The organism is [Eubacterium] eligens ATCC 27750, assembly GCF_000146185.1.
In the GTDB taxonomy this organism is placed as follows: domain Bacteria; phylum Bacillota; class Clostridia; order Lachnospirales; family Lachnospiraceae; genus Lachnospira; species Lachnospira eligens.
The window spans coordinates 1,567,055-1,624,725 of sequence record NC_012778.1; the positions used below are offsets into that span (position 1 = coordinate 1,567,055).

Consider the following 57,671-nt stretch of genomic DNA (forward strand, 5'->3'; position numbering starts at 1 on the left):
CAAGATTCTTATCACCTTTTACAAAGAATGTTGCATCCTGGTATACAGCTGTATCTTCTGTATTACCATAAACTTTAGCAGCTGTATGAACATCAGTGATTAATGTATTTTCGTATAGTTCCTGTGCTGCACTTACTCCACCGCTATTATGCCCATCGAATAGACCTTTAATTTCTACTTCTACTGTTTCATTTGCACCTTTCTCATTATCAGCATCAAATAAATTAGATTTTATTTTTATCTTATCTCCAACTTTAAGATTATTTTTTTCAGCTAAATCTTTATGCATTAAGATTTTATTTTTATCTTCATTTTCTAAATGCTTTCCTTCTACTAATTTATATGCTCCTGATACAAATTTTGTTTCTTTTGATGAGTCGTTAACTCCGGTTAACATAACTGTTCTTTTGAAATTCTTCGCTCTTTTAGGTGATTGATTCGCAAGAGTCTCTTGAGTTTCAATAATATCATAATCAACTAAATCTGCAACACTGTTTATTCTTTTTACATAGGAGTCTATGCTATCTGTTTGAGCTATCTTTTTAATATCTTCACCTTTTACATTTCCTCCACCTCTAGGTGTTCCTGGATTTACTTGTCTATTTATCTCCATAGAAAAACTATTTGTTATATTAGCAAATGTTTCTTTTGAAGCTCTGTCCGTAGCATCTTTAATAGATAAACTTATAAGACTTAAAGTTGACATAGCCAAAATAACTAACATAATAATTATTGATTTTAAGCTTTTTCTAGTTATATAAGCAAATGCATTTTTTATCATTATTCAACCTCCAAATTCATTTTATTTACTTTTTTTAACTTTTTACCACTTAGTTCTAAAATGATATCCGCAGAATCTGCTGCTTCCTTACTATGTGTTACAACTATTACACATTTATTCCTTTCTTTAGCTAATGTCTTTAATATATTAATTATTTCTCCGGCAGTAACACTATCCAGATTACCAGTAGGCTCATCAGCCAGTATTATTGGAGCATCTGATACCAATGCTCTGGCAATAGCTACTCTTTGCTGCTGTCCACCAGATAATTTCATAACATTTCTTTTTATTTGTTTTTTATCTAAGCCTAGTTCAAACAAGATACTTTCATCTGCTGATTTATTCACTAATCTAATATTTTCAATCGGCGATAAATAATCTATTAAATTATAGTTTTGAAACACTAAAGATATATTATTTTTTCTATGATTACTATATCCTTTCTTTTGTATATCTTCATTCTTAAACAATATTTGTCCTGTTTGAGGTTTATCGAGTCCAGCAAGTAAGGAAAGAAGTGTAGATTTTCCTGCTCCTGACTTTCCTACTATCGCATAAAACTTCCCAAGTTCAAATTTTTGATTTACTCCTGACAAAACTTTTTCTTTAGAATTGGCATAACTATATGATACATTCTTTATTTCTAATATTTCCATCATTTTCTCCTAACTTATTTTTGATAATATTTCTTTAGGCTTCTTGATTAATATTAATGAAGAAGCAAATACAACTGATAAAACAATAATACTTATTAATATTAAATAACTTTGTCCAAGTGTTGTAATATTTAACATAAAACTATCATTTATTAAACTTCCACCAGAAATCATTGAGTCCTCTGAGTTAACGATTCCACCTGCAATTACTTTTAGTAATACATTTCCTAAAAATAAGGAAGATATTATACTTGGTATCGATATGAATAATAACTCGAATATAAATTGCATTATAATATGTATCTTAGATGTTCCAATAGATAAAAATATACCTATTTCATAAATTCTTTCTCTTAACCATAGAATCAAGATTAATGAAAGAACAACCATCCCACCTAACATAATAGAATAAGTCATTATTTTTATTATGTGTTTTATTCCACTCACTGACTCCAAAGACTCTTCAAACGCATTAGAATCTTTTTCAACAAAATACTTTGACTCATCAATTTTAAGCTCTTTCAATTTGTTTAAGGCTAAGTCTGTAGATTCTGCACTACCAGAATACATTAAAATTTTATTTGCGATTTTATTATTTTCTGATTTATTTAATATCTCCTGGCTTGTTGAATAATCTACAAACACCATATTTTCACTAAAATCCGAAGATAGCCCTGTATATGTTTCATGTTTTTTACCAGAAAAGATCCCTATAATTTTAAATTTATGACTTTTTATTTTTCCACTTTTTTCAATATCTAGTAATTCAAGATCAACTTCATCACCTAATTTTAGATTGTTTTGTTTAGCAAATTCTTCATGAACAATAATTGAATCCTTATCATTTTCTCCTATATTTTTACCTTCTTTAATTGTAAATACTCCACTACTAAATAAAATATTTCTTTTAGTATTATTTGTAGCTTCGAGTGAAACAACATTCTTAAATTCGTCAGATAAATCTTCTCTATTTATTCTTTGTTCTCCGCTAACTACTTTAGCATCTTTTAGCTTTGCTAATCCATCATATTGAATTATTTTTTCTTCAATTTCTTTTATTTTTTCAATATCTTTAAATTCATTAACATTAAAATAGTTACCATCTTTTTTTGTTATTGATATTGAAGAATTAGAACTTTCATATAAAGCCTTTTCTATTTCATCGCTTGATTTCATTATTGTTAAACAAGAATACAAGCAAGAAAGAACTATAGTTAATATGATAAAAATTATTAAAGTTCTATTTCTCTTTCTTGTAATATATGCTATAGCATTTTTTATCACTTTCCTAACTACTCCTTTCTATTTTCTTACTCCATAACTAATTGCATCTACTGGACAAGCATTTTTTCATAAATTATTCCTCCTTTATTTTTTTCACAATAGCATTTTATAGCTACTTTTAATATCATTCTACACATCTTTTATGAAACGTTGATGAAATATAATTTTTTATTTTTCCTACACTTTGAATTATACAGGAAGCCAGTCTGTAATTTGGTGGTATCTCCGTCAATCTGTTATTTATGCCTTCATCCTTCTTGACCAGCTCTTTATAGCGAATGGCATACATAGAATACCAATCAAGACAGGAATTGTAATAAGTAGATATGGTGACCAGATAAGCTTGCCAAAAATACGAAAAGTATTAGTTCTGAAAATATCTGTTGAACTTCCTACCAATGGTATTAAATCCAATGCTTTTTGCATTCCATAAGGAAGATATTCTGCAATCATCATTGGTCCATATACAACAGCCAGACTAAGCAGTAAGGTAAGTACATTATTTTTTACAGCCGCTGATATAAACATAACAATTCCGGCAAAACCTATTGCTCCAAGCAGTACAAAAGCATATTCATAAATTTCTGCCTGCAGCATATTCATAGGTGCAACAGCAATCAGCTTGATATTCTGAATCGGCATATCCCATCCAGCAGTTCCCATAAAAAACAACTGTGATATAACACTTGAAACAGCAAGTAATGCAAATAACTCCACTGTAAACGCTAAACCAGTAAGAATTTTGGCAAGAGCGATTTTCCCCCAACCATTTCGAGTCGTCAATACTAATGCACTTGTATTATCATGCCATTCGCCAGCAAATAAAGAGGATAAAACAATACCGAGAAACAAAGCCATCACAACTCCCAGATCCGCAACCGTACTACCAAGAAGCGTTGACCATCCTTCTACCCACTCATAATGAAATGGTTTTTCTACCTTTCTCTCTATCTGATGTAAAAACTCTTTTTCAGCTCCTACCTGACCACTGACATCCAAAAACTCATCAAGCACCTGCTGTCTTCTTTCATAGAAACCTGTTAACTTATCCGGATCAACATAGCTTATCATCGTTTTATAATTACTGGTATCTCGAAGCTCCGGATACAATGTTCCGAGCCAACTATTAACTATCTGCCAGTCTGTCTTTTCCAGTTCTTCCTCCATACCGTCAGCTTCCATTTGCTGATAATCACTTACTATTTGCTGCAAGGTTTCATCAGTCAATTCTCCACCAAATGAAAGTGCATATCCCTGACTATCCTTTATTACTGTATATCCATCAAAATTATTGCCAAAAGCACTTGTATAGTCATCTGAACTGCCAAAACCGAACCATTGAAACAAAAGTATGCTTCCAAAAATTACATAATAAACAAAACACAAAAACACACATATTTTAACAATTTTCTTTCGCCATAACTTTTTATGCTCTAACCAAAATAGTTCCATTCTATTTCACTCCTTCCTCTGTGGGAAAATAAAATAAATAAAGATCTTCCAATGTAGCTTCACAAGGAACCGCTCGCTCACTGGGCATATTGTCTGAAATAATACGCAATATAATTTCTTTTCCTTCGTGCCGTAAATTAGCAACCGTTGCTTTTGTCTGCCATTGTCTAGCTTCTTGTGGAGAAACAGAAAGCTCCCAAACCTTACCATTTGCCTTGTGAATCAACTCAGGAACCGTACCCTGCAATATAAATTTTCCTTTTTTCATCAATAGCACTTCATCTGCTATTGCTTCTATATCCGATACAATATGTGTGGAAAGAATTACAATTTTATCACCTGCATACTCTGAGAGCAGATTACGAAAACGGACACGCTCTTTCGGATCAAGTCCCGCAGTCGGCTCATCCAAAATCAAAATTTTTGGATTATTAAGTAACGCCTGTGCAATTCCTACTCTTTGTTTCATACCACCGGAAAAAGTTTTTACTTTTTTGTTTGCCACAAGGCTTAAATCAACTACTTCCAACAATTCAGTCGCACGTTTTTTTGCAACATTCTTCGGTATTCCTTTCAGTGCTGCAATATACATTAAGAACTCCATCGCAGTATAATTTGGATAATATCCAAAATCCTGTGGTAAATAACCCAACACATTCCGGTAATCTGCCCCCATCGAAGTTACTTCTTTTCCATCCAGCAATACCTCCCCTGAGGTTGACTCCAAAATAGCACATAGCATACGCATCAATGTTGTTTTACCTGCACCGTTAGCCCCCAAAAGACCATATACTCCCGGCTTTAAGGTTGCACTAACACAATCTACCGCTATTTTCCTGCCATACTGTTTTGTTAAACGATCAAGCGACAATTCCATACATTTTTCCTTCCTTTCTCATCTCTGCAATATAATGAATTTCATTTATAAAGAACATAGCAAAAATCAAAAATGTAACAATCCACACCCACACTGCTGATGTTTCATATAACCATGGCAATATTCTTGCTGACATCCCCCAACAAATGCAGGAACCCAGCATTACAATCGCACATATCTGTAAACTCTGTTTCTTTTGCAAACGGATCAAACGTAGCAACGCAACCATACACACTAAGTACGGAACCAGGCAGTATAGAACCATCTGTCCAATCTCTTTATAAGAATTTTGAAAATAAACTTCCATACACAAAAGAATTGTTATACACACCAAATTAGCAGCCCCAGCCAAAACCAGCTTTGCTAATGTGATTTGGGCACCAGAAGCTCTTGTTACCGCTTCAATCTCACTCATCCCATAATACTGGCTTTTAAAAATTGCTGGCATGATAGCCAATACAAACAGCGGCATAAAAATTGGTATATTCTTTGGCACGTCTGCAATGCTTGCAATTGTTAAACAAACTATAAATAACGTTACTGCCTGCAAACCAAATATTGGAATACCTTCAAAGCGAAATACATCTGAAAGATAGTGAAAGAAACCTGTCCTCGGTTCTGCCCTAGTCACTTCCTGTTCTCGTACAATTTCAGTGCAAAGCTTAATCGTTTCCTCTAATCTTTTAGGTTGTACTTCCTCTCCTAAAGATTGCTGTAAATAGCCCTTCAAATTTTTATCTTTCATTTTCCTGCTCCTTTCTCATAATTTTTAAAGCATTACGAACCCTGCTTTGTGCTGTTCGCATATTGCATCCCATCACTTTTGCAATCTCTCCAAAACTAAGTTGTTCTCCAAAGCGTAGAATGACTGCTTCCCTTTGTTCTGATGATAAAAAATTCAAAAAATAGCTTATCTCTGCCCTATCCTCTAGCCGAACTATGTCGTTATACTCATGCGCTATATTTTCTTCATCTTCTAATGGATAAAACTCAACCTTCCTACTTTCATCAATACATAAATGATTTGCAATCGTGTATAGATAAGCCTTAAATTTCTTTTTCCCTTTATATCCGGATAAATTCTTAAACAACTGCAAAAATGTTTCCTGAGTCAGGTCTTCTGCTTTTTCCAGATTGGAGCAATGCCACCTACAGTAACGTAAAATAGATGTATAATAGCGTTTTATCAATTCTTCTGCTACATTTTCCTTTCCAAGTAGAATCTGTTCCACTAATTCGTCATCACTCAACACGCATCAGACTCCTTTCCATTGAATATCTGTATATATATAATAACGGGTTATGCACTTAAAATGATTAAAAGATTCCTCATTTTTTCTTTTTTGCCCATCATAGCCACTGCGATACCCTCCTTCAAAATATGCTAAAGCCTTATCCCTTTTGCATAGATTTATCCACTTTGTCAAGGTGGCTATGTAAACAGTACCAGAGAACGCAAAAAAGCCGCCTACTCTTAAAATCAATAAGAATAAGCGGCTTTGTAATCTGCCTTGTCACCTCACGATTTCCTTCTTTTCGAACCTGTCGGAAATTCCGACAGGTTGAAATTTCGTCTAATTCACCCTCCTCATAAATATGCTTAATATGTTCTACTACATTTGTTCGAGAAGTTTGGAATAACTCTGACATCTGCTGTTGTGTCAGCCATACTGTATCATCTTCTATTTTAACTTCTATGATTGCTCAATTGAACAGTGTTTAAGTTCATTACATATTACTTGCTATCCCTGATACCTTATTCTTTCAACCAGCGTTTCCTTTTTCAGATTACTGCTTAAAACGAGGGAAAGTACAATCTGCAACAGACCGACCAAAAAAATCATAATAAAAATTGGTACGATTGGAACATGATAGATATTCATTCCAAATATTCCATTATGTTTTGCATAGGAAAAAAGTGCATAGCCGAGCGGCAGACCAATGATCAAAGCTACGCATATGGTACCAACCGTAAAAATCAGTCCCTGTAACTGCAGACATAAATTTAATTGTTTATTTGTCATACCCACAGCCTGTAATATACCATATTCATGCTTTTTTGTCGTAATATTCATGATCATGGTATTCGCCATATTCATAAACCCGATGAGTCCTACAATAGCCATAAACAGATAACAGCCAAGCTTCATCATGCTGCTTGCAAATTCGGCAGATTGTAACTGCGCATGATAAGTATCCATTTTTATATGCGAAGTATTAGAAATCAAAGTATTCAGACTTTGTTCTACAGATGCCACATCTTTTTTATCACAGTCCACCCACAGATAGCCATAGGCTGTTCCTCTCGGATTCATGGAATGATATACACCTTCCGGAATGACAAGATAAGTGTCCGCACTTACAAAAGATCCTGCAATCTTTCCCTGATAGGTATAGGTTCCACTTCCATTCTCAAAGTCAAATGCAATGGATTCACCCGGAGCATATCCATCTTGTTCCATCCACGTTGACCAGCCAAAGAAAATATCACCATTCTTTACCGCCTGATCATAGTCCATAGAGCCAATATCCCCGTCCTGGCGCATAAAATCAAAATCATTTTTACTCACAATATCAGCCGGAAATCTTGTTCCGTTCAGATTTACAGAGACAATCTCTCTCGTCATGACATCTGTTACTCCCGGAATGCTTTTGATTTCTTCAATCAGCGAATCATTCAATGGATCATCCGTCAGAATCGTATCCAGATTATTCTCCGGATATCTTTCATCATACTCAGCAGTATAGTCAAGCTGCAGTTCAAATTGTCCATGATTAACGGAAAGACGTGCTTCATGCTCCGTGTCAATATTTCCCACATAATTAGAGATAATCACAAACAATACGCAAGAAAAACCCATTGTGAGGATAGTACCAATGGTTCTTTTTGGATTACCCGTTACATTTGCCATTGCCATAGAAAACACGGTGACATTTTTTCTGCCATTTCGTTTTGCTTTTTTTTGTGTTTCTGCATTTTCTAAATACCGTGTTGCTTCGATAGGTGAAATCCGTGAAACAATTTTCATTGGTTTACGCAGTGCCAAAGCAACGGTAAGAAATGATACGAAAATACAGAGAAGCATAACAGGCAGGGAAAACAGAGGCACCTGCTGATTTTGAACTCCCATAGAGCCAGTTTGGGTTGATACAAGGTTCCCCTGTTCTACCAGCCAGTTAAAACCACATTTTGCAATCAGAAAGCCAAAAAGCAATCCAACTGGTATTGAAAAAAATGTCAAAAAAATGCCCTCTCTGAAGATCAGTTGTTTCATCTGCTTTTTTGTCGCTCCCAGAGCCTTGATTTTTCCATACTCCTGTATCTTGTTGGCAATACCGACCTGAAAAATATTATAAATGACCACAACAGAGAAAAGTACAATTGCAAGAATCAAAACCCCGCATACCGCAATCGTTTCATAACTCGGCTGCAAGACCCATTGCAAATAGAGATCATTGACTATAACGTTTTTTTCTTCGATCCCACAAGCTGCTGCAATCTGCTTTATAACCGAATCAATATTATTCATAGATACATTTGCAGAATTATTTAAAGTAAAATAAATATTATACTGTCTGTCATTCTCTGCTACGTGCTCATCATAAAACTCCTGTGACCCGAAAGCAACATAAGATGCCTCGATGGTATACTCATCCCGGTCATATAGGATTCCGCTGACAACAAATTCCTCCGGCTTATATTCTGACTGCATCCCTGCGCGGTAATCCAGTGTAACCGTATCTCCGACCTTTACATCATCATATCCCATTTCACTAAAAAATGCTCTTCCTGCGGCAATTTCCTGCGTTCCACCCGGATACTTTCCTTCCTTTAACTCATATTCCTTGTTATAGGGAAGCATTTTTCTTGCAGTCTCATCCATGCAGACAAAACCACCGTTTTCGTTGCCTTTTATGATACCTTCGGTGCACATAGTGCCTGTAGCATCTATTTCCGCACGGCGGTTTACTTCTTTTAACTGCGATCCGTCTGCTGCGACAAACAGACCATAATTGCTTCCATATGAGCTTGCCGCCTGACTTTTCTGTAAACGAATCATTCCATTTCCCACAGTACTGATAATCATAAGCAGCATCGTAGTCAGACATATGGACATCATAATCAGAATACTTCTTGTCTTGTTCTTTTTATCATTGCTATATGCAATCCTGCTTATTGTTTTCATCTGAAATCCACCACCTGTCCGTCCTCAATTACCAGAATACGGTCAGCGACCTGTGCAATTTCGTCATCATGGGTAATCATTACAATTGTCTGTCCATATTTTTTTGCTGTCATCTTAAGCAGGGCGATTACCTCATCACTGGTCTTAGAATCAAGATTTCCTGTCGGCTCATCTGCAAATATAATTTCCGGACGATTCACCAGTGCTCTTGCAATTGCTACTCTCTGCTGCTGTCCTCCGGATAACTGATTTGGCAGATTATAAATCCGGTTTTCAATCCCCAGTGTTGCAATAATATCATTTACATACGCTTCATCCACTTTTCTTCCATCCAGCCCCAGTGGCAGTACAATATTTTCCCAGACATTAACAGATGAAACCAGATTAAATGCCTGAAAAACAAATCCGATTTTTCTTCTGCGGAAAACAGCAAGGGCATCTTCCTTCATCCTGTATAAATCTTTCCCTGCTAAAGTAACACTGCCTTTTGTCGGGATGTCAAGCCCTCCAAGCATATGAAGTAATGTACTTTTACCGGAACCTGACTTTCCAACAATTGCGACAAATTCTCCCTGCTCAATCTGAATATCCACCTGATTAACCGCTTTGACCTGATTCTCACCTGCACCATAAAACTTACAAAGCTGCTTGGTTTCTAATATCACACTCATGTGTTGCCTCCTTTTCATTCTTCATCCAAATTGTATCAGGACAATCTTTCATTTCACTTTCAAAAAACGAGCAGAAGTCTTACAGAATTGTAAGATTTCTGCTCATTTAAAATTTAACTAACATATGGTAATTGAATCACAAACGTGCTTCCTTTTTTCTTTTTGCCAGAGGTTACCGTGATTGTACCTCCGTGTTTTTCGATAATTTCTCTCGATAGAAAAAGTCCGATTCCTGTACCACTCTTTTCCATGACCTCCCGGGAACTTCCTCTGTAAAATCGTTGAAAAATTTTGTGATACTCATTCTGCGGAACACCGATTCCCTGATCCTCAATTTCCATTCTTACAAGATCGTTTCTTTTTTGTAACCGGATAAATATTTTTGAACCACCCGGACTGTACTTGACCGCATTATCTAAAACGTTAATTACAGCTTCACCAAGCCATCTTTTATCCTGCATAACCATGCATGTTTCCAGCTCTTTTTCATAGTCAAAAACGAATTCAATTTCTTTTTCATCCGCTTTAGGATAAGTGCGGTTCACAGCAGATATGACAGTATCCATAAGCGGAAGTTTTTTCTTATTAATCTGAATCAGTCCAGTTTCCATCTTGGATATTTCAAGAAGCGACTGCAATAATGTCTCCAGTCCATCCAGAGCACTCCGACAACGGATACGAAACTCCTCCTGTTCTGTGGCACTTAAGTCATTCTGCATCAGCACACTAAAACATGTATCCAAAGCTGCAACCGGTGTCTTTAACTGGTGAGAAATATCAGAAACCATTTCTTTCGTGTTCTCCTTTTCTGCCCTTGCTTCTTCCTTTATCAACTGAATATGATGTCCGATTGCTTCAAGCTGGTCATTCAATTTTTCCAGTTCTGCATGATTTTCCGTTTTCAGTAAATCATCAAATTTATTTTCACGGAATCTGATCAGAATTTCTTCCAACTGGTCTAAAATTTTCTGATGACACGCATCTTCTTTTTTCTTCCAATAAAGTAAAAAAGTCAAAAGAAGCACGCATATCACAGTGCTTACAGCACCGGTCACCATAACCTGATGCCGGAATTGCGAATAAAATGCATTCCCTTTATTCCCCCAGTATCCATATTGCTCCAATAATCGCCTTCCCTGTTCGTTAGTTTCAATATCCTTATCCTTAAGCAATTCCGAAACAGCATCCAGCCCGGAAAATTCTTCCTTTGCAGCAATCTCTGTCATAAGATTCATTTTATATTTATAATCTTCATAAAACACATATGTGGTAAAGCAATTTAATATTGCAAACAATACTATGACAGGCACCACCAAGGAGAGCACTACTGTAATCTTCTTGCGATATCTCTTTGTCACTGCCTTACCTCCTGATTCCATATATACCCAAGACCTCTGATATTCTTTATATAGACCGGTGCAGCCGGATTGTCTTCAATTTTCTCACGGAGTCTTCTGATATTGACAGCGATTGTATTTTCATCCACAAAATCCCCTTCCAGATCAAACACATTTTCCAATATTTGTGTTCTTGAAAGAATCTGTTTCGGATTCTGAAGAAAAAAAGTCAGCATTTTCAACTCCGTTTTTGTCAGACTGATTTCACGACTCTTTATCAGGACTTTCATTTCTTCTGCAATAAATACGATATCTCCCGAAATCATCTTTCCGGCTTCCGTTTTCTCCTGTCTGCGACGGAAATGTGCTTCTATTTTCAAAAGAAGTACCGAAAGACTAAACGGCTTGGTAATATAATCATCTGCCCCTGCTTCATATCCCATGACCTGATCCATCTCCTGATCTAGTGCTGTAAGACAGATAATGTATGTATTATAATTGCATCTCATCCACCTTACAAATTCCAGTCCATTCCCATCCGGAAGATTCACATCACAAATGGTAACATCCACATTATTATCACTTGCAATTCTTTTTGCTTTTTTCACTGATTCTGCTGAAAAAACCTCATATCCGGATTTTTTCAGTGAAAATGTAATTCCACGATTTAAATTTTCATCATCTTCAACCACGAGTATACCTGGCATAGCATATGCACCTCTCTTTATTAACTATTCATCTTAAAATGCTTCAATGCCTCCACAATTGCCCTCTCCATATGTAGCCTTAGTCTCTGCAGATGTTATATCCATATCATCAAGTTCAATCGTGACATTAATGTAATCATCCAGCTTTTGTTTCAATTGGGACAAAAGAACTACTGTCTCCACATGGCACGATACCTTCTGATTGATGTCAGGTATTGTGCCCGTTCGCGGAAACATATCCTGACAAAACGGAAATATGTCCACACCTTCTGAAACCGCACATTCACAGATGCAAGCAGATGCAATCTGTGGCAAATTTGACATCCATATCACGGTCTTAACCATTGAAGTCTACGGGAACAAATCGGTATAAGATCTTTTCTACCTATATAATGCAAGGCAAGTTTACACTGTTGCCACCTGCCACTGTCTCGACAGTTGAGACAGTGAAGAACGCTCAACTTCTACACAATCCATCCGCTCTGACCTCTGATTGGCCATACACTCGCAGGGAGTTGAGTTGCCGGATTTCACCGTCTCGCCTCGGTATCCGTTCCTTATTTCTTTGTGTTTTCTTCTAATTCCAGCATGAATTTATCGAAGTCAGACATAAACAATCTGTCCTGGATGACACGGTATTTTTCAAATTCCGTCTCAGCATGAAGCTTTGCAATTTCTGCGGACACCTTGCCTGCGTCCTGTAAAATGCCATAATCAAACATTTCGATGAAGCTGTTGAGTCTCTTTTCCCAGTCCTGCATCGTAAGTGGGATATGTCGTAAGGTCATGTTTTCAGCAAAATCCAAGTATGCTGTCACCATACGATTCAGCTGCTTCATTTCATCCTGACTCAAATAATTCTTCGCAACCGTAACATCACTCTTCTTGATCTTTCCTTCCGGCGCATCTTCCCAGGTAGTTAATCCCATATGCTCCTTTGTATGATCAGCTCTTTCCACAATCAGCTCAGCTGCTGTATGTCCATGCACTGCGTAATGCATTTTATTCTGGACAGTCGAATAAAATCTTCTCGTCATTGCGGCATTTTTATCATAATCAATGGCTGTCGCATACAGGTCGGTGATCTTCTGATAGAACTTTCTTTCGCTGGCACGGATCTCACGGATGCGTTCTAACTGCTCATCGAAATACTTCTCTGTCAGATACGTCCCTCGCTTCAGCCGTTCATCATCCATCACCCAGCCTTTGATGGTGTAGTCCTTGGCGATCTGGTTTACCCATTTACGGAACTGCACCGCACGCTCGGAATTGACCTTGAAGCCTACGGCAATGATCATTTGAAGGTTATAGTGCTTGGTATCGCGTGTGACCTGACGAGAACCTTCGGTTTGAACTATCCGGAAATTCCGGATAGTTGAATCTTCCTCAAGCTCTGAATCAGAATAAATCTTCTTGATATGCTCATTGATTGTACGAACGTCCACATCATACAAGGTGGCCATCATTTTCTGTGTCAGCCATATATTTTCATCCTCATAGCGCATCTCTATGCTGTCCTGCTGATCACCTACAGAGGCAACATAGGTCAGGTATTCCGCTGCGCTGGAACGGATGGTTATCTCATCTTTTTTCTTTGCCAAATGAAGTGCCTCCTTACTTTGTCATAAGGTCCATTATGAAATGCCAATGTATCTTCAAAATTTTGACCTGGTTATTCTGCTTGTTGAATATACGGCACAATTACATCATAAAACTTCTTAGTCCAATCAGCGTGGAAGTTCGCCATCTGGAGCCAGTCGGTCTCATTTTCAATGCTTACGTTATTCAGCTGAATGAAAACCTTGGACGATTTAATATCGTCACCACGGTTCCACTGGAGCGTTGCGCCCAACGCTGATTCTATTTCCGCTTTATGTGTGTACAGGCTATCGAAGGCATCCTTGTTTTCTTGCTTATTGCCTCTGCCAAACACGACCTCTGCCCGCGCTGCATCAAAGTTTGCTACGCAGCAAAGATAGAATCCGCCTATACCAAAGAAGCCATTAATCCAATTATCCCTTGACGGATTAACATTGGAGAAAGAACCGTCCTCACCGTGCACTTTCTGGATAATCGGAAGCGCATATGTCCAATATTTTCTCCGGAGCTCGTAACAGCTGCCCGGCTCATCCTCATTAGCCGCATTTTCATCACGTAGATAAAAAATCAAATCAGAAGGATCTTCATTGTACAGTTTGAAGAGGCGACTAAGGACAGACAGTTTGCTCTGAGTGCTTGTATTTGTCCACACATAGATGCCGTCACCAATTTCCACTGACTTCGTGAATGCATCCGGATTAGTGTTGAAGTGAAGAGCAATATTCTCCTCCTCCGACATGGCCAGCTTTGTGATATTAGCCTTGTCCTCGGCATACAGAATCTGAATAACCTTTTGGAACATCTCAACCCAGCTCGTTACCGGCTGTTCAGTGTTCTTAAAGGCGAACTTTGCAATCAGTCGTCCGGTCAGCTCGTCCTCATCCTCAAGCGTATAAGTATCAAGCTGCTTTTCTTCCGGTTTGTATTCTGTGACAGGTGCTGCCCAGATTGAAAGAGCCCGACCCATGAGATGTTCGCTGCGTTCCTCTAGTTCTGCCAGTGTCCATTTCTCCTTTTTGGCAATCCAAGTATTCATGCGAATACCACTATCATCAAAACCATTCTGCATGGTTTTCTTTTCGGTGAATGAGCTATTACTGTATTTCGAGTTATAGGCCGTCAGTGTAAGATTTGCCATACGATGCAGCCACACTTCATGTATCTGCTCATAGTCATCTCCCAGTTCCTTCTGCCAAATCGGCGTAAGGTGCTGAGGCATGATGTGCTCAATGGAATAGGTGCCGTCATCACAGTGACGATATACATCCTTATCCTCCGATGTGCCGAAATTCTCGAAACGCTCAAGGATGTAAATCTTATTCTTGCTGTTCATCAGATAAACTGGACGCCCCTCAAATGCCACCTTAAACTCAACATCGTCTGGGAAGCGGGCACGCTCCTTCTTTGAGAGAAGCGCATACTTGAACTTCTCGACATAGTCATCCTCGGTGCTATCGTACCGGACAATTTCCCTGTGTAGCATGAGGAAAATCTTATTCAGAGCATTTGTCGGCAGATCACACATCGTCCTGCGGAACAGATAGTTCTCTGTCGTCAGGAAAATCTCTGTAACCTGCGTTAAAGTCAGTTTGTTTTCATTATATAGGCGCAGCACTTCGAGAAAGTACGGCCTTGTTACCGTAGTCTCCAAACGGTTCAGTCGATCAATGCAAGCGTCAAGTGTAGCACTGCCAGAATTACCCTCAAGGAGAATCTGGTACCGCTTTGCATAGGCCAGCATCTCGGCAAGGAGTGGTTCCGTTTCGATTTTTCCAAGCTCCACAAAGTCCTTAAAATTGATGTAGATTTTCTTCTGCTGCGGGATTGCCTGCTGCTTTACACTCAGGTAATCTCGGATGAAGGCACTTACATCATACTTCGTGCAAACCTCGATCTTATTCCAGTATTTCTCGTAGTAGGCCTCTTGCTCCTTGGACGGTAAGCCCATCAAAATGAAGTTCCTGATCTTGTCGCCCTCGCTGAGGTCAAGGCCGGTCGAGTTCAGGCTCTCGAAAATGAGCTGTGGATTGTCATCCATATCCAGACGGATATTTATAATCTCCAAACAGCAAATCGCATCATAAAGCTGGTCGATGGTGATTTCCTGCTTCTGAATCCGGTCATAGAAATAATCGTAGTTCACGGTCAGATTTGACTCGCGGATATGCTCAGTCGGATCTGAGAACAGCTTTCCAAAGGCGGTCTGGTCATTCTTTACCGGTTTGAGTTTGATACGAGTATCCTCCGGCTTCCACTTATCCACAAGGTATTCCTCAAAAATCCGCTGCTTCAGATTAGCGGTCTCCGGCACAATGACACCATTATCAATCAGGTTATACATGGCAAGAAATAACAGCGATACAGTCGTAAGACGCTGCTGGCCGTCGATAATCAGGAACTCCTCATTGTGGCCATCCGGATTGTAAACGGAAACGAGGCTCCCAAAGAAGTGACTCTTCCGGTGCCCCTTGATGATTTTTACAAGGTCATCGTACAGCTGCTTGCAGTTTTCTGTCTTCCAGTCATAATTTCTCTGATACACCGGGATGACAAAGCGCTTGTCAGAGCCTTCCATGTATTTTACGAATTTACATTCTGAACCTTTCATTCCGTATCATCCCTCCTCGTATTACTGAAGACCGGGATCGCTCCCCAGAGGAGTAATTCCGTTTTCTTTAAGCATTTCATTTATTTCATAAATTGAATTCTCTGCACAGGCTCCCATTACGCATTGATAAACGTATCCTTCGCCCTTCAATGAATTTAATTTAAAGTCAGTTTTACCAAGAAACATTTCAGCCTCCGGCAGTGGCAGCTTTAGTCCTACGCATAACGCCAGAACTGTCTGTACAGATGTTGGATACGCTTCATCATTTCTCAAACGCTGGATGGTCTTTTCTCCTACGAGCGAACGGTCTGCTAACTGTTTATTCGAGAGCTTTCTTTCTTTTTGTAAAGCTACCAGCGTTTCGGCAAAGGAACCGGGATATTTTCGCAGGGCTTCTGACCGACGCTTGGCGTTCTGAATCTGGTCGAGTAGCGTTCGGTTATGCGTGTTTAGTTCAAAGGAATACTCAACCTGATTTTCAACAGGAGCGGCGTTCCGCATGAACTGCGTGTAATACTTCGCCCCTTGATATTTCGATTGATAGCTATACCCCTTCGAGAAAACAACGCAACACTCATCCATGTGTGTGAGTGCATATTCTGACAGTGTCACATTTCCGGCTTGATTCCTCACTATATATTTCTCATTGTTGAGAACGAGGTGACGATCTGTAAAAACAAACTGACCGCTGTCAATTAGTTTCTTAAACTCGCGGTCGAAACAGTAAGCCTTAAACAAATCGGCATAAGGAATAGTGAATGTCTGATTCTTACCCAAGGCACCTGCTTCAAATGAATATCCACGAACATACTGACCATCCACAAACGGATATGCACCTTCGGCTTTGGAATACCCCAGATCCATCAAACGAACCTTTACGGCCTGTCTTGACACATCGAACAGCTCCGCCATTTCATCAATGACATTCTCATAGGCTGCAATGCTCGCATCATCAATCCCGCCATAAGCTGCAAGAAGCTGATTTGCCTTCAAGCACGTCGTTTTCGCAGGCATCAAGATTCTCGGAGCAACGCCTTTGGCTTGCCACTCCATCCAGTCTACAGCCTTCCATTTATCTGAATCAGTTGTGTTTGCAGCTATTTGGCACTGGATAGCTCTTCCAAGATTATCGTTAGCACCTATCATTTTCATCAACACATGATATGGCTGATGACGATACCAGTGAAAACACTCATGTGCCAGCGTAGTGCGCTTTGTTCCTACAGATCTCTCATAGGAAACACGCTGATCAAGGTATACGGTTCCGCGTTTAGCATTGCGAATTGTAATCTTCCTGTGCTTATCGAGAACATTCACGTTATCAAATATGATTGTCCCAAAATAAGTAAGATCATCCGATAGAGGTACATCCTCGATAACATGTAGCTTCATATCGCTGGCTATCGTCTCGATTGGAACCCTCATCGGTTTATCCAACGCATCCGGACAATACCTTGTCAGGAACTTCTCCGCCTCGTCTTCAAACTGGTCGCTAGAGATAATAGGTACCAGCTCTCCGGACAGGCGGTCATTATCAGATTCCTCTTGCATCTCACAGTTACCAACAGACATGATTCGGAACCCGCTCATATCAATACCAAGAGTGACCTGACAATGAATCTTAAGCCAGCGCTCATTAAAATATCCCTTGTGAGAAGCGGACGGCATTTCGACATCGCATGATGCAATTACATCGAATGCAATCACGCCATCTTCTGGCTGTTCAATATGGATAACATTCTCGATTTCCATATCAACGATCGACAGCCTTTTCGTGTCACCAGAACGTTCCTCTTGAATATAAGCTATGGCTGCGTCCCGTATATCGTCATAACGAGATTGGTCGATCAGTTTCTGCAGTGGACTTTCATCCTGTGCTTCATAGTAGTCCAACCTGCTGTCATTGAGTTCTTTACGAATTTCGCGCCAATTAGGCATGCACTTATCCATGTGTGCGATAAATGTAGCGTCATGCTTTCTTGTGATTAAATGTGTAAGCTCATGTAAAATAATATAGTCAAGGCAGGCATACGGTTTCTGGGCGAGCTGTAGGTTGAACCACAGCTTCTTTTTGCCTGTACTGCAGGCACCCCATTTTGTAACCATATATTTTGTTTGCCAAGAATCACATTTAAGTCCTGTCTGCGCTTCCCACTTAGGCAGACGCTTTTCTATTTCTTCCTTCAGAATCTTTCGATATTCTTCTTTCACATAAGCATCTCGCTGTTTCACGGTACTCTTAGCACTCATGGATAGAATAATATTTTGATTCTGAATCTCGAAGCGGTTCTTTTGATTGTCAGGCTTAAAGACAAGAAAGTACTGCTTTCCCCATATATACATCGTCTCACCTGAAACATACTGCCGCTTTGATGCTCTTGGCTGATCCTGAAATTGCGCGATAGCCCTCTTGATAAAGCCCAGCTGAGTTCTGACATAAGCCTCTATAGCTTTATCGTCCACGGATAAGGGCGCAGAAATTACCACATGTCCATCCGGCGGCTTCACCTGAAGGTGCATATTTTTTATATTCTTTTTTTGCACATCAATTGGGATACCGGAAATGACAATGCGCATTAAAACTCCTCCTGCTTCTCAATGATCTTATAGATGCGCTCCACTTCAGAGTCATCACCCAAAATCTCATAGAGTGCTTTCTTTATTCTTCGTATTACTACCTGATTATCTCTGAACCCAAACAGTGCCTGCTTTTTCACAGCTTTGTGGATTCTGATAGCAAGTTTCTCATCTTCTCCAGTGTTATCATAAATAGCCATGAGGGCCTTACTCTTGCGGATACTTTCCGGATATTTGTCGTTATCCTCTGGGCAATCAACATCCTTGGCCAGCTTTATATATTTCTCAAGCATCTCAGCGTAGTCAAGAACTCCTTGCTTACGCTCTTCAATGAGCTTATCAAGGATTTCTGACATCTTTGCGTAATAGCGTGGATTGACTGTGACCTTTTCGATAACCTTCTTACGGATGTTATTCTCGATTGCCTCTGCTGCACCTTCCTTGTGGCCGCTATCGCCTTCACCGGTAAGTGTCTCACCCTGCTTTGCTACGAAATCCAATAGGGTAAGATCATCAAAATCACCAATCTTCTCTGCATCCGCTGCCGTGATATAGTTATCGATCATCTTTCTCATATCAGGTTCATATGCCTTCAAATCGAGAAAGTCACCACTGACCGTACCGATGGTTTTCTTCAACTCGATGTAGAAAGTGACCTTCTTATCATATTCATTCAATTTGCCAGATGAGATGTCATCAATCAGATATGGTTTTGCTTCTGCGAAGGCTCTGACAAGACTGCTCACAAGACGATAGAGTTTTTCTCTCAGGCGTGCATAAATCTCGTCGCTCTCCTCAGACTGTCCAGATACGCCACAGAAATAATGGATGTACTGGATCTCTCCACGTGGTTCCTCGACGCCTTCACAGAGTTCCTCGACAGCATCATACACTTCCTCAAAATAGGATACCGTAGCATCATGGCGATCTTTGACAAGTCCTTTTACATCCTCCGGATCATATCCTTCAAAAGCGCCGGAAGTATAGTCCTTCATTGCGGTCTGGAGCTGTCCAAACAACTGCTTGTAATCCACGATATAGCCAAAATCCTTCGTATCATCATCAAGACGATTGACTCGGCAGATTGCCTGAAAAAGGCCGTGGTCTTGCATTCTCTTGTCAATGTATAGATACGTGCAAGGAGGTGCGTCAAACCCGGTGAGAAGCTTGTCCACGACGATGAGGAGCTTCATATTCGCAGGCTCCTCTACGAATTTGCGCTTTGCTTCCTTTTCAAATTTCTCCACCTTGACTTGAACCGATCCCGCATTCGGAAGATCAGATGGATCAAGTCCCAGCATCTTCAGATATGTCTCGTATTTAAGGAAAGTTTCTGTATCATCCTCGTCGCTGACGGTGTCAGTTCGCAATTCTCCCTTATTCGGTGTATAGGAAGATACGATGGCGCACTTCTTAAAGCCCATCTGCTGGAAAATTTCGTAATACTTACAGGCCGTAGGAATACCATCGGCTACAAGAATCGCATTGCCGTTTCCATCCATCAGACGCGGCTTCATATTAAAGTCCTGAATGATATCCCATGCCACCTTTTCAAGACGCGAGCGGGAGCTATACACCTTCTGCATCGTGCCCCACTTCTCCTTGAGCTTTGCCTTTGCACGAGAGGAAAGCCCTCTGGTCTTTACGTCGAACCACTGGTCAACACGATCCTGTGAAGACAAATCCTGTGGAACATCGCGGTATTCATAACGAAGATCCAGAACGACACCGTCGGCCACGCCTTCGTTATACTTGTAAGCGTGGATATATGTACCGAAAACCTCAATACTGATCTTCTTATCCCTTTTCAGCAGTGGAGTGCCCGTAAAGCCTATAAATACAGCATTCGGCATGATGGTCTTCATCGCCGTATGAAGCTTACCAGACTGTGTTCTGTGACATTCGTCAACAAACACCACAAGATTTCCTTTTGCCTCGAAATTGGCAGGGAGGGACGCTTTCAGCTCTTCTATGTACTTGTCATAGTCATTCTCTGTCGCTTCACCACCACGACGTCCAAACTTATGTACCAGCGAGCAAATCAGCGAATCATCATATACATTCAGGCGATTCAGCAAATCTTTACCGCTCTTGGTACGAGCAATATTCTCATCCACACCAGTGAATGTTTTTTCTATTTGCTCATCAAGCTCATCTCGGTCTGTCACGATAAGGACACGAGCATTAAGCTCCGCCCAATGTGTCAGAATCCATTTTGCAAGCCATACCATTGTCAGCGTTTTGCCAGAACCCTGTGTATGCCAAAGAATACCACCCATCGGTTTATCCGGATCTCTGTTTGGATTGTGAAGCTCCGTTCTCAGATTAGTAAGCCTCTGCTGGGTACGCTTGATGCCAAAATACTGATTGTACCGGCATACTTTTTTGATGCCTTTATCAAATACAACAAAATTCATGATAAGGTCGATAAAACGTTCCTTATCGAACATGGCATATATCTGCTTCAGGAGTTTGTTCTCTATGCCTTCGCAGGTTTTACTGATACGAACATCTACCGGATCACGTTCTTCCTCATGTTCTTTGAAACCGTCATCCTTCCATTCCATGTAGAACTTCTCCCCAGTCAGGAGTGTTCCATAGCGCAGTCCTTCAGATTCGTTTCCTGCCATGCAGAACTGTATCGTGGTAAAAAAGCTCTGTATGAATGAATTCTTTTGGTTTGTCAGATTCTGGCGAATACCCTCGGATACAGAGACGCCGCTTCGTTTCAGCTCTATAACTGCCACTGCTATACCATTCAAATAAACAACAAGATCCGGCCTCTTTTCCGATTGCTCAACGACCGTCACTTCCTCAGCGATGGCAAAGTCATTATTCAATGGATTAGCCTCATCAATAAGCTCTACTGTCACCGGAGATTTTTCTGGACTCTCGCTGACAGGAATGCCGTACTTCAAGCGTGAGTACACAGTCTTATTAGCATCATAAACTCCACGCGAAAGATTCCCGGCTTCCTGCTGAAGCTGCATAATAGCAGCATCAATCAGCTTGTCTGCATAGCCCTTCAGTCGAAGGTACTGGCGCAGACGATCTTCCTTGATGTTCTTATTCGGATAATCTGACAGGTTACCAATATACTGGTAGCCCAAGATCTCCGGTTCTTTAAAGAAACGGATCACTCTTTCCTGTGTTTTAATTTCGGCATCACCAATACTCATCTGACAGGCACCTCCTTACACTAACCTGACCTTGCCGGTCAGCAATTCGTCCATCATACCTTGTTTGATTTTTTGATACTTATCTAATTTTTCTTCAAGGACTTCGATTTCATCATTCATATCCGTTAAAACTTTGATAATAGCTTCTCTCTCTGACTTTGCAGGCATCTTGATTTCGAGTTTTCGGACATCAGCTACCGTCAAATTATGCTGTGCTCCAACTTTTTCATTGGAGAAAATCTGCTCTTGTCCGTCCTTGCTAGACAAATACAGCATGCACCAACTTGCCAATTCAGGCTCATACAGTTTTGCAATACCAACCGCTCCTCCAGCGAACGAAGTCTGCTCATTATCAAAGATTGCAACGTTTCCTATGCGCCCTGAAATTGATATCAGTAGACACACCTCATTCAGAAGGATCCTGGGATACTTTTCTGCTACATCATAGGGAATGAAAAAGTCTGTATTGTAATTGATATCAAACGCCTCAAAATCCTTATTTTGAATGAATGGGATGGTTCCAATTTGTGGTGTAGTCACAAGCGACGGCTTAATCTCTGCGCTATAATCAAATCCTGTTTGCTTTGTCACTATATAGCAGAGCCGATCTAGAGTCGTCACTCTCCAGTTTCCATCAAATCCACTTAATCGTTTCTTTCCAGTTACAAGCATTTGCATTGTTCCTTGGCGAATATCTTTTTTCTTACGAATAATTTTTTTCAAATCTATAATTAGTGTATCTATATCCGATAAAACTTCTGCTATTGATTTTTGTTCAGATATCCTTGGACAAGGTAGAACTACTTTTGAAACTTTCTCCTTATTTAGGTTCTGAACACTGCTCCCAGCTGCCATTGCAACATACTGTTTCATTGTCAAACCCGAACTAAGCGCATAATACAAATAGTCTCTATCAAAGACTCTGTCATATTTTTGAATGACGAGCCAACCATCATGAATGCAACCCTCGATATTCATGATATATGGACGTCCATAGCTCATCGAATTAGAGAGAATAAGATCACCTCTGAATACCATTCTAGAACATGAAACTCCCTCTGGTACGATTTTTTCTTCAGTTGATTTTATGAATTTATCTTCCTCACCTACGTCGCCAATTTTTATCCAATTAACACCTTGATCACTTGTCGTCAAAAATGCTTGAATAGGTCTTGGTGAGCCGCCTCTAAAAATCTGTGCATAATTTCCTAACGTGATTACACTCCAATCATCAGGAATATATGTTCTTAAAATTGCATTTACCATTTGAATCCCATCCTTTCAAGATGAGACTTTACCTTTGCCTCATATTCAGTAGTGACTTTGTCAAGCTCCGGCAGTGTATCCTCGTATCTCTCAGAAAGTTCAATAATCCTACTCGTCAAACGATGGGAAATCGCAGTATACAAATCACTGATTCCAAAGAAAATGCTATCAAACCACTTTTTGTTCACAAGCAGATCTAGAATTTCGTTATCTGTAAATTTTTCATATCTTGCCCGGCACTTTTCATCCAGAGCCTTGTTCAGCTCTTTGACAACCTTATTGTAATCTGACACCTTGCCACAAAGATCTAAAGCTGCCTTCAACTGGTTTACGTCATCCTGCAAGCTCTCAGGTATGCATTCTTCTGTACGAATAATACGTAACCGATAGTCAATAGAGCTCTTTGTAATTTTTCCATTTTCGTTGACTGCACTCTTGCAAAGCGGATGCCCCACAAGATACGCTTCCAGCCGCTTCTTTGTATTGACAAACTGGAGATCCATGCGGATCACTTCGAGCTCTATGGTTTCTTCTGTTTCAATCGTGCTTGTCAACTCAACTATTTTGGCTTCGATATCCTTCGCTTTAACTTTCCCGTTCTCAACCACATCAGCAAGAGCAGATTCTTCGTCCGCACTTTCAATCAGATCAGAAAGCCGAACTTCCGTCTCGTCAATAATGCTCTCGGCTTCTTCTATGGCATTCTTCTCTTCACGGAAAAAGGCATCTACTACAATAGATTTCGGGAGCAAACGACCTTCCCATCCGATGACCTTCATTTCACCCTTATTCTTTCCCTGCGTAATCTCTTCCTCGATATTGTCTGTCGCTCTGGCGTTGGTGTAGCCATCCGATTCGCTTATGATAAGCGACACATCATCGTTCATGACCTCATTCCAATAGGCCAGCAACACCTGATATACATCATATTTGTCAATCAGTGTCAGGTGTTCAAATTCGGCAATGATATCTTTAGCAAGACTTACAATCAGCTCTCTTGCAACCACTTCTTCATTAAGGGCAGAAAGAACCGGATATTCTTTTGCCTTCCATGCAGCAAATGCCTCATCGAGTTTCTCACCATACTTCGAGAATTCAGTATTTTTATATATCGTTTGTCGAATACTTTCGTGCTCAACATTCAAGCTGTAGTATTTTTCGCTAATAGCTGACAGCAGCTCTGATTTCAGCGAAGGAAATACTTTCCAGTATTTAGATAGACCATCGATGTCAATCGCAGGAATGCCGCCATGAATATGGGCATAAATATCCTGAATATCCTCCGGATCTGTGGAGTCAATATATCGGGTGATGTTCAGGTTATACTCATTCTTCTTTTCAATTTCATCATTGGGTACGAAACGCGCATACTTAGGATCTGTAGTAATCTGCTCATTAAAGGTAGTAATGATTCTGTAGATATCGCGTTCTCTCAAACGATTCTTATTGCCATCCTTAACATACCCACGGCTAGCATCAATCATAAAGATGCCCTGTCGGTTTGCAGCACCTTCTTTATCAATCACGAGTACACATGCAGCTATTCCAGTGCCATAAAACAAGTTTGCCGGAAGGCTAATAATGCCCTTGATCCAATGTTTCTTTATAATAGTTTCTCTGATGGTAGCCTCTGCATTTCCACGGAAGAGGACTCCATGAGGCAAAATAACCGCAGCCTTACCATTTGACTTTAGAGTTTTAAGAATATGCATAAGCCAAGCATAGTCTCCGTTCTTTTCCGGAGGCATATCCCCATAGCCCTCAAACCGACCATATTCTTTACCGGCAATTCCATCGCGCCAGTTTTTCATGGAAAAAGGCGGATTTGCCACTATGTAATCAAAACGCTCAAGTACGGAGTTATCCGATTTATCCATATACTGCGGATTTGAGAATGTATTACCGCTCTTGATGATAATTTCAGCCTTACGGTGCAGAACAGCATTCATCTTAGCAAGACCAGCTGTTGTGCTTTCTTTTTCCTGACCATAACCCATAATTGGAAATGGCGCTGCATCGATAGCTCGAATCAACAAACTACCACTACCACAAGCCGGATCGCATACCGTGGCGCTAGCATCCGTGCAGTGACTAATGCCTACTACATTAGCAAGAATTCTGGAAACCTCTGCAGGCGTATAGAATTGTCCCTTGCTCTTTCCGCTCTCTGTAGCGAATTTACGCATTAGATACTCGTAGGCATCGCCGATGATGTCATCACCTTCTGCCTTGTTTCGAGAGAAGTCAAGTTCCGGACGCTGGAAGATAGAGATAAGATCAGTCAATTTATCGACCATTTCTTTACCGCTTCCCAGCTTCTTCTCATCATTGAAATGAGCAATATCAATAACACCCTTCAGGTCAGTGTTCTCGTCAGCAAGGCGAGCTATGATTTTATCCATGCCCTCGCCGATGTTCTTTTTTCCCTTCAGAGCAATAAAGTCGTCAAAAGAGCAGCCCGTTCGCTTCTCTGGATCTGGATCTTTATCATGTGCCTTATCAAAGACCTTAATGTCTTCATATGCTCCTTTATTCTTAAATTTATCAGTGACATACTTCATGAATAAAAGTGTCAGGATATAGTCCTTATACTCTGAGGAATCCATACCTCCGCGAAGTTTATCACAGCTCGCCCACAGCGATGCATATAATTGCGTTTTCTTGACAGCCATCTTTGTCTGCTCCTTGTCTAATGATTTTCTTTGATTTTCCTCATGAATCAGTCAGCGCTTTTACCGCTCTTAACCCATTCATCAAGTTCGGAAATTTTAAACTTCCACTGTTTCCCGATTTTTTGAGCAGGCAAATCTTCTTTGCCATTTCTGATCCAGCTACGAAGAGTGACTGTTTTGATTCCTAAATATTCCGCAGCTTCATCTATGCCTATCCATTTGTCATTCATGATTTCTTCCATGCTCTCACCTCGTAATTTGAATCTGAATACAACCCATCTATTTTATTATAAATCATAAATATGTTTTTTCAATAGTTTTCTGTTATTTGTTGATATTATTTTTTATTTGTGCGTTCTCAAATTTCCATGCCGGACACAACTATGTCCGGCCTTTTTTTGCCCTTTTTTCAATGTAAAGCTCATCTTGGCCTTCTCGTTTCTGCCCATCAGCACTGCAAAAAACGGACATGCCTGTGTCTGAGGTTCCGATCCCTAAAAATGGCATACTTGCTTTAGCACGTGGGAGCCATCTGCGCAGGGTGTTTCCGGTTCCACGTGACTACCGACGACAATCAAATACTGTACCGATAACCGGAAGTGAGGCGCAGCCGAAATGGAGTAATCCTTCGGTATGCCCTCACGCCTGTGGTCTGGTTTTGCATGTCTGGAGCTCTCCATTTCGGCAAAAGCCGAAGGAGGGCTTTCATTATGCAAAACAATGACAATCAGAAGACTTACTTTATTTACGTTCGCAGCACCGGCGAAAAGGTCCCGGTCACCAAGGAACAGCACAATTCATTTTATAAGGAAACCGACCGCATTCGCCACAAGGAGCAGGATCACGGCAGGTGCATGTGCCCATATCGCTTCATATGGAGATGCGATGGCGACTGCCTTGACTGTGAATATCACGCTGCTGGAGACATCACCTCTCTGGATCAGCCTCTCTCAGATGGCAGCGGCACCCTTGGCAACTATATTTCCGACCGCAGTAAACCTATGGAGGAAGTCTTCGCCGATCGTATGCTGTTGGAGCAGCTTTTTGCCAGACTGCGTGAGCTCGATCCGGATGCTGATACCATCATTCAGTGCTGGCTTGATGATTACAAGATCTCAGATCGTGCAATCGCTGAAAAGCTCGGTCGCCCGCAGCGTACCTTCGCTGATCAGATGAAGAAGATCCGCACGGAGCTCCGTAAGGTCCGTGGCCATTAATCCTACATATCGTATGTAGCAATTCATCCCTCTTGGCATGCCATCAACCGATGCCCGGAGGGATTTTATATTTTATCAACTTTTCTCCGCTCAAATCCGCCACTCATCCCCAGTGGAAGGTGTAAGGCACGAAACAACAAGCCTTAACCATCACAGAAACGGAGGTAAAGCAAATGAAGAAGCCCTACTTCGATTCAGGCGGTAACGACACAGAGCTGATTGCAGTACTGAATGCAATCTCCCACGTATCCGCAAGAATGGCGAGAAACATGACAATCCTCGCACAGCAAAGACAATCAGAGAAAGGAGAACGTCGCTATGAGCAAAATGAGCGATATGGCTATGACCATCGAAGAGCTGCGCAGTGCAGCCGCTGCTATTAATGAAGCAGCCAACTGGTTAGCAGAACAGTTTGGTGGCACTGCTGACAGCGCACCTGTCGAGAAGCCTGCTGCCAAGGAAGAAAAGAAACCGGAGCTGAAGCTTGAGGATGTACGAGCTGTCTTAGCAGAGAAGTCCCGTGCCGGGCATACCGCTGCTATCCGTACATTACTTCAGAAGTATGGTGCTTCCAAGCTATCTGCTGTTGATCCGAAGCACTATGAAGCCTTGTTAAAGGATGCGGAGGTGCTTGACGATGCCACCTAAAGGACACGCTATCTTATCTGCTTCCTCTTCGGACCGCTGGCTCCACTGCCCGCCTTCCGCAAGGCTCTGCGAAACATACGAGGATAAAGGCAGCAATTATGCTGCGGAAGGCACTGATGCTCACGAGCTTTGTGAGTACAAGCTAAAGACCGACTGCATCATCATTGCAGATGGCACCTTGAGAATATGCGATTACAAGCATGGTCTTGGTGTACTCGTAGATGCGACTGACAATCCTCAGATGAAATGCTACGCGCTCGGTGCTCTGGAGCTCTTTGATGACATCTACGACATTGATAACGTCAGCATGACCATCTACCAGCCAAGGCGTCAGAACATCTCCACCTTTGAGATTTCCAAGGATGAGCTGTACAAGTGGGCGGATGAAGTGCTGAAGCCGACCGCAGATCTTGCCTTTGCAGGAGACGGGAACTTCCTCTGCGGCGAATAGTGTGGTTTCTGTAAGGCCAAGCACAAATGCCGTGCCAGAGCCGAGGCCAATCTCACACTGGCTCAGTACGATTTCAAGCTCCCAACTCTTTTAGAGGATTCGGAGATTGAATACATCCTCTCCCGTGCAGATGAATTAGTCGTCTGGGCATCTGATATCAAGGAATACGCTCTGCAGCAGGCCATCAGCGGAAAGGAATGGAACGGCTGGAAGTTAGTCGAAGGAAGATCCAACCGCAAGTATTCCAATGAGGAAGCAGTCATCCAGGCAGTTACGGATGCCGGATTTGATCCATATGAAAAGAAGCTCCTTGGCATCACTGCCATGCAGAAGTGTCTTGGAAAATCCAGATTCGATGAGCTGCTTACCGCCTATATCGAAAAGCCCCAAGGTAAACCGACGCTCGTGCCGGAGAGCGATAAACGTCCGGCAATGAACAATGCCAAAACTGATTTTATGGAGGAAAATTAAATGAACAAGAATGTAAAAATCAACAATCCTATGAAGGTAATCACTGGTCCTGACACTCGTTGGTCTTATGCGAACGTCTGGGAGCTGAAATCCATCAATGGAGGTACTCCGAAGTACAGCGTATCTCTGATCATCCCGAAGTCTGATACCAAGACCATCGCCAAGATTGAAGCTGCCATTGAGGCCGCTTACAAGGAGGGCGAGGCCAAGCTCAAGGGCAATGGTAAGTCCGTACCTGCCCTCTCTGTCATCAAGACGCCCCTTCGTGATGGTGACATGGAGCGTCCGGACGATCCGGCCTACGCCAATGCCTATTTTGTAAATGCCAATGCAACCTCTGCTCCTGGCATCGTGGATGCAGACCGCAATCCAATCCTTACTCGTTCCGAAGTCTACTCCGGTGTATATGGTCGCGCCAGCATCAGCTTCTATGCCTTCAATAGCTCTGGCAATAAGGGTATCGCCTGCGGTCTTAACAATCTGCAGAAGATTCGTGACGGTGAGCCTCTTGGTGGCAAGGCATCTGCTGAGTCTGATTTCGCATCTGATGAAGATGACGATTTCCTGGATTAATGGAGGTGGCGACTATGGAAATGTTACAGACTATTCTCGTTGTTGTTCTTCTTGCAATCTGGCTGTTGTTCAGTGTGGTATTCCTTATCACTGCAATCCAGAATCTCATCAATGATCACAAACGTGAGATTCGCGAACAGGAAAGTGCTAAGCGCGATCTTGAATATCACGAAGCTCGCATGAATTTTTACGAGAAGACAAACTAATCTATCGAAAAAGAATCCAAGGAGGTGGTGGGAGCATTCTCACCATCTTTTTGGTAGAAAGGACAATCACTGACGACCTTTTATATTCTTACCGGAATGCCCTTCATCAGAATATTCTTCTACAATCTTCATATCTTGAAATTCTGCATATTTTCTTAGCTTGGTCCTTCTGTGCATCAAGACTATAGCCATCAACCTGAATAGCCGTAGATACACGAGTATATATGTAACATCTTGTTTTCTTCTTCAATAATCTCACACTCCTATTTCGGTAATACTAATGGCGAATTTTTCAATAATCCTACAATAACAGAGTTGTATTTGGCTATTCCGTAATCCTCAACGATGCTTGTTATTCTAGCCCCGGCATCCTTGGAAGAAGCACCACACAGAAAGACTCTCTCATCCGTCGTTCCATAGTCCAGCACGATAAACCGATCATGGAATATACCACCAGTCTTCTTCATTGACAGTTTTACAGTTGGATATTCCTTACGGAAATCCATATATTCTATGTTGTGAAGTTTATTATTCCCAACATTATCGCTAAATAAAATAATATTTACTCCTGTCGGAGAATTCTTAAGATGTACCAGCGTTCTTAAACCAATGTAATTATCAACCACATATATTGATGACTTTGCCTGCCTGTAAATAGACTCGTAAACCTCATCCGCACTACTAAATTTTGCATTAAACATAAGCCATTTTTCATCATCATCTGAAATAAAACTGTTCATCATATCCGCAAGTTCAGATTTCGTCACTACATCCTTCAAGCCTTCTGCAACATCAGAAATCTGTTTTTCAAGAGATATCATATCAGAATTGATTTTACTAATTTCAATTCTGTTGTTAGCAGTCTCCATGCTTAACTGAAGTAATTCTCTCTGTCCGATTAAATCACGATTTTCTAATATGTAATCTTTCATTCTTTTAAAAGTTCTTACCAAAGCAATGCTTTGTCTTACCGCCAATTCTCCTTTTAGCACCGTCATTAACATATATACACCTTGTTCCGTAAAAACATAAGGATTACTACGGGATTTGCTGCTTATATTTGCGGTCACAAAATGTGACCGCAAATATTCAACTTCATTATCAGATAATTGAAACATCATATCGTTCTGAAATCTTTCAATATTTCTTTTTACCTGCTGATTAAAAGCCTTAAGTTCATATCCATATACTTCAGCTAAATCTGCATCTAATAACACTTTAGTTCCTCGAAATTCATATAATTTTTTCTTCATAAATTCTTCATTGATTTCAATTACCGCAATTTCTTCTTTCCTTTTATCTTCTGCCATAAAACCCTCCATACCTTTTGTATTTAAAAAATCATCCGCAAATCTCATATGAACATACTGCTGACGTAAGCAATATGTTCTAATTTCCATTTTCTTTTATCTTGTCATAATACGCTTTATATCTGTAAATCGTTCTCTCACTGACATTATTCCTTCTTGCAATCTCTATCATAGTCATTCCGCTTTCATAACCGGCAACAAAATCGTTGTAAATTGCCATCCATTTTGCATTGTGCTTCTGCCTTCCGCTTAATTTACGATTTTTATAATATTCCAATTCTTCACGTAACTCAGTGTTTTCATTTTCTAATTCTTCAATTCTTTTTAATGCTTCCTCAAGTGTTATAACCTTCTGCACTTCATTGCTCCCCCGTTTATGTCATTTTCGTTTTGTCTTTATTATATATTGCTAATCAGTATTAGTCAATTTGATTTTGTCATACAGAAACACTTTTCATATTCATCATGCAAATAAAATACCGCTGATATCTTTTGCAAGCTATGTCTTTCCATAAACTCTCTGCCTGAATATTCCTAATCAACTCGTTTAGATCCCATTTTTGTTTTAAAGCCGCTCCATATTTTAGAATCAGGGATGTTATTACATCTGCACATCTCTCAAAGGCAGCATTCTCTTTTGCATCTTCATAATTGCTAATAAAAAAGTCTTATCTGGCATACTCCTTATGGGGTGATTTATATGGATGAAAATATTATCAATCACCTTGACATTACTAAATTAAAAGAAAATAGACAAAAAATTATAGATATTCTAAATTATTTATACGATTTAGAATCAGCAATATGTAAAGATGATCCATCTGCATTTGACTTAATCAATAATGATGATAATAAATTGGGAACAAACAAATATGCTGATTTTATAGAAATGATTATTGATGCCAATGCTATTTTAATAAAATTTAATAATATTCTCACACAAAAAAATAGGGTGAATTTTCACCCTATTTGATAATCGCTATCTGTTTTTCTGATTTTATTTTACATTCTGCCTTAATTGTTGATTTCTCATATTCCTCATCAATTTGTTGCCATAAGCCAGATATAACAATTAATCCTTTATGCCCTGTGTCATAAATTCTACTACGTTCTTTTCTAAATAGTTCTTCATTTTCAAATACTAAACGCAGGTAATATCTATTATTAGGCAAAAATGGGAAATTCATTATAATTGCCTTTTCATTATTTTCATAACGAAAAAAGTTACATTCAACTAAATGATAGCCCATAATTCCATCTTCGTACTCTGAATAGCTTCTTACATCCGCTAATATGTCTTTTATTTTTATTCCATTATATTCATCATTTGGTGGTGTATTCGTTGCCATTTTATATATTTCTTTTATGGTTTTTAACCCCTTTTTTCCAAATGTTTCTTCACCACTTCCAGTTCTTCCACTAATGCATGTTTTCTTTTTAATAGGTTCTTTTTCTAAATCAATTAATACATCAGGAAAATTGAATAAATTTGCATCATATTCCGTATTATCAAAATGATTATATATTGATCCACAACTACCATTATGTGACGGCTTTCCAGATGCTTTAAAAAATGCTGAACTTGGATGTTCTGGATTATATATAAACATTCTTGCCTCACAATATGGATTTTTGCAATAGCAACGTACCCCTTTATATTGCACAATGTCAGAAGCATTAGCATAAATTATTTTTGTTCTTTTTTCATCTTCAAATGCATAATCCATTACTATTTCCTCCTTATCATCTATTACATTAATTATAGCCACAATATTTTTTACATGCAACGATACAAAGCAGATTAATAATTAATTTTTTATAAAATCCGATATCTTATATTAAATGCTACTTCGATGGATAGCATCTTCACCAAGATTATGGAATATTTTCCCAACTAAAAAAACAGACGCATCTCTGTATCTACTAATTTCATTTTTTCTTAGTAAAAATATTTAGGCGTGAATTTAAATTTCACTACCTAATACGCTTACATATTCAATTAATGCACATCTTGTTAATTGTGCTGTAGTAAAAATATTTATTCCTTTGCAAAATTCCTTTCATTGTTCTATTAGTTGTTTTGAAATAATCATCAAATATGTAACCATTTCTTTATCAAAATCATTCTTTATGTGCTCTATTATACCCATATACATATCTTTTTCATTTATATATTTGTTCATATAATTAATTAATGCCACTTCACATAATACTTTTTTATCATACAAGCTTGTTTTTATTACATCTTTCCAGCACTGCATTACACTTGTAGGAATTTTTATATAAAATGTTTTAGTATCATCATTTATATATCTCCTTACCTGTGCCATTGCTTCTCCAGCCTTTTGCTGTTCTGCATTAACACTAACCTTATTTTTATATGCTTCCACCTGTTTACTTAGCTTCGCATTTTCTTCTGTCAATTTTTTTCTCTTCATTGAAATTTTGAAATTCCTTATATTCCATCTTCGTTATTATTTCTTCATTATCTAAAACAATACGATTTAATTTATATGCTGTCTGATCTAATACATAACCAATTTTTTGATTTCAACGGTGCCATTTATTCCGATACCGGTGAAATCATCGAGTTTCATGACAGAAAGCTGGATGCTCTGGAGGATATCATTGAATCCTCCAATGGCAAACCTGTCCTTGTAGCCTACTGGTTCAAACACGACCTCTCACGAATCAAAGAGCGTTTTGATGTGAGAGAAATATAGTCCAGCAAGGACATCACCGACTGGAATGCCGGAAAAATCCCGGTCGCAGTCATCCACCCTGCATCCGCCGGTCATGAACTCAATCTACAGGCTGGCGGTTCCACCCTTATCTGGTTTGGGCTGACATGGTCACTGGAATTATATCAGCAGACCAACGCCCGCCTTTGGAGACAGGGACAAGCCTCCAGAACCGTGGTGATAGAGCATATCATCACAAAAGGAACCATTGATGAGCGTATCTTGAAGGCTCTCTCCAAGAAGGAGCTGACACAAAACGCCCTTATCGATGCGGTAAAAGCAAACCTATGACAGTCTTTGACAAAACACGACAATCCGTGCAAATCCGAGGGAAATAAAACAACTCGGAGGTAAAGCATGAACGCAAAAGAATATTTATTACAGGCTCGCTATCTTGATGAACACATCACCTCAAAGACTCAACAGATTGCATCCTTAAATGATCTTGCTACCAAATGCACTTCTACTATTTCAGATATACCGAGAAACCCCAACCATGGTGGCTCCAGAATGGAAGATGCCATTTTGAAAATCATTGATTTGGAAGATGGCCTGAAGAAAGACATCGAAAAGCTTGTAGATTTAAAGAAAGAAATCATGGGTGTTATCCATACTGTTCCCAACGTAGAATACCAAATGCTACTGGAAAAACGCTATCTCTGCTTCATCACTTAGGAACAGATAGCAGTGGATCTGAACTATTCTATACAGCACATGCCCTGCTTCAAAAGACCTACACCACCGACTTTCTTAACAAGACCAGAGTTAAAAATAACGGGCTTGTTCCTCAATACTATGTAGAAGGCGACCACGAAGCCATTATTCCAAAGGACATTTACCTGCAGGTACAAGAAGAACTTGTCCGCAGACGAGTGGTAAAAACCAGTGCCAATAACAAAAAACGAAGCTATAGCTGCAACCACTGCTTCTCACAAATCGTCATCTGCGGTGAATGCGGTGAAATGTTCCGAAAGCTTCACTGGAACAACCGTGGCGTCAAGTCCATTGTCTGGCGTTGCATCAGTAGGCTGGAGTCCACAGGTTTGGAATGCCACGCTCGAACCATCAATGAGCTGGTTCTTCAATATGCCGTTGTCAAAGCCATCAATCAAATGCTTGGTGACAAAAGCAATTATCAGGCGCAGCTCCAGCTTAACATTGCCGCAGTTATCCGGACATCACAGGCAACAGCCATTGACAGCATTGACGAAAAGCTGATGGCGCTGCAACAAGAACTGATTCAGAAAGCCAACAGCAAAGAGGACTACGATGAAATAGCGGATGAGATCTTCAGGCTCCGAGAACTTCGCCAGAAAACAACCGTCGATACTGCTGCAAGAGATGAACAAATAAAAAGAATTAACGACCTGCAGGATTACATTTCGCAGCAGACCGCCCTCCTTACAGAATTCGATGAAGCATTGGTGCAACGCTGGATCAAGCAGATCACCATCTGGGATGACCATATCACCGTCGAACTGAAATCCGGTGTTAGTATCGATGTTGATGCATAAGTCCCATAGACGCATGAAACCCTCTATATGGCTGACAAAATTCATTTCATTACGAGTAGTCAGAAAATCAAGCATTATTAAAATAGCCCCACCACTGGATTTTTTACTCCGGTAGTGAAGCTTTTTTTTACTTAGAAAGCATCTGATATTTCCTGTGAATAAACTCAATGATAATATCCTTAAAGGCATGGACGATTTCTATTATGACATCATCACTTACCATTTTGCTGTTCTCAGTAACCAATGCAACTTTCGCTGTATCGATTTTCTCTTCTGCACCTTGAACTTTCTGAATGATCTTGTCTGTCTGCGCTTCCGTCATACTGTTCTTCTTTTCTTCTGTCATTTGAATGACCTCCTTATCTTTGATAAGGTTATTCTAGAGCTTTTTCATTAATTTCATTAAGAACGAAAATCAGGATTTTTATTTGCCTGTCTTAACGCTGTGTATATTTCTTTAACATATCTAATTCTTTTGTTTGTCCAGCTCTTATCCGATACAAATATCTGAAAAACATCATACTCTTCCATTACCAAAGCCCAATCCTCAACGGTCGTATTCTCAACAAACCATTTCCTGATATTAGTTCCTTGATAAGTCATACGCATCAACATTGATGATACTGTCACTAGTGCTTCTCTGTATCGAGCTTCATCCGTTTCTGATAAGTCCAGAAATGATGATACAAACTTTTCTCGGATAAGAATCATACGACTGTCTGTATGAATTATACCTCCCGTATATTGAGGCGGTAGTTCAGATATCAAGCCTACCGATCCGCAGAACAAAGAACATTTTCGTTCTACATCTTCAATATATTTTTGACCTGTCCTATCCATCTCAACTGCAACGTTATAGTAAAAATCAAAAGCATACTTCCATGCAAGTGTATATAAGGCTAAAGAACCAAAAACCATACCTTCTGGTCCTTCCTCAGATTTTTCTTTCATGGTACGAATAACATCATCATATTCATTAGCATATTCGATGAAGATTTGTTTTGTAAAATTTTTACTCAATATTCTATTGTCTGTAATTGCAGAAACAAGCCTCATATCATGAACATTATTTATCTCCCAGTATTGAAAATCATTAAACTGATAACCTTCTATTTTTTCTTTAATATCTTTCATATTCGGTGAAAGCAGACCATCCAGTTCAATTCCAATTTGTTCTTTCCGTGTTAGATATTCTTGCATACGGTAATCATTTATTTTTTGAACCGTCCGTTGATGTAACATTCTCTCATCATCTAATTCTGGAGATGTCATATGAGCTCTCAGTGAACTCTTCTTTGCCGTCGAATCATAGGCAAATTTACAACATTCAAACAATATTTGCATTACTAAATCATCGAGGTCAATTCTATCTTCAAGCAAAAAAAATATATACTTATCAGGAAGCGTGCCCGTGATAACTTGTTTTATTGTCTTAAATACTTTTTTCATTTTATCGTTCAACACGCTAATTCACTCCTGCTTTTACAATCTACATTACAAGAAATCTGCTCGTTTGCTATCTGAAGATACAATAAGTTTATTACTATGTAAGGCAATTATGCGATTAAACTTCTTGACCAGCTCTCTATCTGCCATACGATAATCTACATTATTGATTTCGTCACTTCCTCTCGCTATTAAAAGCATATGTTTTGGGCTAATTGGAAAATAATAACCATTCATATTATGAGCTTCCACATAAGATATATGTTGAAATGAAGGATTATCTGAAGTTATAAACTTCCCTGCATCTGAATACGCTTCAAATAATATAATCTGGCAATTCTCTACCGCTTTTGCTAAAGCAGTATGATAGAAGCCACCTTTCTCTTTATAGAACATTCTATATAACTCTGTAAACCATACAGCATCCATCATTTCATCAATTTCATCACTTCCTCCGAACGTACTTTTTAACAGTTTACTCATCCTTGTATATACACCTGTTGCATCAAACCGAGGACTTCTACACAGCATCATAAAAAAGAACTCCATTATATCTTTTGCAGCGACTTCAGAAATTGTTCTTACACCCCCGGCTTCAGGGTTTGGCGCTATCTTGTGAACTTCGTTAATAAATGTATGTAGGATGCTTTCCCACTTCGATTCAAAAATATTACTGAATGAATCTTCTAATAGATAGCATCTCATATCATCAAAACGATTCAATAGTGCTTTCTTTCTTGCTGTTGTTCCATCATCATAATAAAAATCCCATTTATCGATATCAAACAAATGCTTGTAAATGCTCTTTTTTGTCTTGATAATACTATATCCTAGTTTCCCGTAAACAGGCTTTGAGGAATTACTTCTCATTGAATTGTAAATTTCATCAACAAAATAATTGTAAACCTTTGGGCACTTTCTTGCTAAATAAAACTGTCTGAAACTAATCGTATATAAATGAGGCTCCCAGAGAATTGCTTCCCTAGTGCTACCTTCTCCATTATCCATACCATTCGTGTAATAATAAACTCCGTCAAATTTCTTATTCGGCTCTTTACTTGTCTCAACTTTAGTCTCCCAAGCCTTCAAATATATTCTTGGGACAAAATGTTGATTTTTCGTTGGCATATGAGTTCCACCTCCTGTTATCTATTCCACTGCAAGTCTATCCCTTAGTATCGAGTGGCCGGAACTGCGTCAGCCTTGTTATCCATATCACTGCCACAACACACGACATCTAATCCACAGCCTAAACCCTACCGCAATTTTCCGGCCATCCACTTTTTCTCCAGTCAGGCTAAAAAGTAGATATGTTTCCATATAAGAAAACCGAGCTTTTTCAGAGGTTAGGCTTTATATCCCAACTTCCGAAAAAGCCCGGAAATACGCCACTTTTCAGCACTTGATTTTATTTCCTTGACAGCAAACATACCGACTCAACATGCCCCGTATTAGGAAACATATCCACGCAACAGCACTTCTCCACCTTATACCCTCTCTCCTGCAGAGTAACAAGGTCTCTTGCAAGCGAAGTAGGCTTACATGATATGTACACCATTCTGTCAACACCGTAGTCAATAATCTTCTCAAGCGCCTTAGGGTGAATTCCGTCACGAGGTGGGTCAAGTACGATGAAATCAGGCTTAATCTCAATATTATCAAGCGCCTTTAAGACATCATCTGCAATGAACTCACAATTAGTAAGACCGTTCTGGGCTGCATTCTTCTTAGCAGCCTCAACAGCTTCCGCAACAATCTCAACACCGATAACCTTGCTGGCAACCGGAGATAACATCTGTGCGATCGTACCAGTACCTGTATACAGGTCATATATAACCGGTTTGCTGTCAGCCACATCTCCAAATCCGCCAGAAAGCACATACTCCCTCGCCTTAGAGTAAAGCACTTCCGCTCCAAGAGAATTAGTCTGGAAGAATGAGAACGGAGTTATCTTGAAACGCAGTCCAAGAAGTTCCTCCTCAATATAATCATGACCATACAGAAGCTCAGTTTTCTCGTTAATTACTGCATCTGCAAGGCTGTCGTTAAATGTATGGAGAACACCTGTAAGAGTGCCCTTATATTCAATTGATGTCAGGCGGTTTACAAGCTCTGTGAAATCATGCTCAATCTGAGTTGTTGTAACAATATCAACAAGAATCTGTCCTGTCTTTACTGACTTTCTTACAAGAAGATGACGCAGATATCCCTCGTGGCTTAACTTGTGCTGGAAAGGAAGCTCCTTCTCTATTGCATAATCCTGAACGCATGTGAGAATCTTTCTGTAATCCTCATCAATAATCTTACATTCTGTAACTGGAACAATATCATACATGCTGTTTCGTTTGTGAAGTCCGAGTGCAAGAGGTCCGTCCTTGTACTCATCGCCAAATGAAAATTCCATCTTATTACGGTATTCTTCTGTAACCGGACTTCCGATTATCCCCTCAAATGGAAGCTCACCCGAAACAACTTCTCTAAGAAGCTTTTCCACCTGTGTGCTCTTAATCTTTAACTGTTCCTCGTAAGCTACTGTCTGGTAAGTGCAGCCACCGCATTTGCCAAAATGTGGACATGCCGGGTTGGTTTCAAGCGGACTCTTCTCAACAACTTCCATAAGTCTGCCTTCGCAATGTCCCTTTCTTTTCTTATTCACGCAGAATCTGACAGTCTGTCCAGGAATTGCGTTCTTGACGATTGCCTTTTCCTTCTGTCCGTCCTCATCTGTCACCCACACTGTCGCCTTGTTAGGGAAATCAACCTTTTCAACTTTACCTTCGTATACGCTTCCTTTTTTCAATCTATACTCCATTCCGCACATGAATTGTGCCTGTTATTAACATATTAATAGTTTCTGGCAGCACTTATTCACATAACGGCATACCTTATATAATTTTATCAGAAAAATGTGCTAAAGTATAGTAGTCACATTTACTCCACCACGCTGGCATTCTTTGCCTGCACTGCAGAATGTATTCTTTCAAGTACCTTGTCACACAGCCATGTATAAGCAGCACCGGCAGCATTCAGTCCTATACGTAATGCAACTGCATAAGGCATTCCAAAAAGTCCCGCCGCAATTGATAATGCGCCAAATGTATTAAAAGCTGTCTGCCATGCATAACCAGCGGAATATCCGACTCCGATACCACCTATCATGCCTATATACGGATACATTGATTCTGGCAGTACTATATACATCACTGCAAAAATCGCACATCCAACAACATTAAACAATGCCCTGTTTCCAATTCTCTTATCAACATCTTTAGAAAACGGCAGACACACTGACATGCACGCAATTCCAATCCACATTGCCCTAGGCAGTCCCATCAGGGAAACAATCAGCATAGCGCTTGATACGATAAATGTAAGCTTAATGTACCATCTTGTCCTTGCTGAATTAATATTAAATTCCTTAAACAAGTCCCAGAATGTTCTTCTATATGGTCTGTTCCTCTGATTCTTATAGAAAATAATCATGCATACTAACATCCCGGCAAGCAGTCCCACAACTCTCATTATATATTCATGGCCTGTGACATCATATCCCTGCAGCAAAAGATACCCAAGAACGAATGTTGAATGATTATACATAATTACATTGTGACATCCCATTATCATAAGAAGCATAATACACACAACATTTATTACAAATGCAGCAACTGGCGGTACCATATTAGAAACCCTCGGTCCTGCTATCAATATTGCATATATTCCCATTATCGAAACTAAACCATGTGATGTCTTAATTCCAAAATCCGCCTGTCTTAATACCAGCACCGCAAGAAGCACTGTCACTCCGACAACGCTGTTATTATTCCCCAGCAGCTTACTGAATACTGTAACTACTGCGACGCAGAATATCATAACAAGATACACCTTAAAATTATATATAAGAATATGTCTTCTTTTCTCTTTAGAATCCTGTGTGTTCTTGATAAGCTGTTTTGAACCAGCCGAGCTTAACTGTAACTCCTGATAAAATGTCATAAATTCCCGATTTCCTTTCCTCCCCTTAAATTTTGCTTAATAACAGGGTTGAGTAATATAACACTGATTACACCCCTATGTCAATTAAGAAATAATTAAATATTATGCAATAAAAAAAACCACAACCACTGACATATCCTAATGGACATATCAAGCCGGCTGTGGCTTTCAATCATATCGCACTTATTACATTACTTCTCGATGTCTTCATCCTCGAAATCATCGTCAAAATCTTCGTCTTCGAAATCTTCATCATCGAAGTCATCTAAATAATCTGGTGTAAAATATCTGTATACAGCATAAGCGATACCAGCAACTGCTGCAACTGCACCAACGATAGCAAGAACAGCTATGATAATTGTGCTGCACTTCTTGCAGCATTTCTTATCTTCATCTTCCTTCTTGCTAATAAGTTCTCCTAATTTAGTAGCTGCGATAAGCTCATCTAATTTTTCTTTACTCATAACAATATCTCCTTTCATACCACGGATTTAATAAATGTATTATAGCATAGCGTTAAACATTTGTCATTATAGTTTTTTAAGTCTGGCAAATCCTGCCAGCATTTTCTTCTGTCCGTACTCTGCAAATTCAACTGTTACCATATAGTCTCTTGCTGAATCCTCTATAGCAAGTACCTTTCCTTCGCCGAATTTCACATGGCTCACCATATCACCGACACTGTAGCCAAGTCCACCTGAAGATTTTGCACTTATATCTGCACCTCTTGCAGCACCTATTACATTTCTTGAAGACAAGCCGCTTCGTGTAGGCACTCCTGCATAAGCACTTCTTACAGAATCTGCCGGTGTCTTTCTCTTTTCTGGTTTCTTAAGGTCAAATAATTCCATAGGGTCTTTTCCAAATCCCGGATTAGAACTGCCATTTATCTTAACCTTTCTTGAACTATATGTTCCTGCTGCCCTTCCGCCTGGTGTGCCACTTCCGTAGCTGCTAAGAATTGATCTGGCTGTTGCGCGCATGTTAATGCCTGTTGTATCCGGCTCATCTGATGTCCCGCCATATGCAATCCTGCCTTTAGCATACCCACTGGAATTGTTTTCTATGTGCATATAATCCTTAGGAATTTCATTAATAAATCTTGAAACCTTATTCATCTGTGTTTCACCACGCACCATACGCGACTTGGCACTTGTAAGATTAAGTATTTTCTCTGCTCTTGTTATTCCAACATAGCACAGTCTTCTCTCTTCCTCTATCTCAGTTGAATCATCTGACACAATTGTCATATAGCTTGGGAAAAGTCCGTCCTCCATTCCTGTCATATACACGATTGGAAATTCCAGACCTTTCGCACTGTGCAGCGTCATAAGCATTACATGAGGCTCTGACTCATCAAGATTATCAATATCCGCTATTAAGGCAACTTCTTCAAGAAGTCCTGAAAGTGTAGGCTCTTCGCCTGCTTCTTTACAGCTCTCCTCATAGCTTACAACCTTATTAATGAATTCATCCAGATTCTCGCGTCTTGCCTCAACCTCTTCCACCGTTTCATTCTGTGAAAGGCTCTCAATATATCCTGTATCCTCAATTACAGCCTCAGCAAGCTCCTTTAATGACATAAATTCTTCTTTGGCACGCAGTCTTCCAATAAGGTCAACAAATGGCTCTAACTTGGAAAGTGCCGCATTCTTTATTGTGTCAATATCCTTTGCATTGACAAGTGCTTCCCAGAAAGTAATATCATTAAAATCTGCATATTCCTGCAATCTGTCAATCGTAGTATTACCAATCCCCCTCTTCGGAACATTTATAATTCGCTTAACCGCCTGACCATCAAGACCATTATCAATAGTTTTAAGATAAGCAAGAATATCTTTGATTTCCTTTCGCTGATAGAAATTCTGTCCGCCATATATCTTATATGGAATGTTGTGAATCATCAGCTTTTCTTCGAGCGCTCTTGACTGTGCATTAGTTCTGTAAAGAATGGCAACATCATTATAATTCCAGCCATCCCTTACATACTCTGCAATACCACTCGCAACGCCTTCTGCTTCATCATACCCGTTCTCATACAGAGTATAATTGACCTTCTCGCCCTCTCCGTTATCAGTCCAGAGTGACTTGCTCTTTCTGCCAATATTATTACTTATCACCGCATTTGCAGCATTAAGAATAGTCTGCGTCGAACGGTAATTCTGCTCAAGCTTTATAACCTTAGCGCCTGTGAACACATTTTCAAAGTTAAGAATATTATAAATGTTTGCTCCACGGAACTTATATATAGACTGGTCATCATCACCAACCACACATATATTGCCATACTTTGCTGCAAGCATTGCAACAAGCTTAAACTGTGATGTATTAGTATCCTGATACTCATCGACCATTATATATCTGAATCTGTCCTGATAATGCTCAAGTACCTCTGCATCACTCTGAAACAGCTCAACCGTCTTGAATATCAGGTCATCAAAATCAAGTGCATTGTTAAGCTTAAGCGTCTTCTGATATTCTCTGTATACGCCCGCAATTCTTCTAAGATTATAGTCGTTACCTGCCTCAAGCTCGAACTCATCAGGAGTCTTTAACTCATCTTTAGCAGATGAAATCTTACTCATAATTGCACGCTCTTTAAGCATCTTCGTATCTATATTCATCTTCTTACATATATCCTTGATTACAGACTTCTGGTCGTCCGTATCATATATCGTAAAGTTATTATCGTATCCAATTCTGTCTATGTATCTTCTTAAAATTCTCACGCATGTTGAGTGGAATGTACTTACCCATACAGCCCCTGCACCCTGTGCCACAGTAGTCTCAACTCGTTCTTTCATCTCTCTTGCAGCTTTATTAGTAAATGTAATTGCCATAATATTATATGGGTCTACTCCGCATTCTTCTATTAAATATGCAATTCTGTTCGTAAGCACGCGTGTCTTTCCAGAGCCTGCTCCGGCAATAATAAGCAGCGCACCATCTGTATATTTAACTGCCCTTTTCTGGCTGTCATTCAAATCTTCTAATCTCATATATCCACCTTCATGCAAATGTGAAATCTATATCCACCTTATTTCTGCCAACTACCACATTATACAAAAACAACGGGATGTTGCCAAGCCAATATGACAACATCCCTGATTGTTATTTATTAAATTCACATATTACTAATTGTCAGATTATGCAAGCTTTGTTCCACAGTTAGAACAGAACTTAGCGCCATTAGTTGGTGTTCCACAGTTAGGACAGAACTTAGGTGCTGTGCCACCTGACACATTTGCATTATTATTCATTGCAGTATTCATGTTATTCATCATCTGCTGTCCAACCTGCATTCCCATCTGGAGCTGCATCATATCACTGGCAATATTCGAACCGCCTCTTGAATTGCCGATACTATCAGCCATAGCCATCTGTGTATATCTGTTCATATCTCCAACCATTGCCTGAGAAGCTGCCTTATTAGTCATCTTCTGTACTTCTTCCGGATAAGAGAAGCTTGAGATAGTAAAGCTTGTTATTGTGATTCCTAACTTGCTCATCTCCATATCAAGGTCTGTCTTAATACCCGCTGAGATATCATAAGCATTAGCCTGAAGATTAAACATATCCTTGCCTTCTTTAGAAATCCACTTCATAAGAAGCTGGTCAAGAACTGCTGATATTCTTTCCTTAACATCTGCAACAGTGTACATCTGCTTTACACCTGCTACCTTGTCTATAAGCGTAATGTAATCAGATACTGAAAACGAGAAGTTACCGAAAGCTCTTATTGGCATGCCACCTGGAAGTGCCTGTGTTGGAATAAGAATAGGATTCTTAGTTCCCCACTTCTCTGTGAATTCCTTAGTATTAACGAATAAAACTTCAGCTCTTACTCCACTGTTGAAGCCAAACTTAAAGCCTTTAAGTGTTGATAAGAATGGAATAATCTGTGATTCAATATCAAAGCTTCCCTCGTCCTTAAAAATACCTTCAATCTTACCATTGTACATAAAGATTGCATCCTGGCCGGCGCGGATAATCAGCTTACTGCCTTTCTTGATTTCTCTGTTGGTCCATTTCCAGAAGATTATATCATCTCTGTACTCTTCCCATTCAACTACGTTGGCAAACTGCCCTTTGAATAATCCCATGTTCCCTCTCCTTATCTATGTATTGCTTATCTCATTATAAATGTGCTTCTGAATTATAAGCCCATCTGAGCCTTAAGTGCTGCTAATTCATCATCAACTGCTGTGTTAGCTGGCTCTGCATCATACTTAGCTGCAAGACTGTCAACATCTGCCTCAAGCTGTGTCTGGTTAAGCTCTGCCATTGCATTAGCCTCGTCAAGCATCTTATTAGCCTTAGCCTCCATCTTACCGAATGCATCCATGCTTGTTCCAACACTGTTAACACTTGAACCAACCTTGTTGATTCTCTCCTGAGCCTTAGCTGCTGCAACCTTAGCCTTAACTGCATCTCTTCTTGCTTCAAGAGACTGGATATCCTTGCAGAGCTTATCATGCATCTGACGCATCTTAGCTGCATTGTCTGCTGCAATATTATATGTCTGCTGTAATGTAGCCTGCTTAGAAACTAACTGCTGCTTCTTCTCAAGGAATGTTCTTGCATCTGCCTCGTTGCCAGCCTTAAGAGCTTTTTCTGCATATGACTGATACTTGGCAACATCTGCTGTGCATTCATCAAGCTCTCTTTTACATCTTGTCTCCTCAGCCATAACTGAAGCTGTCTCTGCCTTAACCTTTCCAAGGTCGCTCTCAAGATTTCTCATGTACTGGTCAATCATCTTCTCTGGATCTTCACACTTATCGAGAAGTGCATTGATGTTAGCGCTCATAATGTCCTTGAATCTTGTTAAAATACCCATAATAATCCTCCATTCCTGTGCCGCTTTCTGGCACATATCACCCTCTGGTGCATCCGAATTCTGTCTCCCAGAATTCTTAAAAAACCTTTTTCATTATAATATATCAGGAGTAAAAAGTCACGAATATTTGCTCCTATGAAACATATTTTATATTCTTGTAATAAAAATTAAAATATCATAATATGCACAATACACTATGCTAAAGTTCATTATATTATTCCTACTTGAAATGTGGTTTTAAAAACTATATAATATAGCTTAAGCATTAATATAAATGTATTCTCTCATGAATACGCATTTTTAAAGAAATGAGGAACATATGAACAACGATATTAAAGAGCTTATGAGTGGTATTCTTAAAGATATGTCCGCTCTTAACTATATAAAACCCGGAGATGTGCCTAACATCAACCTGTACATGGATCAGGTTACAACATTTATGTATGAACATCTTCACGATACAAAGCGTACCACTGATGATAAAGTACTAACCAAAACAATGATTAACAACTATGCCAAAAACAATCTGCTGCCATCACCAGTAAAGAAAAAGTACTCTAAGGAACACATATATATCCTTACATTTATCTATTACTTTAAGAACATTCTCTCAATAAGTGATATACAGAAAATGCTCAATCCTCTCACTGAGAAATTCTTTGATGAAGGTTCCAAGCCGGATCTGGATTATATATATAATGAGATTTTTTCAATGGAATCCTCTCTTGCAAGGCCATTATCTAAAGATATATTTGCAAAGTCTGAACAGGCAAGCAATGCATTTTCAGATGTAAAGGATGATGATGACAGAGAATTCTTACAGTTCTTCAGCCTTGTATGCCTTTTAAGCTTTGATGTATACATGAAGAAGAACATGATTGAAAGTCTGATTGATGATTACTCTGCCAAGCATGCGCCAAAGCATCCTGAGAAGCCTGATAAAACAGACAAAAAGAAATAATCCATACAAATTAAGGGAACTGCCAGTACTGACAGTTCCCTTTTACATTGCTTCATATATTACTTATTATCTTCTGACTCTTTCTCAAGCATGCCAAGTCTTTCAAATACTCTGTCATACCCGTCATTACCATAATTAAGCGAACGGTTTACCCTGCTGATTGTCGCAGTAGACGCACCTGTCTTCTCTGCAATATCAAGATATGTCCTGTGTTCTCTTAACATCTTGGCAACCTCAAATCTCTGGGATAAGGATAAAATCTCGTTAATTGTACATACATCCTCAAAGAAATCGTATGCTTCATCTAAATCCTTAAGACTTAATATTGCCTGAAAAAGCTGCTCAACAGCCTGTGTCTTTAACTTATTGTTCATAATTATCCACCCCGGTTTTCCAAAAATAACATTGGCTTATTACTTTTAAATTTTAACACAGTGAAGTTTTAAAGTAAAGACATTATTCACTTCTTAATGCCACAACAGGGTCTTTTTTAGCTGCAAGCTTTGCTGGGATAAGTCCGGCAATAAATGTAAGGAACATGCTTATTATTATAAGTATTACTCCTCCTGCAACCGGAAGCTGTGCAACATTGGAAATGTCTGTAAGGTGCTTAATCAACGCATTTGCAGGTATGCACAACAATAAAGTTACAACAATGCCGAGTGCGCCTGAGACAAAACCTTCAATAAGTGTCTCTGCATTGAATATTCTTGAAACATCTTTCTTAGAAGCACCAATACTTCTTAATACTCCAATTTCCTTAGTTCTTTCAAGTACTGAAATGTATGTGATAATACCTATCATTATTGAAGAAACTATAAGTGATATTGCAACAAATGCTATTAATACATAAGAGATTGCATTAATAATTGTACTTACTGATGACATCATTATTCCAACATAATCTGTGTAGTTAATAACATTTTCTTCCTTGCCATCGTCCTGCTGCAGCTTATTGTAATCCTTGATAATATTCTGAACCTTCTCCTTAGAATCAAAATCAGTTGCATATATATCTATCTGTGAAGGTGTATCAAGGTCTGTAATTCCAAGCTTCGACTTATTGCTGTCTAATGTTGCATCTGTTGTTCTAGCCTTTAGTGACGCTGAGAAAAGCTGTAGTATCTGATCATCGCTCATTCCACTTGTCATTGCCTGCATCTGAGCGCTTTCCTCTGGTGAAAGTGTTGCCATATATGCATTTACATCATCCATTGTAATCTCTGTATTCCTGTCATTGTCAAATGGAACTCCTGTAAATACATCAACGCTTGTATCAGCAAGCTGTGCCTTGGCTATCTCACTGTTTTTTACTTCTTCGATAATGTATTCCGTAAGCTTTGCTGTATAACCGATTCCACTTGAAAGTGAAGTACTGACTGCATCATCATTAGGTCTGATTATTCCACATACTTTAATGTCAGTTCCGTTATTTACAACATTTGTCATATACTTATCATCTTTGCTGTAATCGTCCCATGTACCAGTCACATCATTGTACTTATACATGTCTGTAGGCATAACAAGCTTAAACTCTGTATCAAGAATCTCGTCAAATGTATAGCTTATATCTTTTTTTGTTTCGTATGATTCACCAACCATCATTTTCTTAAAGAGTGTTCTTACTTCCTCAGGGTCTTTAAGACCTAATGAGTAAAGTGTATAATCATCAACCTCGTTATTCTTATCTGCAACAAGCACAACCTCATTGAAATTCTCTGGCCAGTGTCCTGCAAGGACATCATACTGCTCATCAAGAACCTGCTGGTTTCCTAAAAGCTGGTTCCACACACTGCTGTTAGAAAACATTCCCATGCCCATACCAGATGACATTGAAGAAGATGCGCTTGTTGCACCTTCGCCATATATCGAATCAAACATTGTACCTGGGTTTAACTGCTCAACACCGTTAGAAGTATCCTTCATATAAATGTTAAGAGGAACATCATATGAATACTGGATATCACTTACATATGACTTAATGTCAGAGCTGCCGTTTTCAATGTATTTCTTAAACTCAGAAAGGTTATTGCTCTTAACTTCCTTTACCATGGTATTGATCATGTCACCCATGATATCGTTAGAATATATTTTAGACTTATCCTCATGCTCTTCTGAATCCGAATTACCTGTCATGCTTGATACCATACTGCTTATATCAATGGCTTCCGCCTGAAGTGTTATAGGATAACTCGAAAGCGTATCTCTCTGAACCCTGTCTATGTATAACTGGATACCATTTGAGATAGACAAAATCATTGCAATACCGATAATTCCTATGCTTCCTGCAAATGCAGTAAGAATCGTTCTTGTTTTCTTAGTCATCAGGTTATTAAAGGAAAGCGAAAGAGCTGTAAAGAATGACATAGATGTTTTCTGCTTATTTCCTGACTTTTTAGTCTTCTTTTCTGATGTCTTAACCTTAGCAGCCTCTTTAGCCCTGATATCAGCTTCCATATCTTCTAACGAATATGGATCAGAGTCATCAGTTATCACACCATCTAATAATCTGACTATTCTTGTAGAATAATCTTTGGCAAGCTCCGGATTATGAGTTACCATAATTATAAGTCTGTCCTTTGATATCTCCTTTAAAAGCTCCATAATCTGGATACTTGTCTCTGTGTCAAGCGCTCCTGTAGGCTCGTCAGCAAGCAGGATATCAGGATTATTTACAAGTGCTCTTGCAATAGCAACCCTCTGCATCTGTCCACCTGACATCTGATTAGGCTTCTTGTGAATCTGCTCTCCAAGTCCAACTTTCTCAAGTGCCTCTATCGCTCTTTTCTTTCTCTCTGCCTTAGATACACCTGAAAGCGTAAGTGCAAGCTCTACATTAGATAAAACAGTCTGGTGCGGAATCAGATTGTAACTCTGAAACACAAAACCAATAGAATTATTTCTGTAAAAATCCCAGTCTCTGTCCTTATAATTCTTAGTTGACACTCCATTTATCTTAAGGTCGCCGCTCGTATACTTATCAAGTCCGCCTATAATATTAAGCATAGTGGTCTTACCACATCCGGACTGTCCAAGAATCGACACGAACTCACAGTCCCTGAACCTAAGATTAATGCCCTTAAGTGCGCTCACAGTAGTAGAACCGGACACATAGTCTTTCTTTATATCATTTAATTCAAGCATGGAATACTCCTTTTATTTTATTAAGGGTTGCGGATTGGGAATTGGTCTGCATCCTTCAACTTGCGTACATGACGTTGTGGCATCTGACTATAGCATACGCTTTCAGGAATCCTGCGCTTAGTGTAACTAAATGCCGCTATCTACAGAGTTTATTACGGTGTGTCAAATCAAACGCGCTTCGCTTGAACGAGATTTGACGCACCGCCCTTATGTATATAGCGACATTAAGTTACACACAGCTCGGATTATTCAAGCGTATGCTATAGTCAGACACCGCAACTGATATACACAACATTTAAGACGCAGACCAATTCCCAATCCGCAGTCCTCAATTAATATACACCATGGAAAGCTTGGCTTGCAATTTATTCCAGCACATTTTATACTAATATTGTTTTTTGTTTATAAAAATATAATGATTACTAGGAGTCTATGTGAAACATTTTATCAGATTAAGATTAAAGAATTTAACAGCCATTGGTCTTTCGCTTTGCATGGCAGCTACATTTGCTGTTCCATTTTTTGCTTATCCTGACCAGTTGATGGCTGATACACAGAATGACCTCGACGCTGTTAATAAACAGCTTGAAGAATTAAGAAATAAACAGAGCGAACTCAATGCATCTTACGGGGAGCTTAACGAGAAGCTGTCTGCTTCCGGAGAGAAGCTGTCTTCTATTGAGGATGCAGTTAATGCGAAGCAGTCTGAGATTGATGCTACCAATATCCAGGTTGCTGATATGCAGGCAGAGATTGACCAACAGTACGCCGCCATGAAACTTCGTATTCAGTTTATGTATGAGAATAATAATACTACTATCCTGTCAACGCTTCTGTCGGCTGAAAGCCTTTCTGACCTTTTATCCAAGTCAGAATATATCCAGCAGATTTCTAATTATGACCACCAGAAGATGCAGGAATTAAGTAACCTTCTGGCTTCTCTTAAAGAAACTCAGGCAAAGCTTGAAGAAGAGATGACCGAACTTGTCACTCTTAAAGATGATGCAGCCCGCGAAGCTGATAATTTTGCTGTGCTTCTCTCACAATGCCAGACAGAGCTTGACACTACAAGTGACAGCATTACTGATGCAGAGGCACTTGCGCTTGAATACGAAAAGCAGATTGAACAGGAAATGTTAGAGCGTCAGCGCCGTGAAATGGAAGCCCTTGAAGCTGCAAAAAAAGCACAGGAAGAGGCTGACAAAGTCAATAACGCCGGTAATACAGGCAATAATTCATCTTCCGGCTCTGCTATGGTTGACCAGAACGCTCTTAACAATGTTCTTAAGAATCACACTGCCGAAGATGTTGCAATGCTCGCAGCAATTATTGAATGTGAAGCCGGCAACCAGTCATATGAGGGCAAATGTGCTGTAGGAAGTGTTGTTATCAACAGAGTTGCAGACCCACGCTTTGCCAACAGCATAAGCGGCGTAATATATGCACCTTACCAGTTTTCACCTGTTGCCAGCGGACGATTTGCAATAGTACTTGCAAGAGGTGCAAATGCAGCCTGCACCCAGGCAGCCGTTGATGTGCTTAACGGTTATATCAATATTAACGCACTATATTTTCATGTATATGACAGTTCTGTCGATGTGGGCGGAACCGTTATCGGAGATCATGTATTTTACTAACTCATTAAATATACCAAGGGGAGAATTATTAACTATGAAGAAAGCAACTAAAGCATCTGATAACAGATATTATCAAGCAAGATTTTCTGCTGCACAGAAAAATACTGACTTTGAAAGCCGTGAAGCAGCTTCAGATGTCGTAGGTATAGACAGAACAAGACTTGCAAGAATTGAACTTGGCAATGTAACACCTTATGCAGACGAGGTTGTATCTATGTCAAAATGCTACAACGCTCCTGAACTCTGCTACAATTACTGCTCAAACGAATGTCCGATTGGAAGGCTTACAATGAAGGAAGTCGAGATTAATTCATTTGACAGATTATCATTAAAAATGCTTGGTTCTTTGAATGATATCGAAAACCTGCGTGCTTCTATTATCAATATCTCTGCTGATGGCCAGGTTGATATTGGAGAACAGGAGGAATTCAAGCAGATACTTGAATCCCTCGACCTTATTTCCAATAATGCGAAAGCCCTTGAATTGTGGGCTAAGAAAAACATTAAGAATATTTAACGGCTGTATCTTACATAATCTACCGTAACAAAACCTTTGTTTTCACTATTGGCAGAATTATCATGTGATACATATACACCGCTCTTTACACCAACCCATCTTCCGGCTTTGGCAATAACGGAAACAGGGTTGGTGTATTTTTTTCCGTCTGTGCTTATCTCTATTGTTACTGTCTCAACAGGTGCTTCCTTAACAGGAAGTCCACCCTCGACATGATCTTTAGTTCCTGTCTTTTTAACTGTGTATCTGAAATATATTTCCTTAAGATTATCGTATGAAGCAAGCAATTCTTTAGTCTCTTTAGTATAAGCCTGGTCACAGTCAAACTGCTGCACACCCTTTACTGCATACACTTCCATCTTACCGCCTTTGACAGTCACATCTGCTGCCAGATAATTCATTCCCATATGAATGAATCCGGCATTATCACCATCAGCCATTCCGCTTATATTCATCTTAGTAATACAGCTAAATTCCGGTGCCGGCCACTTCTGCAGGAGAAGATTTCTGTAATCGCCAATTGGTCTGTTTGATGCTCTGCCAACCGCATTAAGCTTTATATAAGAACCGTCATCAGACACATTTCCACTTTCATCAGTGCCAGACTGCGCCCAGTCACTATCAGGATTGGCGTTCCACTGCCACTGCAGTCCCAAAGTATCTTCTGTGAATTCATCTGTAGTATCTGGCTCACATATTTCATAAACGGCACCAACATCAGGTTTTTCGTACTCCATCACAGGCTCGCCATAATCATTGCCATCTTTCTTAACTCCAATAACAGGCCAGTCATTTTCCCAGCTCATTGGCTGCAGATGTGTTATTCTGCCTGCTGCATACACATCCTGAAAATGTATGAACCAGTCCTGTCCTGTAACTGTGTCAACCCATGCACCCTGATGAGGTCCATTTACAGGCGAATCTCCTTGTCTCATAACCACTTTATACTCATATGGTCCAAACACATTTTTCGACCTTAACACTGTCTGCCAGCCTGTCTTAACACCGCCAGCCGGTGCAAATATATAATACCATCCGTTTCGCTTATACATCTTAGGACCTTCTATTGTAATCTGGTCATTTAAGTTACCGTCAAATATAATCTTTTCCTCACCAATAAGCCCCATTCCATCTGGCTGCATCTCTACCATATGAAGCACACTCTTGTATCCGATACGGCTCTTGGCAACTCCTGCAACAAGATATGCCTTTCCATCCTCATCCCAGAATGGGCATGGGTCAATCCAGCCTGCGCCTGGTCTTATATTCACTGGCTTACTCCACTCACCATAAGGGTCTGTTGCTGTAGTCATATATATTCCTTCATCCGGCATTGGGAAGCACACATAATATGTACCCTCATGATATCTTATTGCAGGTGCCCACACTCCGCATCCATGAATTGGATTTCTATATCTGAATTCTGGAATTTCAGCCAAAATGTAGTTAACAACCTTCCAGTTTACAAGGTCCTTAGAATGAAGCAACGGCATAGCCGGAGCATTAGAAAAGCTTGATGATATCATAAAATAATCATCACCGACACGGATTGCGTCCGGATCTGAATAATCAGCGTAAAGTATTGGATTCTTGTATCGTCCATTCCCTAAATCTGCTGTCCACATATATGACCTCTTTCTGCCAGTTTACGGCTCAATAATTTATTTCTGCTTATGCAGATATTTCTCTGCTATCATATTACAACAGTTAAATAAGAATTTCCAGTACTTTTGTGAAGTTATTTTATAAAAGTTTTTTAGTTGACATTTTATTATTAAGTATTCTGCGCTTAAACCGATATTATATATAACCGTGTTCATTGCTGAATATGAAAGGCGGGTATACTTATGATAATTGCAGACAGCAACATGAGTATGTCTTCAAGAAGACACTACTCACAAAAGGTATCAAGCGGCATGGTCGCAGCAGGCAGCTCTGGTAACTCCTTTAGTTTTGGAATGAGCCAGGCAAGAAGCAGCTTAAGCCAGAAAGAATCATATTTTAGTAATTCTTCTGATTCTTCGGGCAGAAAGTATGACGACATGTTTCTGATGATGCCACTCTACAATCGTTCTGGCAGACTTAATGTCCCGGACGATTCTTCTAAAACGGATTGGGCTGGTGAGGAATCACCAGAAGGCACGGAGGCTTTAACACCTGCTTACAACAAAGCCAGCTTAGTTTCTATGCGGCAGAATGTAAGCTTCAGTTACACAGAAATAACAAGAAAGGTTTATATGTCCCTGTTGGATTTTATTCAATCTCTGTCTTTCCGTGGAATGTTTCATGATACTGACAGTTTATCCTGCAATTCAGTCTCTGACACATCTTCATCTGACAAAGCCTCAAAAACCCTTTCTATTACTAACCAGATTTCTCCTACTGTGTGGACTGTAAGAACCAGATATTCTTCAACCTATGAAGAAAAGGAAAGCACTTCATTTTCAACAACCGGAACTGTTAAAACAGCAGACGGCAGGAAACTTAATTTTAATCTTGATATGACCATGTCACGCAGATACATGGAAGAACACAGCATTGAATTTGTTTCAAGCTTTGATACCGTACTGACAGATCCTCTTGTTATTAATCTTGGAAGCAATCCTGTTTCTGTTTCTGATAAGTCCTTTAGTTTTGACATTGATGGTGATGGTAAAGACGAGACTATTGCACAGATGAATCCTGAAAGTGGCTTTCTTGCTCTTGATAAGAACGGCGACGGAATTATCAATGACGGCAGCGAGCTGTTCGGAACCAAGACCGGTAATGGCTTTTCCGAGCTTGCAGAATACGATTCTGACGGCAACGGCTGGATTGATGAAAATGATGAAGTCTATGACCAGTTAAAGGTCTGGGTTAAAGATGAGAATGGCAAGGACAAGCTCTTATCACTTAAGGAAGCCAATGTCGGTGCAATCTGTCTTGGCAGCTCCAAAACAACATTTCATGTAACTGATGATGATAACAATCTTAAAGCTAAAGTACGAAGCAGCGGCATGTATCTTCATGAAGACGGCAGCGCCGGTTCTGTACAGCAGGTGGATTTCTAATTATTAAGGGCGGGTGAATCAATCACCCGCCCTGTTCATTCCTAGAAATTCAAATCAATATCAATTCCCTTAATATCCTCATTAAGCAGCTTATTATCTTTCATTATCCTGACTATCTGCTTCTGGGCTTCAGTTACATAGTCGACATCATTGCTTCTTATATTGGCATTCATCTCTAACTTGTCAGCCTCTGCCTGTCCCTCAATAATCTCTTCCTGTTCTTTTCTTTCCTTGCGCTTTTCGTCAATCTTTTCCTGCTGTTCTTCCTGTTTCTTCTCTGCTTCGTCAGCTTTTTCCTTATTCTCTTCTACCTTGTCATCAATGTTGTCTTTACCTTCATTTACAAGCAGATTCTTAACCTCTCCCTCAACAGCACCTATTATCTGGTCTGCTGAATCCTGTGCCTTTAGCATTTCCTGAGATTTATCCCTGTCGATTTCGGCAAGTGCAATTGAAGCTGTCGTGCATGCAATCTTAAGCTCCTTCTGACCAATTTCATCCTTAAAATGTATCTGTGATGAATTCAGCTTAAGCACTTTCTCCTGATACTCTGTAAGCGGAGTATTCTGTAATTCCTTTAAACGGTCAAGTTCTTCTTTTGAAAATGTGTCCTCAGCCGAACCATATCGGTTATTCTGGTATTTTTCAAGCAGTTCAAGGTCTTTTTGTTCCTGTGAATCCATATCAACACCATAATCTGCGCGGTAAGCCTCTTTTTCATTTTCCAAACCACTAACCTTATTCTTAAGTTCTGTGATTTCATCAAGCTTATTAAGCTTATCGAGCTTCATATCCTCAATATTCTTATCCCTCATATCAGCAGATTTCCATGCATCAGATATAAGCTTCATAGCCTGCTTTCTGGCTCTGAGCCTTTTAGCATCAATCTGGTTATCATTGTATGGCTTCAGATTAAGCTCTGATACATTAATTGTCTTTCTATTCCTGGGTTGCTTTGAATTATCAGTATTCTTATCTGCATTATCTATTCCCTGTACAGCTGCCTGATTATTCATTGTGCTTCTTATCGTAAGTGACATATACCCTCCTTGTCATAATCCTATCCCAAACTCCTTTTCGGGAATCACATTAGTTTAACTATATATCGGCATATGTACCACCATTATTATAGTCAGTTCTTGTTTATAATGAATAAATATGATATAGTCTTACTATCAATTTATCATGAGGGGAGATTATGATGAAATTTGCAAAAGGAACTGATAAAGTGTTGACAATCATATACACTGTTTTCAGTGTTTTACTTATTGCCACATTTATATTATTACTTATATATGCAGGAGGTCTTATGAACAATGCCGGCGGCAGTATTATTAAAGCTGGCAGCTATTCACCTGATGATTACACAGCAGGATATAGATTTATGGGACATTTATTTTATGGTGGACTTTCTTTCACAGCATCTGTTTTCTTATATATAATTGCTATATATGCAGCACTTTTTGCTTTACCACTTATAATAATTACAATATTTGCTTATGTTGGCATGGCATTATATAAGAAAACGCATAATCCAAAACACATAAAACGCAATCTTATTGTTAAAATCGTATATACCGCAATATGGACAATACTTGCACTTATAATGACAATCAATGATGTTGGATTTGTTGTTATGTTCGTAATACTGGCTCTTGTATTATCGCTTCTTTTCGGTGCTTTGTACGGCATGACCAATCATGAATATTTTTCCGAATACTAAAATAATGGCAGGACACGATATTAATCCATGTCCTGCCATATTATATTTAATCTTACAGATGAAGCACTCTCTCTTTAATCTCCTGAGTTCTTCCCTGATTCCAGAACTGTGTCCCAATATATCCACAAGTACGTCTTGCAACATTCATCTTATCCTGATTACGGTTTCCGCAGTTAGGGCATTCCCATATAAGCTTTCCGTCATCATCAGTTATAATCTGAATCTGTCCTGTGTAACCACATTCCTGACAGTAATCACTCTTAGTATTAAGCTCCGCATACATAATATTATCATAAATGTACTGCATAACCTTAAGTACTGCAGGAATATTATTCTGCATATCAGGAACCTCAACATAGCTGATAGCACCACCTGGGGATAATTCCTGGAACTGTGATTCGAATTTCAGTTTATCAAATGCATTGATATTCTCTGTTACATGAACATGATAACTGTTAGTTATATAGTTCTTATCTGTTACACCGGCAATCTTACCGAATCTCTTCTGTAAACACTTAGCAAACTTGTAAGTTGTTGATTCAAGTGGTGTACCATAAAGTGAGAAATCAATATTAGTCTCTGCCGCCCATTTCTTACATATATCGTTAAGATGTTTCATTACCTCAAGTGCAAATTCTGTACCATCTGGCTTAGTATGTGTAACACCCTTCATGTAATATGTACACTCGCAAAGTCCTGCATATCCAAGAGAAATTGTTGAATATCCGCCATAAAGAAGCTTATCAATTGTTTCACCCTTCTTAAGTCTTGCAAGTGCACCATTCTGCCAGAGAATTGGAGCAACATCTGAAGGTGTTCCTTTAAGTCTGTAATGTCTACACATAAGTGCTCTCTTACAGAGTTCCAGTCTCTCATCAAGGATACTCCAGAATTTATCCATATCCTTTCCTGATGAGCAGGCAACATCAACAAGGTTAAGAGTTACAACTCCCTGATTAAATCTGCCATAATACTTTGGCTTTCCTGTTTCCGGATCAATATATGGTGTAAGGAAGCTTCTGCATCCCATACATGGGAAACACTGTCCATTGCCATTGGCATCAACCTTTAATTCCTTCATCTTCTTTTCAGATATATAATCAGGAACCATTCTCTTAGCTGTACATTCTGCTGCCAGCTTTGTAAGTTCCCAATACTTGCTGCCTTCTCTTATATTGTCCTCCTCAAGAACATATATAAGCTTAGGGAAAGCTGGTGTAATCCATACACCCTTCTCATTCTTAACACCCTGCATTCTCTGCTTAAGAACTTCCTCTGTAACAAGAGCCAGATCTTCTCTTGTTCTTCCTTCTGGAACTTCATCAAGGTACATAAATACAGTAACGAATGGAGCCTGACCATTAGTTGTCATAAGT

The 57,671-nt window shown here is 39.5% G+C and carries 49 protein-coding genes and 3 pseudogenes (2 of these 52 running past the window's edge); 14 read left to right on the forward strand and 38 right to left on the reverse strand.

Annotated elements, in window-relative coordinates; genetic code table 11:
• From EUBELI_RS07315 to EUBELI_RS07405, 19 genes are all read right to left on the reverse strand, one after another.
• Positions 1–781 carry the 5' portion of an ABC transporter permease gene (locus tag EUBELI_RS07315; protein WP_012739739.1) on the reverse strand. 596 nt of this gene lie to the left of the window's left edge, so only the first 781 of its 1,377 coding nucleotides appear in the window; its start codon is at positions 779–781; its stop codon lies beyond the left edge, outside the window.
• Positions 781–1,437, reverse strand: a complete 657-nt coding sequence (locus EUBELI_RS07320; protein ID WP_041688199.1) for an ABC transporter ATP-binding protein — start codon at positions 1,435–1,437, stop codon at positions 781–783. The genes EUBELI_RS07315 and EUBELI_RS07320 overlap by 1 nt, the downstream gene beginning before the upstream one ends.
• Before the next feature lie 9 nt (positions 1,438–1,446).
• Positions 1,447–2,721 (reverse strand): ABC transporter permease, encoded by a 1,275-nt coding sequence (locus EUBELI_RS07325; protein ID WP_041688201.1) that lies wholly within the window; start codon positions 2,719–2,721, stop codon positions 1,447–1,449.
• 240 nt (positions 2,722–2,961) lie between these two features.
• Entirely contained in the window at positions 2,962–4,173 is a 1,212-nt protein-coding gene (locus EUBELI_RS07330) for an ABC transporter permease subunit (RefSeq protein WP_012739742.1), read from the reverse strand.
• 1 nt (position 4,174) lies between these two features.
• Positions 4,175–5,050, reverse strand: a complete 876-nt coding sequence (locus EUBELI_RS07335) for an ABC transporter ATP-binding protein (RefSeq protein ID WP_012739743.1) — start codon at positions 5,048–5,050, stop codon at positions 4,175–4,177.
• The gene (locus tag EUBELI_RS07340; RefSeq protein ID WP_012739744.1) at positions 5,034–5,795 is read right to left on the reverse strand and encodes a hypothetical protein; all 762 of its coding nucleotides are present in this window, start codon (positions 5,793–5,795) and stop codon (positions 5,034–5,036) included. The genes EUBELI_RS07335 and EUBELI_RS07340 overlap by 17 nt, the downstream gene beginning before the upstream one ends.
• Positions 5,785–6,303 (reverse strand): RNA polymerase sigma factor, encoded by a 519-nt coding sequence (locus EUBELI_RS07345; protein WP_012739745.1) that lies wholly within the window; start codon positions 6,301–6,303, stop codon positions 5,785–5,787. The genes EUBELI_RS07340 and EUBELI_RS07345 overlap by 11 nt, the downstream gene beginning before the upstream one ends.
• A 489-nt stretch (positions 6,304–6,792) precedes the next feature.
• Positions 6,793–9,237 carry an ABC transporter permease gene (locus EUBELI_RS07350; RefSeq protein ID WP_012739747.1) on the reverse strand — a complete coding sequence of 815 codons (2,445 nt, stop codon included), beginning with the start codon at positions 9,235–9,237 and terminating at the stop codon, positions 6,793–6,795.
• Positions 9,234–9,908 (reverse strand): ABC transporter ATP-binding protein, encoded by a 675-nt coding sequence (locus EUBELI_RS07355; RefSeq protein WP_041688203.1) that lies wholly within the window; start codon positions 9,906–9,908, stop codon positions 9,234–9,236. The genes EUBELI_RS07350 and EUBELI_RS07355 overlap by 4 nt, the downstream gene beginning before the upstream one ends.
• Positions 9,909–10,021: 113 nt before the next feature.
• The gene (locus EUBELI_RS07360; RefSeq protein WP_012739749.1) at positions 10,022–11,287 is read right to left on the reverse strand and encodes a sensor histidine kinase; all 1,266 of its coding nucleotides are present in this window, start codon (positions 11,285–11,287) and stop codon (positions 10,022–10,024) included.
• Positions 11,263–11,952, reverse strand: a complete 690-nt coding sequence (locus tag EUBELI_RS07365; protein ID WP_012739750.1) for a response regulator transcription factor — start codon at positions 11,950–11,952, stop codon at positions 11,263–11,265. The genes EUBELI_RS07360 and EUBELI_RS07365 overlap by 25 nt, the downstream gene beginning before the upstream one ends.
• A 33-nt stretch (positions 11,953–11,985) precedes the next feature.
• The gene (locus EUBELI_RS14365) at positions 11,986–12,135 is read right to left on the reverse strand and encodes a hypothetical protein (RefSeq protein WP_165437539.1); all 150 of its coding nucleotides are present in this window, start codon (positions 12,133–12,135) and stop codon (positions 11,986–11,988) included.
• Positions 12,136–12,509: 374 nt separating this feature from the next.
• Positions 12,510–13,553, reverse strand: coding sequence for a virulence RhuM family protein (locus EUBELI_RS07375; RefSeq protein WP_012739753.1), 1,044 nt, complete (start codon positions 13,551–13,553; stop codon positions 12,510–12,512).
• A 71-nt stretch (positions 13,554–13,624) separates the two neighbouring features.
• The gene (locus EUBELI_RS07380; RefSeq protein ID WP_012739754.1) at positions 13,625–16,159 is read right to left on the reverse strand and encodes a DUF4268 domain-containing protein; all 2,535 of its coding nucleotides are present in this window, start codon (positions 16,157–16,159) and stop codon (positions 13,625–13,627) included.
• A 21-nt stretch (positions 16,160–16,180) separates the two neighbouring features.
• Positions 16,181–18,736: a YgjP-like metallopeptidase domain-containing protein gene (locus EUBELI_RS07385; RefSeq protein WP_012739755.1), complete on the reverse strand. Its 2,556-nt coding sequence runs from the start codon at positions 18,734–18,736 to the stop codon at positions 16,181–16,183.
• The gene (locus tag EUBELI_RS07390) at positions 18,736–21,915 is read right to left on the reverse strand and encodes a type I restriction endonuclease subunit R (protein ID WP_012739756.1); all 3,180 of its coding nucleotides are present in this window, start codon (positions 21,913–21,915) and stop codon (positions 18,736–18,738) included. Before EUBELI_RS07390 ends, EUBELI_RS07385 begins: the two co-directional genes overlap by 1 nt.
• Before the next feature lie 15 nt (positions 21,916–21,930).
• Positions 21,931–23,181: a restriction endonuclease subunit S gene (locus EUBELI_RS13655; protein WP_012739757.1), complete on the reverse strand. Its 1,251-nt coding sequence runs from the start codon at positions 23,179–23,181 to the stop codon at positions 21,931–21,933.
• Positions 23,175–25,853, reverse strand: a complete 2,679-nt coding sequence (locus tag EUBELI_RS07400; RefSeq protein ID WP_012739758.1) for a type I restriction-modification system subunit M — start codon at positions 25,851–25,853, stop codon at positions 23,175–23,177. The genes EUBELI_RS13655 and EUBELI_RS07400 overlap by 7 nt, the downstream gene beginning before the upstream one ends.
• Positions 25,854–25,900: 47 nt before the next feature.
• The gene (locus EUBELI_RS07405) at positions 25,901–26,095 is read right to left on the reverse strand and encodes a helix-turn-helix domain-containing protein (RefSeq protein WP_012739759.1); all 195 of its coding nucleotides are present in this window, start codon (positions 26,093–26,095) and stop codon (positions 25,901–25,903) included.
• A gap of 468 nt (positions 26,096–26,563) precedes the next feature.
• On the opposite strand from EUBELI_RS07405, the gene EUBELI_RS07410 reads away from it, so the two are divergent.
• The 5 genes and pseudogenes from EUBELI_RS07410 (at position 26,564) to EUBELI_RS07430 (ending at position 29,419) form a co-directional block, all read left to right on the forward strand.
• Positions 26,564–27,070 carry a sigma-70 family RNA polymerase sigma factor gene (locus EUBELI_RS07410; RefSeq protein ID WP_041688206.1) on the forward strand — a complete coding sequence of 169 codons (507 nt, stop codon included), beginning with the start codon at positions 26,564–26,566 and terminating at the stop codon, positions 27,068–27,070.
• Positions 27,071–27,388: 318 nt separating this feature from the next.
• Positions 27,389–27,718 (forward strand): hypothetical protein, encoded by a 330-nt coding sequence (locus EUBELI_RS07415; RefSeq protein WP_012739762.1) that lies wholly within the window; start codon positions 27,389–27,391, stop codon positions 27,716–27,718.
• A pseudogene (locus EUBELI_RS07420) lies at positions 27,708–28,640 on the forward strand (DUF2800 domain-containing protein). The gene EUBELI_RS07415 and the pseudogene EUBELI_RS07420 overlap by 11 nt, the downstream one beginning before the upstream one ends.
• The gene (locus EUBELI_RS07425) at positions 28,641–29,213 is read left to right on the forward strand and encodes a DUF2815 family protein (RefSeq protein WP_012739766.1); all 573 of its coding nucleotides are present in this window, start codon (positions 28,641–28,643) and stop codon (positions 29,211–29,213) included.
• A gap of 14 nt (positions 29,214–29,227) precedes the next feature.
• Complete coding sequence (locus EUBELI_RS07430) at positions 29,228–29,419, forward strand: hypothetical protein (protein ID WP_041688207.1); 192 nt, start codon at positions 29,228–29,230, stop codon at positions 29,417–29,419.
• Positions 29,420–29,491: 72 nt separating this feature from the next.
• On the opposite strand, the pseudogene EUBELI_RS13930 reads toward EUBELI_RS07430, so the two are convergent.
• The 3 genes and pseudogenes from EUBELI_RS13930 to EUBELI_RS07440 all read right to left on the reverse strand — a co-directional run.
• Positions 29,492–29,669: pseudogene (locus tag EUBELI_RS13930) on the reverse strand (recombinase family protein); the annotation flags it as partial.
• Between the two features lie 13 nt (positions 29,670–29,682).
• The gene (locus tag EUBELI_RS07435; protein WP_041688705.1) at positions 29,683–30,729 is read right to left on the reverse strand and encodes an ORF6N domain-containing protein; all 1,047 of its coding nucleotides are present in this window, start codon (positions 30,727–30,729) and stop codon (positions 29,683–29,685) included.
• Between the two features lie 79 nt (positions 30,730–30,808).
• Positions 30,809–31,087 (reverse strand): helix-turn-helix domain-containing protein, encoded by a 279-nt coding sequence (locus EUBELI_RS07440; RefSeq protein ID WP_012739770.1) that lies wholly within the window; start codon positions 31,085–31,087, stop codon positions 30,809–30,811.
• Between the two features lie 342 nt (positions 31,088–31,429).
• Here EUBELI_RS07440 and EUBELI_RS07445 point away from each other — a divergent pair, with 342 nt between their 5' ends.
• Positions 31,430–31,702: a hypothetical protein gene (locus EUBELI_RS07445; RefSeq protein WP_012739771.1), complete on the forward strand. Its 273-nt coding sequence runs from the start codon at positions 31,430–31,432 to the stop codon at positions 31,700–31,702.
• Here the strand turns inward: EUBELI_RS07445 and EUBELI_RS07450 are convergent.
• Both EUBELI_RS07450 and EUBELI_RS07455 read right to left on the reverse strand, forming a co-directional pair.
• A complete protein-coding gene (locus tag EUBELI_RS07450; RefSeq protein ID WP_041688209.1) occupies positions 31,695–32,456 on the reverse strand; it encodes a hypothetical protein in 762 nt (253 codons plus the stop codon). The genes EUBELI_RS07445 and EUBELI_RS07450 overlap by 8 nt on opposite strands.
• 333 nt (positions 32,457–32,789) lie before the next feature.
• Positions 32,790–33,152: a hypothetical protein gene (locus EUBELI_RS07455; protein ID WP_041688211.1), complete on the reverse strand. Its 363-nt coding sequence runs from the start codon at positions 33,150–33,152 to the stop codon at positions 32,790–32,792.
• 129 nt (positions 33,153–33,281) lie between these two features.
• On the opposite strand from EUBELI_RS07455, the pseudogene EUBELI_RS14940 reads away from it, so the two are divergent.
• The 3 genes and pseudogenes from EUBELI_RS14940 to EUBELI_RS07465 all read left to right on the forward strand — a co-directional run.
• A pseudogene (locus tag EUBELI_RS14940) lies at positions 33,282–33,761 on the forward strand (ATP-dependent helicase); the annotation flags it as partial.
• Positions 33,762–33,827: 66 nt separating this feature from the next.
• Positions 33,828–34,145: a hypothetical protein gene (locus tag EUBELI_RS07460; protein ID WP_012739775.1), complete on the forward strand. Its 318-nt coding sequence runs from the start codon at positions 33,828–33,830 to the stop codon at positions 34,143–34,145.
• Between the two features lie 197 nt (positions 34,146–34,342).
• A complete protein-coding gene (locus EUBELI_RS07465; protein ID WP_228003421.1) occupies positions 34,343–34,984 on the forward strand; it encodes a zinc ribbon domain-containing protein in 642 nt (213 codons plus the stop codon).
• 127 nt (positions 34,985–35,111) lie between these two features.
• On the opposite strand, the gene EUBELI_RS07470 is transcribed toward EUBELI_RS07465, so the two are convergent.
• The 9 genes from EUBELI_RS07470 to EUBELI_RS07510 form a co-directional block, all read right to left on the reverse strand.
• Entirely contained in the window at positions 35,112–35,330 is a 219-nt protein-coding gene (locus EUBELI_RS07470; RefSeq protein ID WP_012739779.1) for a hypothetical protein, read from the reverse strand.
• A 56-nt stretch (positions 35,331–35,386) separates the two neighbouring features.
• Entirely contained in the window at positions 35,387–36,448 is a 1,062-nt protein-coding gene (locus tag EUBELI_RS07475; protein ID WP_041688213.1) for a hypothetical protein, read from the reverse strand.
• A 30-nt stretch (positions 36,449–36,478) separates the two neighbouring features.
• Positions 36,479–37,558: a DUF4238 domain-containing protein gene (locus EUBELI_RS07480; protein ID WP_012739781.1), complete on the reverse strand. Its 1,080-nt coding sequence runs from the start codon at positions 37,556–37,558 to the stop codon at positions 36,479–36,481.
• A 280-nt stretch (positions 37,559–37,838) separates the two neighbouring features.
• Positions 37,839–39,230 (reverse strand): 23S rRNA (uracil(1939)-C(5))-methyltransferase RlmD, encoded by a 1,392-nt coding sequence (gene rlmD, locus EUBELI_RS07485; protein WP_041688709.1) that lies wholly within the window; start codon positions 39,228–39,230, stop codon positions 37,839–37,841.
• A gap of 131 nt (positions 39,231–39,361) precedes the next feature.
• The gene (locus EUBELI_RS07490; protein ID WP_012739783.1) at positions 39,362–40,423 is read right to left on the reverse strand and encodes an FUSC family protein; all 1,062 of its coding nucleotides are present in this window, start codon (positions 40,421–40,423) and stop codon (positions 39,362–39,364) included.
• Positions 40,424–40,614: 191 nt separating this feature from the next.
• Positions 40,615–40,887 carry a hypothetical protein gene (locus tag EUBELI_RS07495; RefSeq protein ID WP_022098403.1) on the reverse strand — a complete coding sequence of 91 codons (273 nt, stop codon included), beginning with the start codon at positions 40,885–40,887 and terminating at the stop codon, positions 40,615–40,617.
• 66 nt (positions 40,888–40,953) lie between these two features.
• Positions 40,954–43,422: an ATP-dependent helicase gene (locus tag EUBELI_RS07500; protein ID WP_012739785.1), complete on the reverse strand. Its 2,469-nt coding sequence runs from the start codon at positions 43,420–43,422 to the stop codon at positions 40,954–40,956.
• A 147-nt stretch (positions 43,423–43,569) separates the two neighbouring features.
• The gene (locus EUBELI_RS07505) at positions 43,570–44,526 is read right to left on the reverse strand and encodes an SPFH domain-containing protein (protein ID WP_012739786.1); all 957 of its coding nucleotides are present in this window, start codon (positions 44,524–44,526) and stop codon (positions 43,570–43,572) included.
• A 53-nt stretch (positions 44,527–44,579) separates the two neighbouring features.
• Positions 44,580–45,263: a PspA/IM30 family protein gene (locus EUBELI_RS07510; RefSeq protein WP_041688711.1), complete on the reverse strand. Its 684-nt coding sequence runs from the start codon at positions 45,261–45,263 to the stop codon at positions 44,580–44,582.
• A gap of 319 nt (positions 45,264–45,582) precedes the next feature.
• On the opposite strand from EUBELI_RS07510, the gene EUBELI_RS07515 reads away from it, so the two are divergent.
• Positions 45,583–46,224: a DUF1836 domain-containing protein gene (locus EUBELI_RS07515; RefSeq protein ID WP_012739788.1), complete on the forward strand. Its 642-nt coding sequence runs from the start codon at positions 45,583–45,585 to the stop codon at positions 46,222–46,224.
• Between the two features lie 59 nt (positions 46,225–46,283).
• Here the strand turns inward: EUBELI_RS07515 and EUBELI_RS07520 are convergent, their stop codons facing one another.
• Together EUBELI_RS07520 and EUBELI_RS07525 are read right to left on the reverse strand one after the other, a co-directional pair.
• Positions 46,284–46,598, reverse strand: coding sequence for a YerC/YecD family TrpR-related protein (locus tag EUBELI_RS07520; RefSeq protein ID WP_012739789.1), 315 nt, complete (start codon positions 46,596–46,598; stop codon positions 46,284–46,286).
• A gap of 82 nt (positions 46,599–46,680) precedes the next feature.
• Positions 46,681–49,368, reverse strand: a complete 2,688-nt coding sequence (locus tag EUBELI_RS07525) for an ABC transporter ATP-binding protein/permease (RefSeq protein ID WP_012739790.1) — start codon at positions 49,366–49,368, stop codon at positions 46,681–46,683.
• Positions 49,369–49,802: 434 nt separating this feature from the next.
• On the opposite strand from EUBELI_RS07525, the gene EUBELI_RS13660 reads away from it, so the two are divergent.
• Together EUBELI_RS13660 and EUBELI_RS07535 are read left to right on the forward strand one after the other, a co-directional pair.
• Complete coding sequence (locus EUBELI_RS13660) at positions 49,803–51,005, forward strand: cell wall hydrolase (RefSeq protein WP_049777939.1); 1,203 nt, start codon at positions 49,803–49,805, stop codon at positions 51,003–51,005.
• 34 nt (positions 51,006–51,039) lie between these two features.
• Entirely contained in the window at positions 51,040–51,522 is a 483-nt protein-coding gene (locus EUBELI_RS07535) for a hypothetical protein (RefSeq protein WP_022098409.1), read from the forward strand.
• On the opposite strand, the gene EUBELI_RS07540 is transcribed toward EUBELI_RS07535, so the two are convergent.
• Entirely contained in the window at positions 51,519–53,147 is a 1,629-nt protein-coding gene (locus EUBELI_RS07540; RefSeq protein ID WP_012739793.1) for a glycoside hydrolase family 43 protein, read from the reverse strand. The two genes, EUBELI_RS07535 and EUBELI_RS07540, sit on opposite strands and share 4 nt — an antisense overlap.
• 222 nt (positions 53,148–53,369) lie before the next feature.
• Here EUBELI_RS07540 and EUBELI_RS13665 point away from each other — a divergent pair, with 222 nt between their 5' ends.
• The gene (locus EUBELI_RS13665) at positions 53,370–54,572 is read left to right on the forward strand and encodes a hypothetical protein (protein ID WP_049777941.1); all 1,203 of its coding nucleotides are present in this window, start codon (positions 53,370–53,372) and stop codon (positions 54,570–54,572) included.
• Positions 54,573–54,613: 41 nt separating this feature from the next.
• Here EUBELI_RS13665 and EUBELI_RS07550 read toward each other — a convergent pair whose 3' ends face one another.
• The gene (locus EUBELI_RS07550; protein WP_041688215.1) at positions 54,614–55,612 is read right to left on the reverse strand and encodes a hypothetical protein; all 999 of its coding nucleotides are present in this window, start codon (positions 55,610–55,612) and stop codon (positions 54,614–54,616) included.
• A gap of 158 nt (positions 55,613–55,770) precedes the next feature.
• Here EUBELI_RS07550 and EUBELI_RS07555 point away from each other — a divergent pair, with 158 nt between their 5' ends.
• Positions 55,771–56,295, forward strand: coding sequence for a hypothetical protein (locus EUBELI_RS07555; RefSeq protein WP_012739797.1), 525 nt, complete (start codon positions 55,771–55,773; stop codon positions 56,293–56,295).
• Positions 56,296–56,347: 52 nt separating this feature from the next.
• Here EUBELI_RS07555 and nrdD read toward each other — a convergent pair whose 3' ends face one another.
• Positions 56,348–57,671: the 3' portion of an anaerobic ribonucleoside-triphosphate reductase gene (gene nrdD, locus EUBELI_RS07560; protein WP_012739798.1), read on the reverse strand. It continues 857 nt past the right edge of the window; only the last 1,324 of its 2,181 coding nucleotides appear in the window; its start codon lies beyond the right edge, outside the window — the gene reads right to left on this strand; the stop codon is at positions 56,348–56,350.

Excerpts from the sequence above, each read along its gene's own strand:
- EUBELI_RS13655 (WP_012739757.1), bottom strand. The coding sequence starts at position 23,181 with ATGGTAAATGCAATTTTAAGAACATATATTCCTGATGATTGGAGTGTA.
- EUBELI_RS07525 (WP_012739790.1), bottom strand. The coding sequence starts at position 49,368 with ATGCTTGAATTAAATGATATAAAGAAAGACTATGTGTCCGGTTCTACT.
- EUBELI_RS07330 (WP_012739742.1), bottom strand. The coding sequence starts at position 4,173 with ATGGAACTATTTTGGTTAGAGCATAAAAAGTTATGGCGAAAGAAAATT.
- EUBELI_RS07340 (WP_012739744.1), bottom strand. The coding sequence starts at position 5,795 with ATGAAAGATAAAAATTTGAAGGGCTATTTACAGCAATCTTTAGGAGAG.
- EUBELI_RS07415 (WP_012739762.1), top strand. The coding sequence starts at position 27,389 with ATGAGCAAAATGAGCGATATGGCTATGACCATCGAAGAGCTGCGCAGT.
- EUBELI_RS07445 (WP_012739771.1), top strand. The coding sequence starts at position 31,430 with ATGGATGAAAATATTATCAATCACCTTGACATTACTAAATTAAAAGAA.
- EUBELI_RS07380 (WP_012739754.1), bottom strand. The coding sequence starts at position 16,159 with ATGAAAGGTTCAGAATGTAAATTCGTAAAATACATGGAAGGCTCTGAC.
- EUBELI_RS07430 (WP_041688207.1), top strand. The coding sequence starts at position 29,228 with ATGGAAATGTTACAGACTATTCTCGTTGTTGTTCTTCTTGCAATCTGG.
- EUBELI_RS07320 (WP_041688199.1), bottom strand. The coding sequence starts at position 1,437 with ATGGAAATATTAGAAATAAAGAATGTATCATATAGTTATGCCAATTCT.
- EUBELI_RS07510 (WP_041688711.1), bottom strand. The coding sequence starts at position 45,263 with ATGGGTATTTTAACAAGATTCAAGGACATTATGAGCGCTAACATCAAT.
- EUBELI_RS07540 (WP_012739793.1), bottom strand. The coding sequence starts at position 53,147 with ATGTGGACAGCAGATTTAGGGAATGGACGATACAAGAATCCAATACTT.
- EUBELI_RS07480 (WP_012739781.1), bottom strand. The coding sequence starts at position 37,558 with ATGCCAACGAAAAATCAACATTTTGTCCCAAGAATATATTTGAAGGCT.
- EUBELI_RS07500 (WP_012739785.1), bottom strand. The coding sequence starts at position 43,422 with ATGAGATTAGAAGATTTGAATGACAGCCAGAAAAGGGCAGTTAAATAT.
- EUBELI_RS07410 (WP_041688206.1), top strand. The coding sequence starts at position 26,564 with ATGCAAAACAATGACAATCAGAAGACTTACTTTATTTACGTTCGCAGC.
- EUBELI_RS07450 (WP_041688209.1), bottom strand. The coding sequence starts at position 32,456 with ATGGATTATGCATTTGAAGATGAAAAAAGAACAAAAATAATTTATGCT.
- EUBELI_RS07515 (WP_012739788.1), top strand. The coding sequence starts at position 45,583 with ATGAACAACGATATTAAAGAGCTTATGAGTGGTATTCTTAAAGATATG.
- EUBELI_RS07555 (WP_012739797.1), top strand. The coding sequence starts at position 55,771 with ATGATGAAATTTGCAAAAGGAACTGATAAAGTGTTGACAATCATATAC.
- EUBELI_RS13665 (WP_049777941.1), top strand. The coding sequence starts at position 53,370 with ATGATAATTGCAGACAGCAACATGAGTATGTCTTCAAGAAGACACTAC.
- EUBELI_RS07495 (WP_022098403.1), bottom strand. The coding sequence starts at position 40,887 with ATGAGTAAAGAAAAATTAGATGAGCTTATCGCAGCTACTAAATTAGGA.
- EUBELI_RS07355 (WP_041688203.1), bottom strand. The coding sequence starts at position 9,908 with ATGAGTGTGATATTAGAAACCAAGCAGCTTTGTAAGTTTTATGGTGCA.
- EUBELI_RS07335 (WP_012739743.1), bottom strand. The coding sequence starts at position 5,050 with ATGGAATTGTCGCTTGATCGTTTAACAAAACAGTATGGCAGGAAAATA.
- EUBELI_RS07490 (WP_012739783.1), bottom strand. The coding sequence starts at position 40,423 with ATGACATTTTATCAGGAGTTACAGTTAAGCTCGGCTGGTTCAAAACAG.
- EUBELI_RS07470 (WP_012739779.1), bottom strand. The coding sequence starts at position 35,330 with ATGACAGAAGAAAAGAAGAACAGTATGACGGAAGCGCAGACAGACAAG.
- EUBELI_RS07385 (WP_012739755.1), bottom strand. The coding sequence starts at position 18,736 with ATGCGCATTGTCATTTCCGGTATCCCAATTGATGTGCAAAAAAAGAAT.
- EUBELI_RS07435 (WP_041688705.1), bottom strand. The coding sequence starts at position 30,729 with ATGGCAGAAGATAAAAGGAAAGAAGAAATTGCGGTAATTGAAATCAAT.
- EUBELI_RS07400 (WP_012739758.1), bottom strand. The coding sequence starts at position 25,853 with ATGGCTGTCAAGAAAACGCAATTATATGCATCGCTGTGGGCGAGCTGT.
- EUBELI_RS07550 (WP_041688215.1), bottom strand. The coding sequence starts at position 55,612 with ATGTCACTTACGATAAGAAGCACAATGAATAATCAGGCAGCTGTACAG.
- EUBELI_RS07365 (WP_012739750.1), bottom strand. The coding sequence starts at position 11,952 with ATGCCAGGTATACTCGTGGTTGAAGATGATGAAAATTTAAATCGTGGA.
- EUBELI_RS07505 (WP_012739786.1), bottom strand. The coding sequence starts at position 44,526 with ATGGGATTATTCAAAGGGCAGTTTGCCAACGTAGTTGAATGGGAAGAG.
- EUBELI_RS07390 (WP_012739756.1), bottom strand. The coding sequence starts at position 21,915 with ATGAGTATTGGTGATGCCGAAATTAAAACACAGGAAAGAGTGATCCGT.
- EUBELI_RS07535 (WP_022098409.1), top strand. The coding sequence starts at position 51,040 with ATGAAGAAAGCAACTAAAGCATCTGATAACAGATATTATCAAGCAAGA.
- EUBELI_RS07520 (WP_012739789.1), bottom strand. The coding sequence starts at position 46,598 with ATGAACAATAAGTTAAAGACACAGGCTGTTGAGCAGCTTTTTCAGGCA.
- EUBELI_RS07460 (WP_012739775.1), top strand. The coding sequence starts at position 33,828 with ATGAACGCAAAAGAATATTTATTACAGGCTCGCTATCTTGATGAACAC.
- EUBELI_RS07350 (WP_012739747.1), bottom strand. The coding sequence starts at position 9,237 with ATGAAAACAATAAGCAGGATTGCATATAGCAATGATAAAAAGAACAAG.
- EUBELI_RS07360 (WP_012739749.1), bottom strand. The coding sequence starts at position 11,287 with ATGGAATCAGGAGGTAAGGCAGTGACAAAGAGATATCGCAAGAAGATT.
- EUBELI_RS07425 (WP_012739766.1), top strand. The coding sequence starts at position 28,641 with ATGAACAAGAATGTAAAAATCAACAATCCTATGAAGGTAATCACTGGT.
- EUBELI_RS07405 (WP_012739759.1), bottom strand. The coding sequence starts at position 26,095 with ATGGAAGAAATCATGAATGACAAATGGATAGGCATAGATGAAGCTGCG.